At 45.2% G+C, this 57,671-nt stretch carries 42 protein-coding genes and 5 rRNA genes (1 of these 47 running past the window's edge); 26 read left to right on the top strand and 21 right to left on the bottom strand.

Annotation, left to right across the window (positions count from 1 at the left end):
* The 5 genes from dnaA to FM038_RS00025 all read left to right on the top strand — a co-directional run bounded on the left by dnaA (position 1) and on the right by FM038_RS00025 (position 7,283).
* Positions 1-1,392, top strand: a complete 1,392-nt coding sequence (gene dnaA / locus FM038_RS00005) for a chromosomal replication initiator protein DnaA (RefSeq protein WP_142873253.1) — start codon at positions 1-3, stop codon at positions 1,390-1,392.
* 19 nt (positions 1,393-1,411) lie between these two features.
* Complete coding sequence (gene dnaN, locus FM038_RS00010) at positions 1,412-2,512, top strand: DNA polymerase III subunit beta (RefSeq protein WP_142873252.1); 1,101 nt, start codon at positions 1,412-1,414, stop codon at positions 2,510-2,512.
* Positions 2,513-2,909: 397 nt separating this feature from the next.
* Positions 2,910-4,007: a DNA replication/repair protein RecF gene (gene recF / locus FM038_RS00015; protein ID WP_142873251.1), complete on the top strand. Its 1,098-nt coding sequence runs from the start codon at positions 2,910-2,912 to the stop codon at positions 4,005-4,007.
* Between the two features lies 1 nt (position 4,008).
* The gene (gene gyrB / locus FM038_RS00020; protein ID WP_142873250.1) at positions 4,009-6,429 is read left to right on the top strand and encodes a DNA topoisomerase (ATP-hydrolyzing) subunit B; all 2,421 of its coding nucleotides are present in this window, start codon (positions 4,009-4,011) and stop codon (positions 6,427-6,429) included.
* Positions 6,430-6,611: 182 nt separating this feature from the next.
* On the top strand, positions 6,612-7,283 hold the full coding sequence (locus tag FM038_RS00025) for a hypothetical protein (RefSeq protein ID WP_142873249.1): 672 nt from the start codon (positions 6,612-6,614) through the stop codon (positions 7,281-7,283).
* 102 nt (positions 7,284-7,385) lie between these two features.
* Here the strand turns inward: FM038_RS00025 and pxpA are convergent, their stop codons facing one another.
* The 3 genes from pxpA to pxpB form a co-directional block, all read right to left on the bottom strand.
* Positions 7,386-8,126 (bottom strand): 5-oxoprolinase subunit PxpA, encoded by a 741-nt coding sequence (pxpA, locus tag FM038_RS00030; RefSeq protein ID WP_142873248.1) that lies wholly within the window; start codon positions 8,124-8,126, stop codon positions 7,386-7,388.
* A 100-nt stretch (positions 8,127-8,226) separates the two neighbouring features.
* Positions 8,227-9,156: a 5-oxoprolinase subunit C family protein gene (locus FM038_RS00035; protein ID WP_142873247.1), complete on the bottom strand. Its 930-nt coding sequence runs from the start codon at positions 9,154-9,156 to the stop codon at positions 8,227-8,229.
* Complete coding sequence (gene pxpB, locus FM038_RS00040) at positions 9,153-9,872, bottom strand: 5-oxoprolinase subunit PxpB (RefSeq protein WP_142873246.1); 720 nt, start codon at positions 9,870-9,872, stop codon at positions 9,153-9,155. The genes FM038_RS00035 and pxpB overlap by 4 nt, the downstream gene beginning before the upstream one ends.
* A 146-nt stretch (positions 9,873-10,018) precedes the next feature.
* On the opposite strand from pxpB, the gene FM038_RS00045 reads away from it, so the two are divergent.
* On the top strand, positions 10,019-11,086 hold the full coding sequence (locus FM038_RS00045) for an HDOD domain-containing protein (RefSeq protein WP_142873245.1): 1,068 nt from the start codon (positions 10,019-10,021) through the stop codon (positions 11,084-11,086).
* Between the two features lie 64 nt (positions 11,087-11,150).
* Here FM038_RS00045 and glyS read toward each other — a convergent pair whose 3' ends face one another.
* The gene (glyS, locus tag FM038_RS00050; RefSeq protein WP_142873244.1) at positions 11,151-13,220 is read right to left on the bottom strand and encodes a glycine--tRNA ligase subunit beta; all 2,070 of its coding nucleotides are present in this window, start codon (positions 13,218-13,220) and stop codon (positions 11,151-11,153) included.
* A gap of 11 nt (positions 13,221-13,231) precedes the next feature.
* Positions 13,232-14,137 carry a glycine--tRNA ligase subunit alpha gene (gene glyQ / locus FM038_RS00055; protein ID WP_142873243.1) on the bottom strand — a complete coding sequence of 302 codons (906 nt, stop codon included), beginning with the start codon at positions 14,135-14,137 and terminating at the stop codon, positions 13,232-13,234.
* A 179-nt stretch (positions 14,138-14,316) separates the two neighbouring features.
* Here glyQ and FM038_RS00060 point away from each other — a divergent pair, with 179 nt between their 5' ends.
* The gene (locus FM038_RS00060; protein ID WP_142873242.1) at positions 14,317-14,901 is read left to right on the top strand and encodes a DNA-3-methyladenine glycosylase I; all 585 of its coding nucleotides are present in this window, start codon (positions 14,317-14,319) and stop codon (positions 14,899-14,901) included.
* A gap of 316 nt (positions 14,902-15,217) precedes the next feature.
* Here FM038_RS00060 and FM038_RS00065 read toward each other — a convergent pair whose 3' ends face one another.
* The 7 genes from FM038_RS00065 to fadB all read right to left on the bottom strand — a co-directional run bounded on the left by FM038_RS00065 (position 15,218) and on the right by fadB (position 24,253).
* On the bottom strand, positions 15,218-18,472 hold the full coding sequence (locus tag FM038_RS00065; protein ID WP_142873241.1) for an amidohydrolase family protein: 3,255 nt from the start codon (positions 18,470-18,472) through the stop codon (positions 15,218-15,220).
* A 367-nt stretch (positions 18,473-18,839) separates the two neighbouring features.
* Positions 18,840-19,277: an MOSC domain-containing protein gene (locus tag FM038_RS00070; protein WP_142873240.1), complete on the bottom strand. Its 438-nt coding sequence runs from the start codon at positions 19,275-19,277 to the stop codon at positions 18,840-18,842.
* A gap of 47 nt (positions 19,278-19,324) precedes the next feature.
* Positions 19,325-19,558, bottom strand: a complete 234-nt coding sequence (gene tusA, locus FM038_RS00075; protein WP_013049333.1) for a sulfurtransferase TusA — start codon at positions 19,556-19,558, stop codon at positions 19,325-19,327.
* Positions 19,559-19,745: 187 nt separating this feature from the next.
* Positions 19,746-20,213 carry a Cys-tRNA(Pro) deacylase gene (ybaK, locus tag FM038_RS00080; protein ID WP_142873239.1) on the bottom strand — a complete coding sequence of 156 codons (468 nt, stop codon included), beginning with the start codon at positions 20,211-20,213 and terminating at the stop codon, positions 19,746-19,748.
* Complete coding sequence (locus tag FM038_RS00085; RefSeq protein WP_142873238.1) at positions 20,210-20,740, bottom strand: GNAT family N-acetyltransferase; 531 nt, start codon at positions 20,738-20,740, stop codon at positions 20,210-20,212. The genes ybaK and FM038_RS00085 overlap by 4 nt, the downstream gene beginning before the upstream one ends.
* A 177-nt stretch (positions 20,741-20,917) precedes the next feature.
* A complete protein-coding gene (gene fadA, locus FM038_RS00090; protein WP_142873237.1) occupies positions 20,918-22,081 on the bottom strand; it encodes an acetyl-CoA C-acyltransferase FadA in 1,164 nt (387 codons plus the stop codon).
* An 18-nt stretch (positions 22,082-22,099) separates the two neighbouring features.
* Positions 22,100-24,253, bottom strand: a complete 2,154-nt coding sequence (gene fadB, locus FM038_RS00095; RefSeq protein ID WP_142873236.1) for a fatty acid oxidation complex subunit alpha FadB — start codon at positions 24,251-24,253, stop codon at positions 22,100-22,102.
* A gap of 249 nt (positions 24,254-24,502) precedes the next feature.
* Between fadB and pepQ the strand changes: the two genes are divergently transcribed.
* The 4 genes from pepQ to hemG (FM038_RS00115) all read left to right on the top strand — a co-directional run bounded on the left by pepQ (position 24,503) and on the right by hemG (FM038_RS00115) (position 28,836).
* Positions 24,503-25,822, top strand: a complete 1,320-nt coding sequence (gene pepQ, locus FM038_RS00100; RefSeq protein ID WP_142873235.1) for a Xaa-Pro dipeptidase — start codon at positions 24,503-24,505, stop codon at positions 25,820-25,822.
* A 158-nt stretch (positions 25,823-25,980) separates the two neighbouring features.
* Complete coding sequence (locus FM038_RS00105; protein ID WP_142873234.1) at positions 25,981-26,595, top strand: YigZ family protein; 615 nt, start codon at positions 25,981-25,983, stop codon at positions 26,593-26,595.
* 154 nt (positions 26,596-26,749) lie between these two features.
* Positions 26,750-28,207, top strand: coding sequence for a TrkH family potassium uptake protein (locus FM038_RS00110; protein WP_142873233.1), 1,458 nt, complete (start codon positions 26,750-26,752; stop codon positions 28,205-28,207).
* A gap of 101 nt (positions 28,208-28,308) precedes the next feature.
* Positions 28,309-28,836, top strand: coding sequence for a menaquinone-dependent protoporphyrinogen IX dehydrogenase (hemG, locus tag FM038_RS00115; RefSeq protein WP_142873232.1), 528 nt, complete (start codon positions 28,309-28,311; stop codon positions 28,834-28,836).
* Positions 28,837-29,252: 416 nt separating this feature from the next.
* On the opposite strand, the gene FM038_RS00135 is transcribed toward hemG (FM038_RS00115), so the two are convergent.
* Positions 29,253-29,561: an ArsR/SmtB family transcription factor gene (locus tag FM038_RS00135; protein ID WP_142873231.1), complete on the bottom strand. Its 309-nt coding sequence runs from the start codon at positions 29,559-29,561 to the stop codon at positions 29,253-29,255.
* 198 nt (positions 29,562-29,759) lie between these two features.
* On the opposite strand from FM038_RS00135, the gene hemG (FM038_RS00140) reads away from it, so the two are divergent.
* Both hemG (FM038_RS00140) and speG read left to right on the top strand, forming a co-directional pair.
* Positions 29,760-30,299, top strand: a complete 540-nt coding sequence (hemG, locus tag FM038_RS00140) for a menaquinone-dependent protoporphyrinogen IX dehydrogenase (RefSeq protein WP_142873230.1) — start codon at positions 29,760-29,762, stop codon at positions 30,297-30,299.
* A gap of 539 nt (positions 30,300-30,838) precedes the next feature.
* Positions 30,839-31,360 (top strand): spermidine N1-acetyltransferase, encoded by a 522-nt coding sequence (speG, locus tag FM038_RS00145; protein WP_142873229.1) that lies wholly within the window; start codon positions 30,839-30,841, stop codon positions 31,358-31,360.
* A 347-nt stretch (positions 31,361-31,707) separates the two neighbouring features.
* On the opposite strand, the gene FM038_RS00150 is transcribed toward speG, so the two are convergent.
* The 5 genes from FM038_RS00150 to def all read right to left on the bottom strand — a co-directional run bounded on the left by FM038_RS00150 (position 31,708) and on the right by def (position 37,688).
* Positions 31,708-33,150, bottom strand: coding sequence for a TrkH family potassium uptake protein (locus tag FM038_RS00150; RefSeq protein ID WP_142873228.1), 1,443 nt, complete (start codon positions 33,148-33,150; stop codon positions 31,708-31,710).
* Between the two features lie 345 nt (positions 33,151-33,495).
* The gene (trkA, locus tag FM038_RS00155) at positions 33,496-34,905 is read right to left on the bottom strand and encodes a Trk system potassium transporter TrkA (protein WP_142873227.1); all 1,410 of its coding nucleotides are present in this window, start codon (positions 34,903-34,905) and stop codon (positions 33,496-33,498) included.
* Positions 34,906-34,914: 9 nt separating this feature from the next.
* Entirely contained in the window at positions 34,915-36,192 is a 1,278-nt protein-coding gene (rsmB, locus tag FM038_RS00160; protein ID WP_142873226.1) for a 16S rRNA (cytosine(967)-C(5))-methyltransferase RsmB, read from the bottom strand.
* A 1-nt stretch (position 36,193) separates the two neighbouring features.
* Positions 36,194-37,168 (bottom strand): methionyl-tRNA formyltransferase, encoded by a 975-nt coding sequence (gene fmt / locus FM038_RS00165; protein ID WP_142873225.1) that lies wholly within the window; start codon positions 37,166-37,168, stop codon positions 36,194-36,196.
* Between the two features lie 7 nt (positions 37,169-37,175).
* Complete coding sequence (gene def / locus FM038_RS00170) at positions 37,176-37,688, bottom strand: peptide deformylase (RefSeq protein WP_142873224.1); 513 nt, start codon at positions 37,686-37,688, stop codon at positions 37,176-37,178.
* Positions 37,689-37,869: 181 nt separating this feature from the next.
* Between def and FM038_RS00175 the strand changes: the two genes are divergently transcribed.
* The 3 genes from FM038_RS00175 to FM038_RS00185 all read left to right on the top strand — a co-directional run bounded on the left by FM038_RS00175 (position 37,870) and on the right by FM038_RS00185 (position 40,666).
* Positions 37,870-38,973 carry a LysM peptidoglycan-binding domain-containing protein gene (locus tag FM038_RS00175; protein WP_142873223.1) on the top strand — a complete coding sequence of 368 codons (1,104 nt, stop codon included), beginning with the start codon at positions 37,870-37,872 and terminating at the stop codon, positions 38,971-38,973.
* 197 nt (positions 38,974-39,170) lie between these two features.
* Positions 39,171-40,190, top strand: a complete 1,020-nt coding sequence (gene dprA / locus FM038_RS00180; protein WP_142873222.1) for a DNA-processing protein DprA — start codon at positions 39,171-39,173, stop codon at positions 40,188-40,190.
* Between the two features lie 2 nt (positions 40,191-40,192).
* The gene (locus FM038_RS00185; protein ID WP_142873221.1) at positions 40,193-40,666 is read left to right on the top strand and encodes a DUF494 family protein; all 474 of its coding nucleotides are present in this window, start codon (positions 40,193-40,195) and stop codon (positions 40,664-40,666) included.
* A gap of 345 nt (positions 40,667-41,011) precedes the next feature.
* On the opposite strand, the gene FM038_RS00190 is transcribed toward FM038_RS00185, so the two are convergent.
* Complete coding sequence (locus FM038_RS00190; protein ID WP_185965801.1) at positions 41,012-42,784, bottom strand: collagenase; 1,773 nt, start codon at positions 42,782-42,784, stop codon at positions 41,012-41,014.
* 140 nt (positions 42,785-42,924) lie between these two features.
* Between FM038_RS00190 and FM038_RS00195 the strand changes: the two genes are divergently transcribed.
* The 5 genes from FM038_RS00195 (at position 42,925) to FM038_RS00220 (ending at position 46,585) form a co-directional block, all read left to right on the top strand.
* Complete coding sequence (locus FM038_RS00195) at positions 42,925-43,488, top strand: DNA topoisomerase family protein (RefSeq protein WP_142873219.1); 564 nt, start codon at positions 42,925-42,927, stop codon at positions 43,486-43,488.
* A 37-nt stretch (positions 43,489-43,525) separates the two neighbouring features.
* Complete coding sequence (gene tsaC, locus FM038_RS00200; protein WP_142873218.1) at positions 43,526-44,083, top strand: L-threonylcarbamoyladenylate synthase type 1 TsaC; 558 nt, start codon at positions 43,526-43,528, stop codon at positions 44,081-44,083.
* 63 nt (positions 44,084-44,146) lie between these two features.
* Positions 44,147-45,067 (top strand): oxygen-dependent coproporphyrinogen oxidase, encoded by a 921-nt coding sequence (gene hemF, locus FM038_RS00205; protein WP_142873217.1) that lies wholly within the window; start codon positions 44,147-44,149, stop codon positions 45,065-45,067.
* A 433-nt stretch (positions 45,068-45,500) separates the two neighbouring features.
* The gene (gene aroE, locus FM038_RS00215; protein ID WP_142873216.1) at positions 45,501-46,325 is read left to right on the top strand and encodes a shikimate dehydrogenase; all 825 of its coding nucleotides are present in this window, start codon (positions 45,501-45,503) and stop codon (positions 46,323-46,325) included.
* Positions 46,322-46,585: a DUF1488 family protein gene (locus FM038_RS00220; protein WP_142873215.1), complete on the top strand. Its 264-nt coding sequence runs from the start codon at positions 46,322-46,324 to the stop codon at positions 46,583-46,585. The genes aroE and FM038_RS00220 overlap by 4 nt, the downstream gene beginning before the upstream one ends.
* A 12-nt stretch (positions 46,586-46,597) precedes the next feature.
* Here the strand turns inward: FM038_RS00220 and FM038_RS00225 are convergent, their stop codons facing one another.
* Complete coding sequence (locus FM038_RS00225; RefSeq protein ID WP_142873214.1) at positions 46,598-47,152, bottom strand: gamma carbonic anhydrase family protein; 555 nt, start codon at positions 47,150-47,152, stop codon at positions 46,598-46,600.
* Between the two features lie 565 nt (positions 47,153-47,717).
* Here FM038_RS00225 and FM038_RS00230 point away from each other — a divergent pair.
* From FM038_RS00230 to rrf, 3 genes are all read left to right on the top strand, one after another.
* A 16S ribosomal RNA gene (locus FM038_RS00230) occupies positions 47,718-49,264 on the top strand.
* A gap of 333 nt (positions 49,265-49,597) precedes the next feature.
* Positions 49,598-52,502: ribosomal RNA gene (locus tag FM038_RS00235) — 23S ribosomal RNA — on the top strand.
* Between the two features lie 149 nt (positions 52,503-52,651).
* Positions 52,652-52,767 (top strand): 5S ribosomal RNA (rrf, locus tag FM038_RS00240).
* The 16S, 23S and 5S rRNA genes sit together here, the layout of an rRNA operon.
* Positions 52,768-53,237: 470 nt before the next feature.
* On the opposite strand, the gene FM038_RS00245 is transcribed toward rrf, so the two are convergent.
* Entirely contained in the window at positions 53,238-54,254 is a 1,017-nt protein-coding gene (locus FM038_RS00245) for an IS110 family RNA-guided transposase (RefSeq protein ID WP_142873213.1), read from the bottom strand.
* Positions 54,255-55,706: 1,452 nt separating this feature from the next.
* On the opposite strand from FM038_RS00245, the gene FM038_RS00250 reads away from it, so the two are divergent.
* A 16S ribosomal RNA gene (locus FM038_RS00250) occupies positions 55,707-57,253 on the top strand.
* A gap of 334 nt (positions 57,254-57,587) precedes the next feature.
* A 23S ribosomal RNA gene (locus FM038_RS00255) occupies positions 57,588-57,671 on the top strand (it continues 2,821 nt past the right edge of the window).

Here is a 57,671-nt window from a genome sequence, read left to right on the forward strand (position 1 = left end):
GTGGCGGTTTCACTTTGGCAGCAATGTATCGGGCGACTACAAGATGAGCTTTCAGCTCAACAATTCAGTATGTGGATTAGACCGTTGCAAGCAGAAATGGATGGAGACACACTTGTTCTCTACGCGCCAAATCGCTTCGTACTCGACTGGGTTAGAGATAAGTACATCAACATCATCAATCAGTTTTTTACTGAGCAGATGGGGGCTGATGCACCTAAATTGCGTTTCGATATAGGCAGTAAGCCTGCAGCACCTCGCCCAGTCCAAGCATCTCCAGCTATTATCAGTAGCCCACGAATTGAAACTAGCCGTAGACCGAGCAGAACTTCATTTAATGTAAATAGCCCTGAACCTGCAATGGCAGCTAATCACAGAAGTAATATCAATCTGACTTATCAGTTTGATAACTTCGTTGAAGGTAAGTCGAACCAACTTGGTAAAGCTGCGGCCATGCAAGTTGCCGAAAATCCAGGTGGTGCCTACAACCCGCTATTCCTTTATGGTGGTACTGGTTTAGGTAAGACTCACTTATTGCATGCTGTGGGCAATGGGATTATCAAGAATAACCCTAATGCTAAAGTGGTCTACATGCATTCTGAGCGTTTCGTTCAGGATATGGTTAAGGCATTACAAAATAATGCTATCGAAGAATTTAAGCGTTATTACCGTAGTGTAGATGCGTTATTTATTGATGACATTCAATTCTTTGCTAATAAAGACAGATCTCAGGAAGAATTTTTCCATACCTTCAATGCGTTGTTAGAAGGTAATCATCAGATCATTTTGACTTCAGATAAGTATCCGAAAGAGATCGACGGCGTAGAAGATCGCCTAAAGTCTCGTTTTGGCTGGGGCTTAACGGTTGCTATCGAACCACCTGAATTAGAGACCCGTGTAGCGATCTTGATGCGTAAGGCACAAGAGAGTGGCATTAACCTTCCTGATGAAGTGGCATTCTTTATTGCTAAACGTTTACGTTCAAATGTTCGTGAGCTTGAAGGCGCATTGAATCGAGTGATTGCTAACGCAAACTTCACCGGTCGTCCGATAACTATCGATTTTGTGCGCGAAGCCTTAAGAGATTTATTGGCGCTGCAAGAAAAGTTGGTCACGATAGATAATATTCAGAAAACCGTTGCTGAATATTACAAGATCAAGATGGCTGATATGTTGTCGAAGCGTCGTTCTCGTAGTGTTGCCAGACCTCGTCAGGTGGCAATGGCGTTATCGAAAGAACTTACCAACCAAAGTTTGCCAGAAATTGGTGATGCTTTTGGTGGTCGTGACCATACAACTGTTTTACACGCATGTCGTAAAATTGCACAGTTGAGAGAAGAAAGTCATGACATTAAAGAAGATTATGCTAACTTGATCCGTACGCTATCTTCATAAATCTGGGAAATTGAAACTAATGAAATTTTCAATTGATAGGGATGCCCTATTAAAGCCGTTGCAATTGGTTAATGGAGCGGTGGAGAGACGACATAACTTGCCTATTTTGGCAAACCTTTTAGTTGAAGTAAGTGGTCACTCACTTAAAATGACCGGTACCGACCTTGAAGTCGAATTAGTCGGCCAAGTTGAATTGGTTGGCGATGTTCAAGAGGGGCGTACAACCGTCCCGGCGAAGAAATTCCTCGATATCGTTAAATCCCTACCAGATCAAGTTGAACTTAAAATTGAACAGCAGGAAAACCGTCTGCTGCTCAGATCTGGCCGTAGCCGCTTTACGTTAGCGACATTACCGGCAGAAGAGTATCCCAATGTCGAAGCTTTCGAGTCTGATATTGAATTTACCATTAAGCAGGGCATACTCAAATCGCTTATCGATGCGACTCAGTTTTCCATGGCTAACCAGGATGTGCGTTATTATCTGAACGGTCTGTTATTGGAAACCGATGGCAATGTGTTGCGTGCCATTGCAACCGACGGACATCGCTTAGCCTTGAGTCATCGTCAAATAGAGGCGACTCTGCCAGAGAAGCAAGTGATTGTGCCCCGTAAAGGCGTCGTAGAGCTACAGCGTCTGTTCGAAGGCGAAGACTTAGATGTGACTATTGCCATAGGTGATAATGCCATACGCGCGACGACATCGAGTGCAGTGCTGACCAGTAAGTTAGTCGATGGTCGTTTCCCCGATTATCGTCGAGTCTTGCCTAAAGGTGGCGATAAAATCGTTATCGCTAGTCGAAACCAGCTAAAGCAGGCTTTGGTTCGCGCCTCTATTCTGTCAAATGAGAAGTTCCGCGGTGTGCGGGTACAGCTGGAAAATAACCTGATTAAGATCACCGCTAACAATCCTGAGCAGGAAGAAGCTGAGGAGATCTTAGACGTAGAGTATGACAACACCCCTCTAGAGATTGGCTTCAACGTAAGTTATCTGTTGGATGTGCTCAATAACCTACCTTCAGATGATGTGCGCATCACGCTTATCGATGGCAACTCCAGTGCGTTGATCGAGAATCATATTGAAGAAGACTCTATGTATGTGGTTATGCCGATGAGGCTCTAGTCTTAATTCGACTAGATAAACCCAAATTAATATTGAAGAGGCTGCTAACGCAGCCTTTTTTTATGTCGGGCCATAAATGTTCCCTACATTTATTGGCATTTCCGCCATCCTTGGCAGTCAACATTTATGACTGGATGGCCTGAGAAGGCTAACAAGCGGCTTTATTTTGACTATCCCTAGACTATAAGGGAAAGGTAAATTAGCTTTTTATTGTGTTGCTGGCTTATCATGATTTTACGGCTTTATTCTGGATGAAATCTGCGCTTTGATGTGGTCTGTGGATATGCTAATCTTCTTGGCTATTTAAATTTTTCCACCTGATGATTTGCGACGTTTTTATCCGTTAAATTAAGTGCATTTTGTTAGCTTGCCAGAATAAGTGATTAATGAGCCATAAATGAGTTTGACGCGTCTTCATATTGAAACTTTTCGGAATATCGCCTCTGCTCAACTGCTTCCGGCCGAAGGAATTAACCTCATTTACGGTCAGAATGGCAGTGGCAAAACCAGTATTTTAGAAGCTATCTATTTTCTTGGTATGGGCCGCTCATTTCGCAGTCATCTTTCCCAGCGAGTGATTCAACACTCAGATGATAAGTTAACCTTATTCGCTAACTTAAATGTGCAGGATAAAGAGAGCAAAATTGGCTTGAGACGATTTCGCAGCGGTGAGACCGAGGTCAAGATTGATGGCGATAAGGTCAAACGATTATCGACCTTGGCCGAGTCTTTGCCGATACAAGTGATCACTCCCGAGAGTTTTGCCTTGCTGTTTGAAGGGCCTAAGTCGAGGCGTCAGTTTATCGATTGGGGAGCGTTTCATTGTGATAAAACTTTCCATTCGGCCTGGATCAATGTAAAGAGGATTTTAAAGCAACGAAATCAGCTGCTTAAAAATGAGGCTAGCTACGCTCAGATTCAATATTGGGATAGAGAGTTAGTTCGTTATTCTGAAGTCGTGACCGATATCAGAACTCAATATGTAAACTCGTTAAATGAGCTACTTAAGGGTATAATCGAAGAGTTTTTACCTAAGATCGATGTGAAGATTTCTTTTACCCGAGGTTGGGATAGTAAAACAGATTATGCGCAGCTCTTAGAGACGCAATATCCCAGAGATGTATCTAGCGGCAATACCGCTAGCGGTCCCCATAAAGCCGATTTGAGATTACGTGTTGGCACCTTGCCAGTTCAGGATGCTTTATCCCGGGGACAGCTTAAATTGTTAGTCTGTGCACTGCGTATTGCACAGGGAAAGTTACTTAAGCAGCAAATAGATAAGAATAGTATTTATCTGGTGGATGATCTTCCATCGGAATTGGATGCAAAGCACAGGCAATTGTTGCTGCAGCAGTTAATCGATACCGGCGCACAAGTTTTTGTCACCGCCATCGAGCCTGCAGCGATACTAGATTCGTTAAACACGCCACCGAGTAAGGTGTTCCATGTGGAACTGGGGCGTGTAACGGTAATTGAACAACCGACGAGAGAATAATATGTCAGAGAATAGTTACGATTCTTCGAGTATTAAGGTACTAAAAGGCCTTGATGCAGTACGGAAGAGACCAGGGATGTATATCGGTGATACCGACGACGGATCCGGTCTACATCACATGGTATTCGAAGTGGTCGATAACTCTATCGATGAAGCTTTAGCGGGTCACTGTAATGAGGTTGTCATCACAATCCATGCTGATGGTTCGGTATCGGTGAAAGATGATGGTCGTGGTATTCCTGTCGAAATTCACCCAGAAGAGGGTATTTCGGCCGCAGAAGTGATCATGACCGTACTCCATGCGGGCGGTAAGTTCGATGATAATTCATATAAAGTCTCCGGTGGTCTTCATGGTGTGGGGGTTTCGGTTGTAAACGCTCTGTCTGAGAAGCTACAGCTGACTATTCGTCGTAACGGTAAGCTCTACGAGCAGTTCTATACCTCGGGTGAGCCCGATGCGCCGATCAAAGAGATTGGCGATTCGACGAGTACGGGTACCGAGCTAAGATTTTGGCCAAGCCATGAAACCTTCACTAGTAATATCGAATTTCATTTCGATATTCTGGTTAAACGCGTCCGTGAGCTGTCATTCCTAAACTCAGGTGTCGGCATTCGTTTGATCGATGAACGTGATAACCGTGATGAGTTTTTCCAGTACCAGGGTGGCATCAGCGCCTTTGTCGATTACCTGAACGTGAACAAGACGCCGGTCAACAAAGATGTGTTCCACTTCATTCAGGAGCGCGATGACGGTATCACAGTCGAAGTGGCTATGCAGTGGAACGATGGTTTCCAGGAGAATATCTTCTGTTTCACCAACAACATTCCTCAGCGTGATGGTGGTACTCACCTTGCCGGTTTCCGTGGTGCATTGACCCGTAATCTAAACGCCTACATGGAGCGTGAAGGTTATAACAAGAAGGGCAAGACCAGTGCTACTGGTGATGATGCCCGTGAAGGTCTGACTGCGGTTGTTTCGGTTAAAGTTCCGGATCCTAAGTTCAGTTCTCAGACTAAAGATAAGTTGGTTTCAAGCGAAGTTAAGTCTGCTGTTGAACAAACAATGGGTGAGCAGTTAGGTGATTACCTAATGGAGCATCCAAATGAAGCTAAGCTGATTGTCGGTAAGATTATCGATGCGGCTCGTGCTCGTGAAGCGGCGCGTAAAGCTCGTGAAATGACACGTCGTAAAGGCGCCTTAGACTTAGGTGGGCTGCCGGGTAAACTGGCTGATTGCCAAGAGAAAGACCCTGCGCATTCTGAAATATACATAGTGGAAGGGGACTCTGCTGGCGGTAGCGCTAAGCAGGGACGTAACCGTAAGAATCAGGCGATTCTTCCGCTTAAAGGTAAGATTTTAAACGTTGAGAAAGCACGTTTCGATAAGATGCTCTCCTCTCAAGAAGTTGCGACCCTGATCACCGCGCTAGGTTGTGGTATTGGCCGTGACGAATACGATCCTGATAAGACGCGTTATCACAACATCGTCATCATGACCGATGCGGACGTCGATGGATCGCACATTCGTACTTTGTTACTGACTTTCTTCTTCCGTCAGATGCCAGAGCTTATCGAACGTGGTTATATTTATATTGCTCAGCCACCTCTCTATAAGGTGAAGAAAGGCAGACAGGAACAGTATCTTAAAGATGAGCCTGCATTGACTGAGTTTTTAACGAACTTAGCGCTAGATGGTGGTGAAGTCCACGCATCTGCCGATGCACCAGCTATGTCGGGTGCACCGTTAGAGAAGTTGGTTTATCAATACCGCGAAGTTGAAGCTATCTTTAGCCGTTTAGATCTGCGTTACCCGACTCTGTTGACTGAGCGTATGCTTTATCATCCTGCTCTGAGCGCAGAGGTGTTGGCCGATGAGGCTAAAGTTCAACACTGGTGTGATGAGTATATCGCAGATCTAACAGCGAGAGAGTCAGGCGGCGTTATCTATAGCGCAGAGCCCATATTGGATCCCGAGCGTAAAGTGTACTTGCCAAATGTGCACATACGTAAGCATGGTATAGATACTAGCTATTTGTTTACCTATGACTTCCTGACCTCTAGTGATTACGAGCGCATGGCTAAGCTAGCTGAAGCACTTGAAGGACTCATCGCCGAAGGCGGTTATGTTAAGCGTGGCGAACGTATGAAGGAGATTTCTACCTTTGTCGAGGCACTTAACTGGTTGATGAACGATTCTAGACGTGGTCTTTATATCCAACGTTATAAGGGATTGGGCGAGATGAACCCTGAGCAGCTTTGGGAAACCACAATGGATCCTGAAACGCGTCGTATGCTTGTTGTGACGATTGAAGATGCTATCGGTGCCGATCAGCTGTTTACCTGTTTGATGGGTGATCAAGTTGAACCGCGTCGTCAATTTATCGAAGAGAATGCGCTGAACGTAGCGAACTTGGATGTCTAAATAGATCTGCTGCGCATCTCTATTGATGCCACTACGTGGCGTTAAGAGCTAAGCGTTAACAGTGAAAGATAAAGCCTCAGAGAAATCTGGGGCTTTTTTGTCGCTATGTATATCGCTTTACTTAGGAGGTGTTTGTAATTAGATTAAGTGGGAAGTAACCATCTTTCAAAGGGATATAGAAGATGAAACTCCATACATGGCATATAGCACTTAGTACTACTTTACTGACCTTAGCGGCCTACTTTCTCAATTCTTATCGTGAACCACAGCAAGTTTCATTGCCGGAACTTCAGCTTACTTCGTTCAATCAAGAGCAGCTTCATTCGCCAACACAAGATCAAATAGTTATTGATCCAGCAAAGCTTCAAACCGTAAATGAATTAATTGATGTTGAGGGGAAGCAGGTTGCAGCTATTCACCCGTTTCATATCGATCGCTCTAATAAGGAATTTAAGAGGTTACTTGCTAAATATGAAGTGGAGAAAGGTGCGTTTGTAGAACGGGGAACTTCTTATTTTTATAAGGAAAATGATGGTAACCCATATTTTTTAGCTTCACCTCCCTCACTGAATAATTTGATGTTTGATGATCCGGATCAATATATCGAATTACGTGTCGCAGAGTTTAATGAGATTGATGAGCCATATAGTAATAACTGGGGTGGTGAGTTTGATATGTTGGATGTAAATTATCACTACTGCAAAGTAACGACTTGCTTGGTAAGAGCAAGTCATAAATCATTAGCTTATGCTCGAGATTATCTTGAACAGTTTCAGCAGTATAACCCTGATTTGAATATTGATTTTACGACCATGAGTAGTGGTGATATCGTACTTACTTATTCGAAGCTCTAGTATTTCGATGCTGTCTACTGATGTAACAGCCAAGGGATTAATCTGTAAATAGGCGGACTCTGGCTGATGGCCTGTCTATGAATATATGAGAGTCCTTACTTTTTATTTACATGTTCTTAAGACTTTTCTTATTTTCTGGGCAAACCTAAGGGCATGTTCATTATCGCCGTGCAGGCAGATGCTGTCGGCTGAAACAAGGACTGTACCACCATCTAAAGTGGTTATTGGTTGTTGGTTTATTATCTTATCGACCTGCACTAGTGCTTGAGCGTCATCTGCCAATACCGCTCCTTTCATCTGCCTTGGGGCTAGCATGCCACTATTTAAATAAGCGCGATCGGCAAAAGCCTCCTCAATCACATCAAGGCCGTGTTGCTTCGCTAACTTGGCTAATGGGCTGTTCGCTAAAATCATCAGCTTCAACTTAGGGTCTACCTGTTTTATCACCTTGATGAGTAAAAGCCCTAAATGGGTGTTTTCAGCGGCTTTGTTATATAAAGCTCCATGAGGTTTCACGTGGAACAATTTTGCGTTGATGGCGTCACAGACCTCCTTAATTACGACTATTTGCTGGAACAAAGAGTCAAACAACTCCGAGTCTGAAATAATAATCGACTGACGGCCAAAGTGTTCTCTATCTGGGTAGCTGGGGTGAGCGCCAATGTTAACTCCTGAAGCCAGTGCAAGTTTTACCGTTACCTCCATACTTGCGGTATCACCTATATGACCTCCACAGGCTATATTGGCTGAAGTGATCAACTGCAATAACGCTTCATCATGCAGGCCTCCTTCACCTAAGTCGGCATTGAGGTCGATAGGGTAAGCTCTTGAGTTTAATTTCACTATATAACCTTACTGTTATTATAAGCTACGAGCTACGGGCTTTTAAACTCGCAACTTTCTTAGCTTTGTCTCTAACTCGCAACTCGAGACCTTCTTAGCCCTAGCTATTAGCATCTATAGCTCTTTGGAGACGATAAAAATACTGCTCCCATTCGTAGTTTGCATCATCAGCTTGGTTTGGACTCACGTGAATAAATTGCACCTTGCTTCCGGGGCGAGTCTGAGCAAGTTTCCAAAGGTCAGCTTCTATAACGGTAGCAATCCTTGGATAGCCGCCTGTCGTTTGCCCATCGGCCAATAGGGCTATGGGCTGACCCGATGGTGGCACCTGAATGGTGCCTGGCATTACAGCGTGTGAGTTTAAGCTCTGCTCTTCTACTAATGCTAACGCTTCACCGGATAAGCGTGCGCCCATACGGTTGCTATCGTTTGATACTTGCCACTGGCTACTCCAGAATATTTTACGCGACTCCTGGGTAAACAGGGCCATCTCGGGTCCGGGCAAGGCGCGTATTTCATTCGAGTAGCCTCTTTGTACGGCACCTATAGGTTTAGACAGTGAACGCTTTTCACCTAAAGTGAGTTTGTCTCCTGATCTCAAAGTCCTGCCTTCATAACCACCGAGTTCTGCACTCATTAAGGTCGACCTTGACCCTAAGCAGACAGGCACATTAATGCCACCATCAATGGCAAGGTAGGCGCGCATGCCCGATAGGGGCCCTCTCAATTGAAGGATGTCGCCAGCGTTAATCTTACTGCGCCAGCCATGCCATATCTGTCTATCACCGATTCTAATCTCATATTGAGCCCCGGTTAGCGTAAACCAGGCATCACGGTGAAACTTTATTTTCATGTTTCCGGCGGTAAGCTCAAGCCCTGCATCATTATCGCCATTGCCAGTTAATCGATTGGCAAGTATTAAGGCTTGACGATCTAAGGCACCGGCTAGTGATACGCCCAAATGGCGAAAACCTGTTCGTCCAAGGTCTTGCACAGTGGTGAATAAGCCTGATTCGATAAATTCTATCATCTAGGGGCCTCTAATCTGGCTTCTTCAATTTCATTTAAAGATTCTATGGCAATGAACTGCACTGTGTCGCCAGGTGAAAGCAGGGACGGTTGAGCGCTATTGTTACCGGTTAAAGCGCTATCGAATAAACTGACAGCACTACGGCCTATCAGTTGCCAACCTCCTGGAGATTGAGCCGGATAAATCCCCGTCTGCTCTCCGCCAATACCAACGGATCCAGCGGGAATCGATAATCTCGGGTTTGCTAACCTTGGGGTAAAGAGTCGTTTATCGAGTCCATCGAGATAGGGGAAACCTGGTTGAAAACCTAAAAACAGCACACTGTATTGGGTTGAGGTATGTATCGATATGACTTCTTGTGGATCTAAATTATTGTATTCGGCTACCTTATTAAGATCTGGCCCATATTCTCCACCATATTTAACCGGGATCTTGATGAGCTTTCCCGTTTCTGCTTGAACTTCTATATTGCTCAAAAGTTTGTGGAGTTTTTTGCTCCAGAAAGCGATATTTTTACTGTCTTTGAAAAAAAGGGTGAGGTTGTTATTCCCTGGGACTATATCTTCAAACTCTCCGGAGTCATGACATATCTTTGCTAAAGACCAAATGCGTTTTTGTATTTCTAGTTTGCTGAAGTTAATAGATATACAAGCACAATCTAACACTAGAGCGCGTTCGCCAAATCGGAATAGCTTAGGTTGTAGTGTGACGCTCATAGCTTTTCTTTATCTATTTCAGTAAAGACACAGGATAATACTTAAAATCTAGTTTGTAACCCGATAAACTGCACCGCGTTTATTCAAAACCACTATGATTAGTACTCGTCATTGTGGTTCAACTTTATTAACCCCGGTCATACAAATTGGTTAGAAAACTTTTTAATAAGCTGTTTAATATCAGGCAGAAAACATCCATTGCTCAGCCTAAGGGCTTTAGAAATGACACGAGTGTTCAGGATGAGTTAGCTAATATATCGACTAAGCCACAAAAGCAAACAGCAACAGAGGAAGTGCCCATCTCTGATTCAGTCGATGTCTCAGCGCTTTTTTACAGCCTGCTTTTTCCGGCTAAAACCACAGATACGGGGGGAGTGGCTAATAATTTAGAGAAAGCAGTCATAGCTGACGTTGAGCATGCATTGTCCTCACCGCAAGGTATAGCCGATAAGGTGCTTAAACTGCCCACGAGAATAGCCGAATTAAATACGCGATTGAGCGACGACAGTGTCGAAATTAAGCAGCTGATACAGCTTATTCAGCAAGACCCTGTATTGAGTGTAGATCTGTTGAAATTGTGTAATTCACCGGCTTTCAGGCGTGGTGATAATGAGGTTACTAGTCTACAGCAAGCCTTTGTCCAACTAGGAAGAGAACAGCTCAAGCGCTATGTGACTACTTGTCTCGTGCGAGAGATGATAGCCATTAAGCCAATCTATTATCGTCGCTTCGGTCTGCAGATATGGCGTCATAGTTTGCAGGTGGCCTTTTTGTCTACTCAGTTCACCGATGGACTCTCGGTCGAAGAGCAAGAGGCCGCATTTATGTTGGGCTTACTGCATGATGTAGGAAAAATTGCCATCTTCAAGATGCTATTGGACGAGTTTCAACTGGCAGAACCCGGAGAGCAACCTAACTCTTGGCTGTTTAGGCAGGTAATGACGAGCAAATCATTGACGCTCAGTGCTCTGCTTGCTCAATGTTGGCAGCTACCTAAAAGTTTCGAGTCATCGCTAAGTCAACTGGCGAACCTAAATAGTAAGCCCGTAAAGCCGCTACCTGCCGTGGTATGGCGAGCGAATCTGATCAGTGAATGTTCTATGTTATTTCAAGCCAATAAACTTGATGATGCCTGTTTAACGCGTTTACTTATTGATGCTGACTTGAGCCGCGAAGAGTTTGCTATTTTGCATGACAAGCTGAAAGAGATTTAAAAGAAGAAGCCTCAGCAAGGGCTGAGGCTTCTTTAGTTCCTAGGTACTAGTTTCTAGGACCTTCTTACTGCAGCAAAGATATATCCGCTGCATGTAAGAACTGCTCACGTAGGCTAGAAAGTAGCGCTAAGCGGTTATTCTTCAATGCTTCATCATCAGCCATAACCATCACATCTTCGAAGAAGGTATCAACACTTTCTCGTAGTCCAGCCAGAAGTGCTAAGGCTTGCTGATAGTCTGCCGCAGCAAACAGAGGAGCAAGTTGCGGTTGTAGCTCATTGAGCTTCGCGGCTAACGCTTTCTCTGCGCCCTCTACAAGTAGGCTTGCATCGATAGTCGCTGGCAAATCGCCTTCAACTTTAGCCAAAATATTCGATACACGCTTATTGGCTGCAGCTAGAGCAGATGCCTGCTCTAGCGTTCTGAAGTGAGCTACCGCTTTGATACGGCTATTGAAATCTGCTGGGGCTGTTGGACGACGAGCTAATACCGCTAAGATAACATCGACGCTAACGCCTTGATCTTGATACCAGGCACGGAAGCGCCCCATAAAGAACTCAAGTACCTGCTGTGTCACTTTATCATTGGTAAGGTTACTAGCATGAAGCTCCTGCGCCTTAGCAATAAGGTCGACAAGATCTAGTGGTAGGTTATTCTCAACACAGATGCGCAGGATACCGATAGCTGCACGACGAAGTGCAAATGGATCGGCTGCGCCTTTAGGTGCCATACCAATACCGAAGATACCCACTAAGGTGTCTAACTTTTCAGCCAGTGCGACACATACAGAGATGGGCGCTGTGGGTACGGTATCGCCAGAGAACTTAGGCTTATACTGCTCTTCAAGAGCGACAGCCACAGCTTCTGTTTCACCATTAAGGCGCGCATAGTGCATGCCCATAGTACCCTGAAGATCGGTAAATTCCATGACCATGTTAGTCATCAAATCAGACTTAGATAAAAGCCCTGCACGTGCCGCTTCATCACTATTAGCACCAATACTGGTGGCAATATAAGCCGCCATTGTAGAGATACGTTCCACGCGCTGCTTGATGGTACCAAGCTGCTTTTGGAATACCACAGTTTCTAAACTCGTAAGACGAGACTCTAGTGAGGTCTTCTTATCTGTTTCGAAGAAGAACTCTGCATCGGCAAGGCGTGGACGAACCACTTTTTCGTTGCCCGCAATAATCTGCTGTGGATCTTTAGATTCGATATTGGTAACAAAAATAAAGTTAGGTAGAAGTTGACCCGCTTTATCGAATACCGGGAAATACTTCTGATCGCCTTTCATGGTGTAAACAAGGGCTTCAGCTGGTACGTCGAGGAACTTCTCTTCGAAGCTGGCAGTCAATACCACAGGCCATTCTACTAGCGAGGTGACTTCTTCAAGTAGATCATTTTCAAGATCGGCGATACCACCAATCTTAGTGGCAGCAGCTTCAGCATCAGCCTTGATAATCGCTTTACGGGCTTCATAGTCGACGAGAACCTTGCCTTGCTCTTTAAGTGCAATAAGGTAGTTGTCAGCATGATCAAGCTCGAAACTAGGCTTACCCATAAAACGGTGACCACGGATAACCCGAGCCGATTTTTTGCCTAACAATTCACCTTCAACCACTTCACTGCCAAGCAGCATAGTCACAGTGTGAACTGGGCGAATAAACTGAGTGGTGTTGTTACCCCAGCGCATTGGCTTAGGGATAGGTAACTTATCTAAAGAGCGCTGTGCCATCGCGGCAATAAGACTCTTAGTTTCAACACCAACGACTTTAGCTTGATGTAGCAACCATTCGCCTTTATCGGTTTTAAGGCGGCCAGCTTGTTCAATAGTAATACCGTTACCACGAGCCCAGCCCATAGCAGCTTTGGTTGGGTTACCGTCAGCATCGAATGCTTGTGCAACAGCGGGTCCACGTTTTTCTACCACCTTGTCAGCTTGAGCTAAAGCAAGTTGGTTGATGCAGATTGCTAAGCGACGTGGCGCAGCATGCCATACAGCAGACTCAAAGCTGAGCTCCGCTTTTTTTAGTTCATCAGTAAAGTTGCTAAGTAAAGACTCAGCTAATTTACGTAAAGATTTTGGAGGTAGTTCTTCTGTGCCTACTTCAATCAGTAAGTTTTCAACATTCATTTGTTATTCCTCTACTTACAGATTGGGAAGCCGAGAGCTTCACGCGCTTGATAGTAAGACTCTGCAACACCTTTAGCCATAGTACGAACACGCAAGATATAACGTTGGCGTTCAGTCACTGAAATTGCATGGCGCGCATCAAGCAGGTTAAATGCGTGAGAGGCTTTCATGACTTGCTCATAGGCAGGCAGCGGAAGCGGTTTTTCAAGTGTGAGTAGATGCTGGCAAGCTTTCTCACAGTCATCAAAATTTCTAAATAACACTTCAACATTAGCGTGTTCAAAGTTATAAGCTGACTGTTCAACTTCGTTCTGGTGGAAAATATCACCATACATAACTTTGCCCATAGGGCCGTCTGTCCATACGAGATCGTAGACGTTATCGACTTCCTGGATGTACATAGCTAGGCGCTCAAGACCGTAAGTGATCTCGCCAGTAACAGGCTTACACTCTAATCCACCTACTTGCTGGAAATAAGTGAACTGTGAGACTTCCATGCCGTTTAACCAAACTTCCCAGCCAAGACCCCAGGCACCTAGAGTCGGTGATTCCCAGTTGTCTTCAACGAAGCGTACGTCATGAACATTCATGTCGACGCCCGCAGCTGCTAAAGATCCAAGATAAAGCTCTTGAATGTTATCTGGAGACGGCTTCAACACCACTTGAAATTGATAGAAGTGTTGTAGGCGATTCGGGTTGTCGCCATAACGGCCATCAGTAGGGCGGCGACTAGGTTGAACATAAGCACAGCTCATTGGCTCTGGGCCTAATGCTCGTAAGAAGGTCATAGGGTGGAATGTACCCGCGCCTACTTCCATGTCCAATGGTTGAACGATTGCGCAACCTTGCTGCGCCCAGTACTCCTGCAGGGTCATAATGAAACCCTGGAATGTCTTTACGTCATGTTTCGTCGTCATGTCTACTATCTACGCCGTCAGGATGATACCAATCTTTCTTTATGCTATTTAAGCATGCAGAGCTAGCTTGGAAATTAAAAAAATGGTTTAGATTATACCTTGTAGAATTAGTCAAATGTAGGTTATTTTTTATCTCCTAGAGGAAATTTGATTTAAACTTTACATTTTGGAGTGAGTCCATGGATAAGAAGCGTTGTGGTTGGGTGGGCGATGATCAAATTTACCGTGATTATCATGACCATGTTTGGGGCAGGCCTGTGTATGACAGTCAGGAGCTGTTTGCTAAACTTTGTCTCGATGGTCAGCAAGCGGGTCTTTCCTGGATCACTATTCTTAAGAAACAGCACAACTATGAAGCGGCTTTTGCCAACTTCGATCCAGAGGTGATAGCCAAGTTTGATGATGCCAAGGTCGAGGAGTTACTCCTGGATAAGGGAATAGTCAGAAACCGCCTCAAGGTTAATTCCATCATTAAGAATGCTCGTGGCTATATGGCCAACTTTTCTGACACCAAGGGTGAGCAGGGTGATGACTTCGCAGCATTTCTTTGGAGTTTTGTCGGTGGTAAGCCGATTGTGAATCATTTTACTGAGATGAAACAGATCCCTACCCAGACTCCGGAGTCTGAGGCTATGTCTAAAGCATTGAAAAAAATGGGGTTTAACTTCGTAGGCCCAACAATCTGTTATGCGTTTATGCAGGCGGTAGGTATGGTCAATGACCATGCAACATATTGTTTTTGCTATGATAAATGTAATAAATAAGGATCGGGTTCCTAGGGGCTTAGGTTTTAGGAGAAGAAAGAGCAAGTCGTAGAGCTGAGAAAGGAGTAAAGCCAAGATGACGGCTGCGTCTGTTGGACGTTCGTTGCACTCTCTGGTAATACAAGTTCCTAGGAACTAGAGCCTAGGTTCTAGAAACTAAAAAAGGGTGTTCCACGTGGAACACCCTTTTTCTATCTCACTTTTCTTCGCGAAGCGAAAACTCAATTATTTTTTGGTTCTTTCTCTGCAAAAAATAATTTCCCTGAAATTAAAATCTGACAGTTAAGTTAGCCAGATTTTAAATTTCAAACAGAGTTTAAAGCTCAAAAAAGAAGGGTTTTCTTTCCTTGCCTCTATTTTTTGATCCACCGTTAACTTGATTCATGGTTTCGGCATTGTAGAGTTTGCCGTTGACCATGGTATAGGTAACACGATCTGTGACTCGAATATCTGCGAGTGGGTCACCATCGATGACAATCAAATCCGCAAGCTTACCTGATTTGATGGAACCGATTTGATGATCCATAGCAAAATGTGTGGCTGGATTGATGGTCGCAGTTTTGAGTACCTCTAGATTACTCATGCCACCCTGGGCAAACATCCACATCTCCCAATGAGCGGCCAAACCTTCACGTTGACCATGAGCACCAATATTTGGCTTCACTCCAAGATCATTCATTTCGTTGGCGACTCGAGCAACATTGAAGTGGTTGTAATGTTCATCAGGTGCAGTAGGGCGTCTCATGGATCTTGCCTCTAACATATCACTAGGTACATACATAGACAGTCTTGGGTGAGCCCAAACATCTGTCTTATCGTACCAATAGTTTTCACCTGAGATGCCACCATAGGCAACCACTAAGGTTGGTGTGTAACCGACTTCAGTCTGGCTCCAGAACTGTTTAATATCGTTATAGATAGATGCAGCAGGAAGCGAATGTTCTATACCCGTGTGGCCATCGGCAATCATGGTTAGGTTGTGTTGCAGCAAGCTTCCACCTTCTGGCACAACCATCATCTCGAGTTCACGTGCTGCAGCGATAACTTGCTGACGCTGATTACGACGAGGTTGGTTGTAACTCTTCACACTAAATGCGCCCACTTTTTTGAGGCGTTCAAGATGGAATTTTGCATCATCAAGTGAGTCTATGTGCGAAGTGTATCCTGGGCCATTGGCTCCATAGAGAATTGTGCCTGTAGAAAAGATGCGAGGCCCTGCTATGTAACCCGCTTTTTGCTGCTCAGCTGCGGCAAAAATTTCAGTGGTATCGTTAGACGGATCATGAATCGCAGTGACACCCAGAGACAAGTTTGAGTAGAGTTCCCAGTTCTGTTGAGGAATGATCTCATTCTCACCTTGAGCACCGTGTGCATGGGCATCAAATAGACCAGGCATAAGTGTTTTACCTGTAATGTCCATGACCTTGGCATCACTTGGAATCTCAGTTGATGCATCACCGACTGAGACAATCTTATTATCCTTGACGATAACTACACCATTTTCAATGACCTTGTCATCTTCCATGGTGATAATTTTACCGCCAACAAAAGCGATTGTTCCACGTGGAACATCTGCTTTTTGGGTGAATCCTAGGTTGGTAATGCTAGGTTCGACCTTGTCTGTTTTATCAAGCTTGCTAGATTCATACTTGTCGGCACTGGCTGTACGTTTATCTTTGTACTCTATATCGACAGGCATTTGATAGAGCTCAGGTCCTAAGGTCCAATAAAGCTGATCACTATTAGCGCTCCAACTAATACTTTCACCGGCCCGAACGCTTAACTGGCTAACAGGCAGATTATTGGCTTTAGGGCCTATCTCTACGGTCTCACCATGCTTAGCAAATGGAGTAACCCAAACCTTGAAACGTTCTGCGAAAGCGAGTTGCTTGCCATCGGGAGATATGCGGAATTCTGTACCTAGCTTGCTAGTGTAGTGAACTCGCTTCTGAAATCCATCCAGGTTGATAGAGGAGAACTCTGGGGTCTCACCTTGATCCATAAAGTAGACACGTTCTGAATCGGCGCCAAATTGTGGCTGATAACCGTCGAGTGTGATGCGGGTATTTTGTTTGCCTTTGATATCTACCTTGTATAGACCTGTATCCTGGGACCAGGTTCTTGGTGTGATATATCCGCCCTTAGCTTTACGGTAAACCACGAATGAACCATCAGGTGAGAAGGTCGGTTCTACATATTTTCCTGGCTCTTGGGTCAAGGTTTTACTGCGCTTATTTCTAACGCTAACCACTTTAACTGTGCCTTGCTCCTGATCATCCCAAGTGGTGAAAACAACTTGTTTACCATCCCTAGACCATTGAGGGTATAACTCTCGAAGATCTGAATCTAGCTTAGTGAGGCGCGTACGCTTCCCATCAGACTTTCCATTTGATAGTGAGTTAACCCAGAGTTTACCTAGCGCTTCATAGACGACCTTTGTACCATCCGGTGAAACCTGAGCCATACGAAGCATCTTAACGTCGAACACGTCTTTATCGAGATTCTGTTTGAAACGAACCGCGGGTTGAACAGCAAGTTCTGTTTTTACTGAGAAGGGGATCTGTTTAACTGATTTAGACTCAACATCTAGTTTGTTAATCTTACCACCTGCCCAGAAGATGATCTCTTCATTGTCGGCGGTCCAACTCATGGTTGGGTAGACACCATGAATAGCCCATGTTTCCTGCATGTCTCTGTCTAGTTTGCCATAGAGCTTCTCTTGCTTGCCAGACTTAAGATCAAGCAGGTAGAGAGATGACTGGAATCCGTCACGCTTGATATAGGCTAGCTTAGTTCCATCTGGGCTAGGAGTAGGCCTTATGGCACCACCTGTGCCCTGAACTAATATTTCTATATCACCAGTTTCGGTATCGTAACGTTTGATCTTATAGATGCCCTTGACCGAATCTTTCGAGTAATGAAACGTCTTTCCTGGAGTCGCGTCCTGGCTGAAGTAGATATAGCGGCCATCTGTAGAGTAGGCGGGTTCACCTAAGTCTTTCTGCTCGTTAGGTCGCTCAGTCAGTTTTATACCTTTACCGCCAGCGACATGGTATAGCCAGACTTCGCCTGCACCTAAACTACGTGAACCTGTGTAATGTTTACGAGCTACAAGGTATTGTGAGTCTGGACTCCAGGCTGGACTATTCAGTAGTCGGAAAGTTTCGTCTGTCACTGGTCTTGGGTTACCGCCGTCAGCATCCATCACCCAGATATTGTCGCCGCCATCTCCATCTGAGGTAAAGGCAATAGATTTTCCATCCGGGCTATAGGTGGGTTGCATCTGCCAGGCGATACCGTTAGCAAGGACTTTAGCTTCACCGCCTTCCATGGGAATTTGATAGATATCACCCAACATATCAAATACGATATGTTCGCCATCTGGGCTGATACTCAAGTTCATCCAAGTGCCTTCAGACACATCAATCTTAACTTTCTCAAGCGGGGCATTTGCAGGGGCATTTACCTGCCACTTGGTTTCTTTTTCTGCGGGCAATTCGCTAGCCATTACTGGCAAACTTAAGCTAAGTGCGATAGCTGCACATAGCGGAGTTAACTTATATTTAATCATTTTTATCCCTGAACCTTGTCAATTTGCGTTATTGCTGGCGATAATTATTCTTTATTGATTGTGCCAGGCTTTTATTAAAGCGAGCTGAGTTGTTATTTTTGTGATGTTTCTGTTTTTGTATGGTGTATGCAAGTTAATTTCGCCTGTCATTTATCGCATATTTAAGGCATAGGTAAAACAACTATCGTGTAGCAATTTTGTTAACGATATCGACAAGAGTAGGAGATGTTTAGATTAGTGAAAGCGCACTATTTATGCTGAGAGCTCGATAGGGAGTTAGAGATTAAAGGATAGATAAAGTGTTGGATGACATCATCTATATTGAGGCTGATGTCATCAAGGCTTGAGTGATCTTAGTATGAATATGCTAACGAAGTTGAACTGTATCACCTTCAAAAATTTCTGCATCATTTAGTACGCGACAGGTGACACCACCGCGCCAATCAGGTGTTAATGCGGCTTCGAGTCCGGCATGAGCAATTTCCATCTTCTTACATGGATCTGTCTCGCCGGTGATCTCGAGTTTGAGTTCACCTATCTCGAGAATTTTACCGACATGCTCGGGAGTAAAGCTGAGTCCTTCAACCAGTAAGTTAGCTCTACGAGTGGTCCAAGGTAGTAGTGCATTAAGCTCACCACAAACAGTCACCCACTGCTCTTTAGACATGACGGTGACTTGTCGTTTACCTGGTCGGCCAAAGAAATCCTGTTCGACACCATGGGAGCAAGTGACATTCGCCTTAGCAACGAGTGTCATAGGTTGCTGCTTAATGGGCTTGAAGCCGATGGCTATCAATGTAGACATAAATGAATCCTTCCATTGTTTGAAGCTCGATTAGGCATTAAGAGTGTTTAAAGCCCTTTCTGTATTAGATACTGATAGGGAGTCTTATCAGTGCTACTTGAAATCAGCTTATGATCCATAAACTCACAGAAGCTGGGGATATCTCGAGTAGTGGCTGGATCATCTGCGATAATCAGCAGGGTTTCACCAGCTTCCATTTTTCGTACTGATTTACGAACCATCATCACTGGCTCTGGACATCTGAGTCCTATGGCATCTAAATGATGGTCGGCCTGGTTCATGCCATCGATAATCGTATCACTCACTCGGTCGCTCATAATTCCTCAACCATATTTTTGCCATCTAACCTACTGCAAATCAGAGGATAGGCTTGTAAAGAGTGACTAATACTACGCTAGCAAAGTTAAAAATCCAAGTTGAGCGATTGCTTTTCTATGGCTAGGGCTTAGTTAGATATTAGGATTCTCGCTAGCTCGTAAGCGGAGCGAATTGTGCTTTAGTTACCCGTTGAAGTTGATCTGGTGCAAGCTCTATATCCAACCCTCGCTGACCACCACTGACATACATCTGCTTAAGACTCTCTGCGCTTATATCAATAAATGTCATTAGGCGCTTTTTCTGTGCAATAGGGCTGACGCCACCTAGCTTATATCCTGTTGAGCGCTGCACATCATCGGCATTGGCCATGGCCGCTTTTTTAGCTTTTGCAGCTTTGGCTATCAGCTTCATGCTTAGCTTGGCATCCACGGGAATAATGGCAACCGCTAGCTGTTTGCCATCCAGTTGAACCACTAAGGTCTTGAATACCTGTTCAAGCTGTAAACCTAATTTTTCTGCTGCCTCTAAGCCATAGGAATCACAACTCGGTTCATGGTGATATTCATGAATGGTGAATGCTATCTTAGCTTTCTTTAATGTAATGATTGCAGGAGTCATGCTTGTTGCTGCTCTTCACAAGATAGGTTATTTACCTTCATCTCCATTACCAGTACATCGACTCCGTGGTAGATCACTCGCTCGACGGCTTTCCAGCCCATCTTCTTATACAGGCCACCTGAGTGATCTTCTGTTTGTAGATAAAGCTCGCTCACTCCGTGCTTATTTGCCAAATCTAATATGCCATTTATTAGCATTTTTGCCACAGATTTTCCTCTGTGGGCTTTATCTACATACACACCGCCGAGCCAATGTGATGTTTCAGGGTAGGTGGTCATCTCTTGAAATCTTAGCTGAGCAGCGGCTAAGACTCGAGTGCCGCCATCTTCATCTTTATCAGTAGCTAGAAGTATCAGGGGTAACTGGTCGCGACTCAGGTAATCTTTTAGCTTGATTTCCAAGGCATGAGTCGAGCGGCTATCGTCGTTGGCATTCTTGTCCGAAGTAAGGTAGCCCCACTCATCGCTATACCACTTAGCAATTTGTGGAATTTTGTCAGGTTTATCTGCGAGTAATACCAGTTCCATCAATCGGCTCCATAAAGATGTGTGAAGACTATTTTTGCCAGATTTTGCTTCATTGTTCAAGGGAAGGGTCGATCTGTTTGCTGGGGAGGAGGATGTTTCACGTGGAACATAAAAAAGACCCTAGGAACTCGTCCCTAGGGTCTTCATATCTTATTTAATGCTTCTAGTTACAGAAGACTAAGGCCTTTCAAAGATAGTGGCTATACCTTGGCCTAAGCCGATACACATGGTCGCCAGACCATATTTTGCATCTTTACTTTCCATCAAGTTGATAAGCGTAGTAGAGATACGTGTACCTGAACACCCTAATGGGTGGCCTAGCGCTATCGCGCCGCCATTGAGGTTGATCTTCTCGTCGACAACATCCATTAGGCCTAACTCTTTCACACAAGGCAGAGACTGGGCTGCGAAGGCTTCGTTGAGTTCGATAACATCAAGATCGTCGACAGTTAGACCAGCGCGCTCCAGTGCTTTCTTAGTCGCAGGTACTGGACCATAGCCCATGATTGCCGCATCACAACCGGCAACAGCCATAGAGCGGATGCGTGCACGGATAGGTAAGCCTAAAGCCTTGGCTTTCTCTTCTTCCATGACCAGCATGGCTGAAGCTCCATCAGACAGAGCTGAAGATGTCCCTGCTGTGACTGTGCCATTGACTGGGTCGAATGCTGGACGAAGTCCAGATAGCGACTCCATGGATGTTTCAGGACGAATGACTTCGTCATGCTCAACCATGATCAAGGCACCATTGGCATCATGGCCTTCGATCGGGTGGATCTCATTGGCGAAGCGACCTTCGACTGTGGCTGCATGAGCACGTTTATGTGAACGTACTGCAAATTCATCTTGCTGCTCACGTGTGATGCCGTGCATTTTACCTAGCATCTCAGCAGTAAGACCCATCATGCCCGATGCCTTAGCGACATTGCTGGCAAGACCTGGATGGAAGTCGACGCCATGGTTCATAGGTACGTGACCCATGTGCTCGACACCACCGACGATAAACGTATCGCCTTGGCCTGTCATAATTGCGCGTGCCGCCTGATGTAGAGCATCCATAGATGAACCACATAAACGGTTTACGGTCACGCCGCCAATCTGCTTAGGCAGACCCGCAAGCAGTGATGCGTTACGTGCGATATTGAAGCCTTGTTCCAGAGTCTGCTGAACACAGCCCCAGATCACGTCTTCAATGGTGTTAGGATCTAGCTTTGGGTTACGCTCAACCAGAGCCTTCATTAATTCTGCAGAAAGAGTCTCTGCACGTACATTTCTAAATACTCCAGCCTTAGAGCGGCCCATGGGAGTACGGATGCAATCTACGATAACTGCTTGTTTCATTGTTTTATTCCTTCCCACTTATTTAGACTGGTAGTAGCTGCCATTATTTGCGGCAAGTTCACGCATGGCATCTGTTACTTGATATAGGCCACCTAAGTGAGCATATTTATCGGCAAGCGCAACGAAGTTTGCTACGCCCATGGTATCTATGTAACGGAATACACCACCTCGGAATGGTGGGAAACCTAGACCGTAAACCAGACCCATATCGGCTTCAGCAGGTGAAGCGATTATGCCTTCCTCGAGACAGCGCACGGTTTCGATGATCATAGGGATCATAGTGCGGGCGATGATCTCATCTGATTCGAATTGCTTAAGCTCACCGAATTCGGCACCTAGCAGTTCATAGCTCACTGCATCGACATCTTTCTTTGGCTTACCACGACGGTCGACCGAGTAAGTATAGAAACCTTTGCTATTCTTCTGACCGAAGCGCTCTGCATCGAACATGATATCGATAGCATCTTTGCCTTCTTTCGCCATGCGATCAGGGAAACCTTCAGCCATAACTGCTTGTGCGTGATGGCCAGTATCTAGACCGACAACATCAAGCAAGTATGCGGGGCCCATAGGCCAACCGAACTGCTTCTCCATCACTTTATCGATAGCGGCGAAATCAGCGCCATCTGCAAGCAGCCCGCTAAAGCCTGCGAAGTAAGGGAACAGCACGCGGTTAACAAAGAAGCCAGGGCAGTCATTGACTACGATAGGGGTTTTGCCCATCTTGCTAGCGTAAGCAACGACAGTCGCGATAGTCTCTTCTGAGCTGTTCTCACCACGAATAATTTCAACCAGTGGCATCTTATGTACCGGGTTGAAGAAGTGCATGCCACAGAAACGTTCAGGTTTCTTAAGGGCTTTAGCCAGTAGGTTGATCGAGATAGTCGATGTATTAGAGGTGATGATGGCGTCGTCGGCAACATGCTGCTCAACTTCGGCCAGTACCATAGACTTGACCTTAGGATGTTCGACAACGGCTTCGACGACAACATCGACATCTTTAACTGGAGTGTAGTCTAGAGTCGCTGTGATGTTGTTAAGCACCTTAGCCATCTTCTCAGGTGTTGAGCGGCCACGTTTAATCTGTGCAGCAAGAAGCTTAGATGCTTCACCAAGGCCTAACTCTAGAGCCGGCTGTGCGATATCCTTCATGACGATAGGCGTGCCCTTGCTGGCACTCTGGTAGGCGATGCCGCCACCCATGATGCCTGCACCAAGAACGGCTGCAGTGTCAACTTTCTTAGCCAGTTTAGCGGCCTTCTTAGCCTTGCCTTTGACTAACTGGTCATTAAGGAATATACCGATCAATGCCTGAGCCACATCTGTCTTGGCTAGCTTAACAAAAGCTTGATGTTCTATCTTAAGTGCTTCATCTCTACTGAGGTTAGCGGCTTGCTCTATGACGCTGATGGCTGTCATAGGTGCTGGGTAATGCTTGCCTGCTATCTTGAAGACCATGCCTTTCGCCGTAGCGAATGACATCATAGCTTCTAGCTTAGGTAGTGTCAGTGGTGCCTGCTTGCGAGCACGGCGAGTCTGCCAATCGAGCTTTTCTACGATGGCATCCTTGAGCATCTGAATCGCAGAAGCTTGTAAATTTTCTGGTGCGACGATAGCGTCGATAGCGCCGACTTTAAGTGCTGCATCTGGACGCTGATCTTTACCGCCAGTGATCCACTCGAGAGCATTATCTGTACCGATAAGACGTGGAAGGCGAACCGTGCCACCAAAGCCAGGCACTAAGCCAAGCTTAGATTCAGGAAGACCGACGCGTGCACTGGTATCAGCAATACGGAAATCGGTTGCAAGCACAGTTTCGAAACCGCCGCCTAGTGCAAAGCCATTGATGGCCGAGATAGTGGGGAACGGCAGATCTTCAATCTTGTTAAAAACAACATTCGCTTCAGCTATCCAAGGTAACAGTACGCTGTCATCTTGAGCGAAAAGGCCAAGGAACTCAGTAATATCTGCGCCAACGATGAAAGCACTTTTACCAGAGGATAGGACTAAACCTTGAATGTCTGAATTTTGTTTGATTGCATCGAGTGCAGCATTGAGAGAATCAATTGTTTCTCTATCTAGCTTGTTGACTGAACCCGGTGCGTTAAAGCAGAGCCGAGCGATATTGTCTTCAAGTAACTCAACCTGAATCGTAGGACTTTGGTAGATCATTGCTTGCTTCCTTTTGCGTGATACCCGTCTGGATTATTATAGTTAGGGTAATTTACTCTCTCGCCTTAGGTCATCATCTGACCAGTTGCTTCTCAGTGTGCGATGAAATCAATCAAATTACAACACCCAATTTAAACACTTGTTTGATTCCTGCTTTGGTAGAGGGTTTTTTCAGCTTTATGTTAGACTGTTTTCAGATGCTTAATAGGTTTTTAAGTAAATAAGAATAGCTAATAATAGGATGTAGCCATGGATAAGCTCGCTAGTCATTATCTTGCACATATCACCGAATTGAATCGCCGTGTGGCAGACGTTGTTTCTCGCGAGAGTCTATCTGGTCTTGTTATTCACTCTGGTCAACCGCATCGACAGTTTTTAGATGATATGGATTATCCATTTAAGGTCAACCCACACTTTAAAGCTTGGTTGCCTGTTTTAGATAACCCTCACTGTTGGTTACTGGTTAATGGCCGGGATAAACCGCAATTGATCTTCTATCGTCCAGTAGATTTTTGGCATAAAGTTGCTGACTTTCCTGATAGTTTCTGGAGTGAGCATATAGACATTAAATTGCTCACTAAGGCCGATAAAGTCGCCGAGTTACTACCAAAAGATATCGGCAATTGGGCTTATGTTGGTGAGCATTTGGATGTTGCCGAAGTGCTTGGCTTTAAGACCAGAAACCCAGATGCGGTGATGAGCTACCTGCATTACCACAGAACGACCAAGACTCAATACGAGCTTGAGTGTATGCGACGCTCTAATGACATTGCTGTACATGGACATATTGCTGCCAAAAATGCTTTTTATAACGGTGGAAGTGAATTTGAGATACAGCAAGCATATTTGATTGCGACAAACCAAGGGGAGAATGAAGTTCCCTATGGCAATATCGTAGCGTTAAATCGGAACGCATCGATTCTACATTACACTAAACTCGAACATGCAACTCCTCATCCAAGAAGATCTTTTCTTATCGATGCTGGCGCTAATTTTGCTGGTTATGCATCGGATATTACTCGTACCTATGCGTTCGAGAAAAATATCTTTAGTGCTCTGATTGAGGCGATGGATAAAGCGCAACTCGAGCTTATCGATTTGATGAAACCGGGCGTTAAGTATGTAGATTTACATATTGAGACTCACAGAAAAATTGCGCAGATCATGTTGGATTTCAACATTGCGACAGGTGGTGCTGAAGGTCTAATTGAGCAAGGGATCACCAGCGTATTTTTCCCCCATGGTTTAGGCCATATGCTTGGGTTACAAGTCCACGATATGGGGGGCTATCTTCATGATGAGCGCGGCACTCATATTGCTGCACCTGATGCGCATCCCTTCCTGCGTTGCACTCGTACCTTAGCCGTGAATCAAGTGCTGACCATAGAGCCAGGCATTTACATCATCGACTCTCTGCTTAATGAGTTAAAGCAGGATAAGCGTCAGGCTCAGATTAATTGGGATACCATAGATCTGCTGCGTCCATTTGGCGGTATAAGAATTGAAGATAATGTTATTGTTCATGCCGATAGAAATGAAAATATGACCCGGGATTGTGGCTTAGACTAATATCACTGCTGCGCATTGCTATTTAGGCCACTGCGTGGCAATTTTACTTGGCACAATCAGTGATACTAACTAGGTATAAAAGAATGGTCAATTCAGAGTGTTTTTGGCTACTTAACAAACATGAAAGACTTTCTGGCCTTGAACAAGAGTGACTCGTATTGATTGATAGTTATCAAATTCCATCAGCGGATTTAGTGATTGAAGAGGAGATAAAACATAGTCGTTTTATCTCCTTTATTTTCCATTGCCCATCTCAAGAACACCTGAAGTGTGTGCTTACTAACGTAAGGCGGGAATATCCAGGTGCTAGCCATTATTGCTATGCTTTTGTTAGTGCGGAGCCGGGTAACAGTATTGCCATTGGCTCGAGTGACGATGGCGAGCCAGCTGGAAGTGCCGGCCGACCAATGTTGGCTATGCTGCAGGGGGCGAATATTGGAGAGATTGGTGCTGTCGTGGTACGTTATTTTGGTGGCACTAAACTTGGTGTCGGAGGCTTAGTTCGCGCATATAGTTCGGGTATTAAGCAAGGGTTAACTCAACTCGAAACTCAGCTTAAGCAGATACGCTATCCTGGATTGCTTCAATGTGATTATGCTCAGCTTCAAGATGTGGAATTCCTGCTGAAAAAATATGATGCTGTAGTTTCTGATAAAGTATTTACGGATAAAATTCGAGTGACCTTTGAACTGCCTAAACGAAATCAGCAATCAATCAATACTGATTTGGCTACAATGAGCCAGGGAAAACTCAAAGCCAACTTCGAGTTGTGATCTTGTTTGAGGCTAGAGAATATATTGGTAATTGGCCAAGGTGATTTGTCTCTGTGATGGGTTATCGAAATGTGCGAAAATAACAAATTGTGCGTTTTGACTTACCCTCAGAATTGAGAGTAAGTCTCGCTAATGGATGAATAGATAGGCCTAGATGCAATATAGAACAATTATAAGAATAACAGGTTTGCTAATGGGCTTGTTTTCTCTATCCCTACTTCCGCCAGCTTTGGTGGCGGTGATCTATAAGGATGGAGGCGGTACTGCATTTATTCAGGCGTTTGTTTTAAGTCTATTTCTTGGCTTCATGCTCTGGTACCCCAATCGAAGGCATAAAAAAGATCTCCGTACCCGTGAAGGTTTCCTCCTCGTGGTCTTGTTTTGGGGAGTGCTGGGATCTATAGGTGCTGTGCCCTTTATATTTACCAGTCAGCCAGACCTGTCTATTACCGATAGTTTTTTTGAGTCTTTTTCCGCCTTAACTACCACAGGTGCAACTGTAATCGTTGGCTTAGATTCACTTCCCAAGGCCATACTCTTCTACCGTCACCTACTGCAATGGCTTGGCGGTATGGGGATCATTGTTTTGGCGGTGGCTATCTTGCCCGTATTGGGCATTGGGGGGATGCAGTTGTATCGTGCTGAGATGCCTGGGCCGGTGAAGGACAGTAAGATGACTCCTAGGATAGCCGAGACAGCTAAGGCTTTATGGTATATCTACTTTTTATTGACTGTCGCCTGCGCTTTCTCTTACTGGGTTGCAGGAATGAATGTATTCGATGCTATCTGTCACTCTTTCTCTACAATCGCCATTGGCGGCTTCTCTACCTATGATGCCAGTATCGGCCATTTCGATAGCACGGCAATTAATATGGTCTGTGTGGTCTTTCTGTTGATCGCCGCACTTAACTTTAGCCTACATTTTGCGGCATTCACTCGGCGCGGTCTTAACCTCAGGGTTTACTTTAAGGACGCTGAGTTTAAGGCGTTGATTATTGTGCAGTTGACGCTAACGGCTATCTGCTTCGCTACGCTTTACCACTCAGGTATTTATGACTCACCTGAAGAGACTTTTGATTACGCATTGTTTCAGGCGGTGTCTATTTCGACAACGGCAGGGTTTGGCACCGAAAGTTTCCATATGTGGCCCTTGTTCCTACCTATGCTGCTTATCTTCTCCAGCTTTATTGGTGGCTGTGGAGGCTCGACTGCGGGTGGTATCAAGGTCATACGAATGATCTTGTTACTCAAGCAGGGCTCCCGTGAGTTAAAGCGTCTGGTACACCCTAGGGGGATGTTCTCGATTCGGATCGGAAATAAAGCCTTGCCCGATCGTGTTATCGATGCTGTTTGGGGATTTTTCTCCGCTTATGCCCTTGTTTTTGTTATCTGCATGTTGGCATTGATGGCTATGGGGATGGATAATATTACCGCCTTCAGTGCTACAGCGGCTTGCTTGAATAACTTAGGGCCTGGTCTGGGTGAAGTTGCTAGTAACTATGCCAGCATTAACGATGGTTCTAAATGGATACTCTTGTTAGCTATGTTGTTTGGCCGTCTTGAGGTATTTACGCTTTTGGTTTTGTTTACACCAACATTTTGGAGAAACTAAGGCTGAATTACCCCTTTAGCTTATAGTATTGACGGCTAGATTTTATTGAACAGTGCCTTTAGTGGCCGCTTGGTTTTTACCTTCATTATTCAGGACAACTGATGAACAATACGTTAATTATATACTCTACTGTCGATGGACAAACTAAAGCCATTTGTGAGCTTGTCAAAGGGGTAAATGAAGCTGCTGGCGATAGTGTAACTTTGGTATCTCTGGAGCAAGCTCAAGGTTTAAATTTGTCATCTTTTGATAAAATATTGATTGGTGCGAGCATTCGTTATGGTAAGCACAGACCTGAGCTGTATCAATATATCAATCGCCATCAAGCCGTATTAAATACCAAGAAGAATGCCTTCTTTACCGTTAACGTTGTCGCGAGAAAACCAGAGAAGAACACTCCAGAAACTAATCCCTATATGAAGAAGTTTTTGGCTCTGTCTTTATGGAAGCCACAACAGTTAGGCGTATTTGCCGGGAAGATCGATTACCCTAAGTATCGCTTCTTCGATAAGACAATGATCCGTTTTATTATGTGGATGACTAAGGGGCCTACTGACACATCAGGCACCTATGAGTTCACTGATTGGCAGCAAGTCGAAGAGTTCGCTAAAGCTTTTGCTGATAGATAGTTTACTCTTTCAGACTTAAGCAGTGGATGACCAAGGGGTCGTCAATGGACACGTCTGGGACTTATGAGTTCACTGATTGGCAGCAAGTCGAAGAGTTTGCCAAGGCTTTTGCTGATAGATAATGGTTAGGTGCTAAGAGATCGTGGATGACCAAGGAGTCGTTAATGGACACGTCTGGCACCTATGAGTTCACAGATTGGCAGCAAGTCGAAGAGTTTTCCAAGGCTTTTGCTGATAGATAGTTTACTCGTTCAGACTTAAGCAGTGGATGACCAAGGGGTCGTCAATGGACATGTCTGGGACTTATGAATTCACTGATTGGCAGCAAGTCGAAGAATTTGCCAAGGCCTTTGCTGATAGATAAGGGCACTGACTAAACTAAAAGCCTGCATGTAGCAGGCTTTTGTTTGTTTATATCATTTAGCACAAAATTGCTTATGCATAATAGAGATGATTTCTGTGACTTGCTCATTCTTAAGCGAGTAATACACTATTTGAGAGCTCTTACGTGTCGAAACAAGATCTTGGGTTCTGAGCACGGCAAGGTGCTGTGAAAGAGCTGACTGGCTGAGTGGAACTGTCTCATTAAGTTGAGTGACACTCAACTCATTATCAAGTAGCAGGCATAGGATCATTAATCGATTTGAGTTGGCAATCGCCTTTAGCCACTTAGCCGCGTTTTCTGCATTGGTAACCATAGCATCTACATCAATATCTTTTTGCATGAGGTGTTCACTTCTACTCTTGGATTAGTTAATTCTAATTGAGCCGCTGAGTTAAGGCAATGATACTAATCAAGCTTTAGATCTCAATTTTGACTTCTATTTATATGAGCTAGCGCTAATTTGTGATCAAAACTTATGTTTGTAAACTGACTTGCTGTAACAATGAGCGCTGAAAATAGGTTTTTAATAGGTATATTGATGAAGTCTGTATTGGTACTTTATTACTCTAGAGGTGGACACACTGCCAGGATTAGCCGTGCGGTTGCTGAGCATATTGAACGCGGTGGCAATAAGTGTGCTGTGATGCATATCAGTGAAGCTGTCAAAAATGGTGTGGATTGGTCACAATATGATTGTGTCGCCCTTGGAGCCTGTGTGCTTTACGGCAGTTATGATAAATCGGTATTCGCTTTTACTACTGAACATCAAGCAGCTTTAAATAATATACCTAATAGTTTCTATAGCGTGAATGTCGTTGCTCGCAATCCAGAGAAGCGTGTCCCCGAAAACAACAAATACCTACAGAAGTTTATTGAACTTTCCCCTTGGAAGCCAAAAGACGTCAAAGTCATTGCCGGTAAGGTAGATTACCCCTCATGGCGCTGGTGGGATAGACTCGCGATTCAGATGATCATGAAGATGACTGATGGACCAACAGACCCTAAGTCGGTGATCGACTACACCGACTGGGATGATGTTAAAGTCTATGCGGATCACCTAGTTAGTCTAGCAAAGTGATTTAACAGCCTTCGAATGAAGGCTAATTACATTTTCTTAGTTCGAATTTAAGCTTCTAGCTGAGTTTGATATTGGGTTTGTGTATTTGAAGGTCGAACCTACATTGCTTTTTATTGCCTCCAGCAGGGTATGTGCAGACACTTCTGCGGCACGCTGTGAATATATCCCTATACGCTCTGCGGCTTCGTCCTTGAAGCCGAAGTCCGCAGCCGCAACTACACTCAGTTATTTACCTCTTCGAAGTAAATCTAGACTGAGGTTATAACTGATTTCTTCTCACGAAGTTTGTTAGCTTTCGATAGTCTATTCTCTTCGTCTTACTCTCTGGTCTTTTTCTCGTTAGTAGCATTTTTAATGGATTATGATCAAAAATTCATTGAGAGAACGTTATCTACTGCTCATATAATTGCTTTGTAATTCTGTATCGAACAACAATCCGACTCAGACTCTGTCTTAAATAATAGTGACTATTAACCATTGGGTTGATAGTCATTTTTTAGTGTTGTTCATTTAGTAAATTTTAAAGGGTAAGGTGTTTTATGAGTAGTGAAATTAGACTCCGTGCTTTAGAGAGAACGGATTTAAGGTTTATCCATCAGTTAAATAATAATCGAACTATCATGGCTTATTGGTTCGAAGAGCCCTACGAATCATTTGATGAGTTAGAGGCGTTATACGGCAAGCATATCCATGATAAAACAGAACGTCGATTTATTGCTGAAGACAGTGATAAGCAGATCATTGGATTAGTAGAGCTTGTCGAGATTAATAACATTCACCGTAGTGCTGAATTTCAAATTATTATTTCGCCAGAGTTTCAGGGCAAAGGGTACGCACGAACTTTGATCAACAAGGCCCTCAACTATGCATTTACTATCTTGAACCTGCATAAAGTCTATCTGCATGTGGCAATAGAAAATGAACGTGCGATTCACCTTTATCAAAAGTGCGGCTTCATTGAAGAGGGGCACCTAGTCAAAGAGATCTTCATCAACGGCCAATACCGAGACGTTAAACGCATGTACATACTTCAAGAGAACAAGCCTGAATCTGTGAGCTAAACAAGTGCCAAGTTCGCCTAATAATAAAGAGCTTGTAGCCAACTTCTATCGGGTTTGTCTATCTTCATCACTGAAATCGAAGAAGCAAATACCCATGTGTGAACGCGGCTGTGACCTTCGGTTTCAGGGATGAAACCGCAGAGCGTATAGGGACATATCCACAGCGTGTCACAGAAGTGTTTACATTTTCAGCGAGCCGCAGGCTATAGATAACAACAAAGTTATGCTTATCAAATAGTAACCAAATACCAAACCTGCCAAATGAACCTAACCTAAAAAGATATTTGAAGCTTGCTATCAGGCAAGTAGCTCAAACATCGATCCAAATACTTCGATTAGCATTTCCGCTAATACTTCCAGAATCCGGGGTGAAACAACACAGCAACTGTAAGTATTTCTAGGCGACCGAGTAGCATACCAATCGCTAATGCCCACTTAGCCACATCGGGTAAGCTAGAGAAATTTCCAGCTGGCCCAATAGTATCGCCAAGCCCTGGGCCTACGTTGGTCACTGCAGTGATTGCACCGGTAAAACTTGTGGTTGGGTCTAGCCCCGTCATGACGAGTATTACTGATAGCACGACGATAACGAGCATAAAGAGCAAGATAAAGGTCACCAGAGAGCGAACAATATCATCGCCAATAGGACGATTATTATATCTTTCTTTAAATATTCCGTTGGGATGGAACTGCTGCTTAAGTTGCTCTCGCATGATGGCACCCGCTATCTGGAAGCGGAAAATTTTGATGCCACCTGATGTTGAGCCTGAGCAGCTGCCAGCAAACATTAAAAACAGAAACGCGACATTAGCCAGTGCGCCCCAGGCGGTATAGTCAGTTAAACCATAACCTGTGGTGGTGACAACCGAGATGACATTAAAACTCGCGAGGCGAATGGCATCGAGTGGGGACATTTCATGGCCAGTCCAGAGCCAGAAGGCGAGTCCAGCAGAGACTGTGGAGATAAATAACAGAAAACCTTTAACTTGAGCATCGTTCCATACCCAGAGCGATCTTTGCTGAATACAGTTGACGAACATCAGCAAAGGTAAGCCGCCGGCGGCCATAAAGACTATGCCGACCCAATGGGCATTATCAGAGAAGGCTGCCATCGAGCTGTCGGAAGTGGAGTAGCCGCCAGTGGAAAGTGTGGTCATGGCATGATTGATCGCCTGAAACCAAGTCATACCAGCCACATGGTAGGCAAAGCCACACAACACTGTGAGTAGTATATAGATGTAGAAAAGATTCTTGGCCATATCTTGAGTGCGGGGGATAGCCTTGTCACTCCAGTCGGAGGATTCGGTTCTGAATAATCGCATACCACCGACGTTTAGGAAGGGGAGTACGGCTACTGCCATCACGATGAAACCTATTCCGCCTAACCACTGCAACAAGGAACGCCAGATCAAGATGCTGTGATCCATGTTATCTAAGCCAGATAAAACCGTAGAACCTGTAGTGGTGATCCCTGACATTGTCTCAAAGAAGGCATCGGTATAGTTTATACCGTGGTAAAGCGTAAATGGCATGGCGGCGAAAAAGCTGACTATTAACCAAGTTAAACTGGTTAACAGGAACATATCGCGGATATTGAGGTTGAGATTGCGGCCCCGTCCTTGGTGCATGCAAGCACTCGCAACAGTACCTGTCACTAGTGAGGAGATCATGAAAGCGCCCACGGTTTCTTCATTGTAGATCAGTGCAAAGACCAAGGGGATAAACATAAAGACTGTCAGGGTCGACAGAAAAATACCCAAAATAAAGAGCAGCGGCCGATAGTTCAGCATAATTATACCAATCTCATTAAATATCTGGTCATTTCAGAGCCTCTCAGGCTTTTCAATTCAAGGCGCATTGATGTAGAAATGGTTATTCCCTTTTAAGTCAGTGCAACACAGAAGTGGAATGTCTGATTGGCTTACGTAGTACGGGTTTCAAAGCGCTTTATGCAGCGTAACATGTTCTCGATATAGAATAACTATTAGCTTCAAACATGCACCTTGCCTACAGCGCTTTGAATTCCCGCTGAAATAGAGCATATTTGATAGGATTGGTATATTACAATCCTTTGAAAGCAGGTTAACGGCTTACCATCATAAATAAGCCGCCATTAATTAACAGGGTGGAGGAGCTTAGAAGAAAAAAGCACTCGGTTGGAAAAGCTTCTCTACTTCACCAATAAACTTTTTGTTTACCAAGAAGAGGATGACATGATCACCTTGCTCTATGACTGTTTTGTCATGAGCCATCAATACTTCTTCATCCCGCACTATGGCGCCGATAGTTGTACCCGGTGGCAGCTTAATATTGCCAATCTTCTTACCTACTACTTTGGAGGTTTTAGAGTCGCCGTGAGCAATGGCCTCAATGGCCTCGGCAGCGCCACGACGTAGCGAGTAAACATTACAGATATCACCTTGACGAATATGAGTAAGCAACGCAGATATTGTAGCTTGCTGAGGTGATATTGCGATATCTATATTGGCTTCCTGAACAATATCGACATAGGCTTCTCGTTGAATTAACACCATGACTTTCTTAGCGCCCATTCGTTTAGCGAGTAAGGCTGCCATGATGTTGGCTTCATCGTCGTTAGTCACGGCAATGAATACATCAGTCTGATCGATATGTTCTTCTAGCAGAAGCTCCTGATCTGAGGCGTCACCACAAAATACGGTAGTGTTTTCTAGTCGCTCGGAAAGTATCTCGGCGCGATCTTGCTTGTGTTCGATAAGCTTGACCGAGTGGTTGCGTTGTAGCTGTTTAGCTAGCCCCATACCGATATTACCACCACCGGCGATCATGATATTACGGTAGGAGTTATCGAGCTTTTGCATCTCACTCATTACTGCACGGACATGACGGCTATCGGCCAAGAAGAAAACCTCATCATCGGCTTCGATAATCGTGGTACCACGCGGCATGATGGATCGTCCTTGACGAAAAATCGCTGCTACCCGGGTATCAATATTAGGCATATGCTCACGAAGAGCTGCAAGCGCGTTCCCCACTAAGGGGCCACCATAATAAGCACGAACAGCAACTAGACTTAATCGACCTTCGGCAAACTCCAGTACCTGTAATGCTCCAGGGTATTCTACCAAGCGTCGAATGTAGGAGGTGACAAGTTGTTCAGGTGCAATAAGCTCATCGATGATGAAACCGCCACGGGGACGATTATCACTCTGTTTAGTTTCACTGTTGATAAACAGCTTGTCTTTCAGACCTAAATATTGCTCGGAGCGGATCCGAGCAATTTTGGTTGGTGTGCCAAACAAGGAGTAGGCGATCTGACAAGCAGCCATATTACACTCATCACTATTGGTGACGGCAATGAGCATATCGGCATCTTCAGCGCCAGCTTCTTTGAGTACATCAGGATGGGCACCATGACCAAGAACGACGCGCAGATCATATTTATCCTGCAATGAGCGTAATCGTGATTTATCGTTATCGACGACGGTGATGTCGTTGTTTTCACCGACTAAGTTTTCAGCCAGTGTGCCACCCACCTGGCCAGCACCCAAAATGATAATCTTCATGGCCTTGCTTTATCCCTTAACTAGGCGTGCGTAATAGAAACCATCCATATTCTCGGTTCCTGGGGTTATCTGCCAGCCGATACTTTCAGTATTTGGCTGCTCAATGATAGGGACAAGAGTGACATCATCGGTTCTTTCTAGGAATGATCGGATCTGCTGCTCGTTTTCCTGAGGCAGAATTGAGCAAGTTGCATATAGGAGTGTGCCACCAGGTTTAAGCCACTGCCAGCAATGATCTAATATTTTACTCTGCAGAGAAGCAAGCTCTTCAATGTCTGATTGTTTTCTTAGCCATTTGATATCTGGATGACGACGGATCACTCCTGTTGCTGAGCAGGGAGCATCGAGTAATATACGGTCAAATTTATCACCTTGCCACCAGGAATCGATATCGGCGGCATCGCCATGAACCAGCTTGGCTTTGAGAGATAGTCTATCTAGGTTTTGCTGCACGCGCTCGAGACGTTTCTCATCAAAATCAACGGCCATTAATTCGATATTCGCCTGTTCCAGTAGATGACAGGTCTTGCCGCCAGGGGCTGCACATGCATCGAGTATCAGCTCACCATCTTTAGGAGCCAGCAGCGTCGCCGCCCATTGTGCTGCACCATCTTGAACCGAGGCAGCACCTTGTTCAAAACCTGGGAGCTGAGCAACATCGCGTGGACTATCGAGTAAGATAGCATCGCTGCTTTTACCTGCGGATGCACCGATCTCTATATCGGCTAAGGCTGCTAGGTATTCATCACGTGTTTGAGAGAGCTTGTTATTACGCAACCACATCGGAGGACGTTGGTGGCTATGTTCGATAACTTCTTGCCAGCTCTGTGGATAGGCCTCTTTCAGACGTTTCACTATCCAGGCTGGCGTGTTGAAGGCTAAGGTATCGTTATCGGTAGGCAGTGGCTTGTCTTGACGTTGAATATTACGTAAAACGCCATTGACCACTTTAACTAGACCTTCAAATCTTAATTGACGACAGGCTTCTGCAGTTTCTGAAATCGCGGCATGGCTAGGAATTCGAGTAAAGTAAATTTGATAACAGCCTACAAGAAGCAGTTGGTGAACAATTCTTTGCTTACCTTTTAATGGCTTGCTCATGCAATCGCCGACCAGTTTATCCAGCTGTGGCAGGTGGCGCATCACGCCGTAGCTAAGCTCTGCAAGGAGGGCCTTATCTTTGCCACTCTCTAGGTGCTTTTGCTGATCGGGTAGGGCGACGGAAAGTGAAATTCCTTTCTCAAGTACCTGAAATGCGACTTTTGCCGCCAATGCACGCAAATTCATATTAGTTAGTCTCGTTAGCATTTACTGCTTTGCTGGGTAAGAGGGTGCCCGGTGTAAACCATTCACCGCGAGAGTTAAGGATATCGCCGACACTCAATGGCTTTTTACCTGGTAATTGCATATTTAACAAGGAGAGTACGCCTTCGCCTGTCGCGATTTCAATGCCATCTTTACCTGCTGAGATAATTGTTCCAGCCGGTGCATCGCTGCTTGTTCCGCTAACTTTTGCTTCTCTTATCTTGATGCTGGCATCTTGATGAGTGAAGTGACTGATTGGCCATGGGTTAAAGGCGCGTATTTCACGCCAAAGTTGCTCTGCAGATTTACTCCAATCTAATTCAGCTTCTTCTTTACTGAGTTTTTTCGCGTAGTTTGCCAGAGATTCATCTTGCTTCTCGGCCTTAAGCTCACTACTTGCTAGGCCTGCTAATGCTTGAATGAGTGCATTAGGCCCTTGTAATGCAAGCTTTTCATAGAGGCTAGCTGAAGTATCATCATCTTCGATAGTAAGCTGAGTCTTGAGTAACATATCACCTGTATCAAGACCGAGATCCATCTGCATGATGGTTATGCCAGTCTCCTTGTCGCCAGCCCAAAGTGCTCTTTGGATCGGCGCAGCGCCTCGCCAGCGTGGCAAAATTGAACCATGTACGTTAATGCAGCCCATCTTAGGTGTGTCTAAAACGATTTGAGGTAAGATTAAACCGTAGGCAACGACGACCATGATATCCGCATTCAAAGAGGCAAGTTCCTGCTGAGCGGCTTCATCACGTAGTGACTTTGGCTGATAAACGGGAATGTCATGCTCGAGAGCCAAGATTTTTACCGGGCTTGCTTGTAGTTTCTTGCCACGTCCTGCGGGGCGATCTGGCTGAGAGTAGACACCAATCACATTATGTTCTGAGTCTAATAGAGCCTGTAGATGGCGAGCGGCGAAGTCCGGAGTACCGGCAAAAATGACGTTTAATGGTTTCAAGATAACTTTATCCCTGTTTTGCTTCTAGTCGTGCGGCTTTTTCTAGCTTTTGCTTGATGCGCTGACGCTTTAAGGGCGACAGGTAATCGACAAACAACTTACCTTTAAGATGATCTAGCTCGTGCTGTAAACAGATAGCGAATAGGCCATCGGCTTCGAGAGTGAACTCGTTGTTATCACGATCTAATGCCTTGATGGTGACATGTTCAGCACGCTCAATATCGGCATAGATCCCAGGCACAGAAAGGCAACCTTCCTCATTGGCAAAGTGACCACTACTGGCAACTATTTCCAAATTAATGAAGACTTTTGGCCTTTCTATTTCATCTTGAAGATCCATAATTATAAGTTGCTGGTGGAAATCGACTTGGGTTGCTGCCAGGCCGATCCCCTTCTCTTCATACATGGTTTCGAACATATTATCGATTTGAGTTTGCAGACCAGTGTTAAACTCTGTAACAGGCTTGGCTAGTGTGCGTAATCTCTCATCGGGGAAACGTAAAACTTTTAATAAACTCATACATAAACTCTTAACAAGTCTGTCAAATCTTTATCAGTTGGTTATACTGACTTTAGCTAATGGGTCAATTTTAATCCTTAGTGGCAATCAATAACAGCAAAAGCTCTCTATATCGTCAAACTAGTTTTATTTCTCGAGTGCTTCCTGTAAGGAAGAGTTTGCTATATAGCGAATAAACAGCATGGATACCCCGATGAAACGATTAATTTTACTCGGTTTAATTATATTAAATTGCTCTTTTGTATTCGCCGATACCTTGACGCTGAAGTCAGGGCATCCCGATTCTTATGTCGTAGAGAAGGGAGATACCCTTTGGGATATCTCTGCACACTTTCTCAAAGATCCCTGGCGTTGGCCTAAACTATGGGGAGCCAATCCTCAAGTAGCCAATCCGCATCTTATCTATCCTGGTGACAGGCTGACCTTGGTGTTTATCGATGGTGAACCTAGGCTTGTGGTAAAACCGCATGTTCGTAAGTCACCAGAGGGGAGAATTATGCCTAAAGGAGGCGCAATCCCAGCGGTAGATTTATCCTTAATTCATCCCTATTTGATTCAGAACCGAGTGGTTGATGTGGAATGGTTTGATGAACAGCCTATGGTGTTAGGTGGTGAAAGTGAGTCTAAATTCCATGTGGTTGGCGATGTTATCTATATTCAAGCCGAGCTTATACTAGGTGACAAATTTGGTATTTATGAAAGAGGTCGTGAATTTATTAGTAAGGATGAGGGTGAACATCTCGGTGTCGAAGCTATTTTAACAGCCAGTGGACGCGTTATCGAGTCAGGTACCATTTCTAAAGTGAAACTGCTGAGTAATTTTCGTGAAACGGTCGCTGGAACACGTATTTTACCGATAGAGGACGATTCTTTGATGTCTGCTTATTTCATGCCTAGGGCGGCAGAGCTTGCTTCGCCTGCATCGGTTTTAGCATCGGAGAAGCACTTACGTGAGATGGGCAAGTTGGATGTTGTTTATATAGATAAAGGCAGTAATGACGGCGTAGAAACCGGCCATGTGTTTTCTATCTATAGAGATGGTGTCGATATGGTTATTAATGGCAGCGGCCAACCCGTGTTACCGAATGAACGTAGTACCTATGAAAGTGCACTGTCGAGTGTTTCGTCAGACAATTCGATCAAAATGCCTGATATTTACCGTGGAAAGCTGATGGTATTTAAAGTCTTTGATAAAACTAGTTTAGGTTTAATTATGATCAACGAGAAGCCTGTTAGGGTCGAAGATAAGCTAATGACTCCAGATGAACTCTTGGTTAGTGAATAAATAATTTCGACTAAATTACACTAGATAGTACGCGTGTATTGATGTTTGAGTAACTGGTAAGGGATTACCAGTTTTTAACAAACTTTCTATTTCAGTAAACACAGAGGTGAAGGATTACCGATAAACTGGTCGATTGGCTAGTTGTTAGTGCAGTATCCGGGCTTGGACCCGCTCGGATCCAACAACTGCTTAATTATATGGATGTAGAAGAACTCAGGCAGATGCTAGAGCATGAGCAAGATGCGCTTCCTCTTCCTGAAAGTCTGCTTAAGTGTAAACTCACCCCCAATTTCACACGTGTCGAATCTGCCCTAGCGTGGCAAGAGGCTGCCGAAAATCATTTTATACTCACTCTAGATGATCCTGACTATCCCTATTTGTTAAAGCAGATCTCTGATCCACCCAGTGTTATTTTCGTTAAAGGGGATATTAATGCATTGAAGTTTCCTTGTATTGGAGTGGTGGGGAGTAGAGCTGCATCACGCACTGGCCTGCAAATTTCCTATCAACTGGCAGCAGAGTTATCGACATTTGGCTTTACCGTTGTCAGTGGGATGGCTGTTGGCATTGATGGGGCTGCACACCAAGGCTGTATTGATAAAAATAGCAGAACACTTGCAGTATTAGGAACGGGTGTTGATATTGTTTACCCAAGGAGACATAGAAAGATTTATGAAGATATTCAGAGTCATGGTGTCATTATGAGTGAGTTTTGGCCGGGTACTAAACCTTATGCCGGAAATTTCCCGAAACGAAACAGGCTAATTAGCGGTCTATCTGTAGGTACCTTAGTGGTAGAAGCTTGTAGGAAAAGTGGCTCCTTAATTACTGCAAAGTTGGCATTAGAGCAGGGACGGGAAGTATTTGCTGTGCCCGGAAGTATTCTGGCTGGGCAGAGTCAGGGATGCCATGATCTTCTTAAAGATGGGGCAAAGCTTGTTGAGAGTGCGGCCGATATAATAGAAGAAGTCGTAGCTTTATCTCAATATCACCTTGAAGAATTGAGAAGGCGTCACCATATAGGGGGGGAGAAGGCTTCTGATTTGCCATTTACCTCACTGTTAGCTAGTGTAGGATATGAGACTACAACATTAGATGTTGTCGTTGAGCATAGTGGAAAGGCCATAGATTTAGTATTAGAGCAATTGCTTGAACTTGAATTACAAGGTTGGGTCGCTGTAGTACCCGGTGGTTATATAAGACTAAAGAGGAGCTAGCCATGTTTGATATCCTCATGTATCTATTTGAAAACTATGTTCACAGTGAAGTAGAGTTCTTAGTGGATGAAGATGAGCTCACACAAGAGCTTACCCGTGCCGGGTTTCATCAGGCCGAGATCACTAAAGCCATTTCATGGCTTGAGCATTTAGCAGAGTTACAGGAGGGCGATACGCCTTACCTGTGTGATCATGCACAACATTCATTTAGAATTTATACTCAGAATGAAATGGATAAGCTAGATGTAGAGTGCCGAGGATTTCTTCTTTTTCTTGAACAGATCAAGGTATTAAGTGTTGAAACTCGTGAGATGGTCATAGATCGAGTCATGGAGCTTGATGAGCCAGTATTGATCCTTGAAGATTTAAAGTGGGTTGTTTTAATGGTGTTATTTAATGCACCTGGCAATGAGTCTGCTTATGAACAGATGGAAGATCTTATCTTTGAGCAGCCTGATGGTCGATTGCACTCATAACTATATTTGAGCTGAGAATCTATTCACGTGACATAAAGAAAGGAGGCTAGGCCTCCTTTTTTGTGTCTGGAACATTTATGTCAATTTGCCATGGATGGATATAAATTGGCTTTGTACATGGCCCTTTTGGTTTATAAAAGCTATCCCCGATCGCAAGACCATAAATACTCCCGGTATTTATTGGCATTTCCTCCATCCCTGGAGGTCAGACAGCGTTAGAGGGTATTTGTGTCCGGCCGTAAATGTTCCCTGTTTTGTTCAAGAGTATCGGCATTCCAGCATCAGTGTTGTATTGAAGGGAAATACCTTCGAAGCCCATAAATGAGCTTCGTCTCCCTTAATTGATTAATAATGCCTGTGTGCATCATCCTTTTTGAGGTGTTCAGGGGCTAAGTAATCACGATAACTGTAGCGATTTTGTTTGTGCAGCCTAGGCTTAGCTTGGTCTTCACTATCATCAAACTGCTCTGCTCGATCCGATAGCCAGTGACTAAACTCATTTTGATGCTGAGTCAAATCAGCAAGTAACTCATCATAGCCCTCGAAATAGTCTGTTTTAAGGTACTTACTCAGTTGAACGAAGTCTTTGTGGTAGTTTTCGGCCAAGAATCGAATGGCCATATAGCTCCAGCTATAAGTTCGCTCCAAACCGTCTTTATATTCGGTGGCGAAGATCTCTTCCAGCGTGGGTGCTTCGTCTAGTTTCTTCTTTACGATTCTCAAAGTTTTAGCGTTGTCATCTCCCTTAGAGATGTATTCGGCTAAACCTTCTGACCACCACACCATTTTTTCAGGGAAGTGACCGAAGCCTCCATACTTGATGAAGTGTCCGTCCAGGTAATGCACGTACTCGTGATTGAGATTCCAGATAGCAAATTCAGGCTCTATCCAAAACTGACGATAAGCGAAGAAAGTTGCCTGATTACCTGGTTTAGAGGGAGTTCCCTCTATATACATGCCACCATTGTCTGTGCTTATATCGAATAACAGCTGGCCGTAAGCGTTATATTGGCTCCAGTTCTTGAAGGCGATGACTCTGAGAGCATCATTAAAATCGTTAGCCGTTGGCTGTTCACTGGTTTCTAATAAAGTGTGGAAGTTAGATTCCTGAGAAGTGAGCTTAGTACAGCTGATGGCCAGCTCCTGCTCATTCAGATCTTGCGCAAGAATAAATAGGCTGTCTGAACAGTGATGTTCAATAGGCAGAATTTCGCTCTGCTCAGGGATACGGCAGATATCACTATTTTTCTCACACTCCTCTAATCCTGCAAATGAGTTGACGTGATAGCCTAAGGTATAGGCATCCTTTGCCGTATCGCCTCTGACGCTGATATCTTGCTTTGCTATATCGGCTACGGCCTTATCCAAAGCTGCTTCATCTTGAGTGACGCTGCCATCCTCACTGGCTGGTAGCGCCAAGCGGTATAGGCCCAGAGCCCAGTAAGCGTTACGCTTAGGCCAGCCTTTATCATTACGAATGCTGTTATCTGAGCCTGCAAAGTCCAATAAAGTTTTATCGAGTCCCAGCTCTAGCAGTGTTTTGTTTAGCTCACCATCACTGTCCTTTCTCGCGACATTGAATAGCAAGCCGTAAGCCCGAAGCGTTTCCCATAGGGCGTAATCATGTTCTTGATCACTGGCACTCTTAGCTAGTTGGCCAAATTGTTTATCGAGAATAGTGGTCAATGTTACTAGTGCACTCGCTTGTTCATTGTTGGCGTAGTAGCGATACAGGGTGACGGCAAATTGTTCTTGCAGCCGAGCAGATGAAGCAAAAACATCTGTAGAAGTTAAGCTGGTTAATCCTGATGTCAGCAATACAATGCTGTTGTCATCTAAATCATCTATTGGACCGAAGTAACTAAAGGCTCTTAAATAATAGAGTAGGCTGTTGGCTTCAGATAAACTGGCTGTAGTGTCCAACCTAGCCGCAACTTGCTCGAAGGCACTTTGAGTCAGCAGCGGGCTACTGGCATCGAATAGGCTTTCATCTGATGCCTGAGTAATTTTCTGTAATAGACTCGTGTCTGTGATGATTTGAGGTGAGGTACTACAAGCCGATAGCCCTACAAGCGTAGGGAGAGCTATCGCTAGAGCCAGAACTGACTTGCGCAACATAATATTCATCCTATTGTATTTTTGCATACAATATACTTACATTGTTTGCATAAACCTAGTGGTAATTATTTTCCTAAGATATTTCCCTGTTTTGGCTTTGCTTGGTAAAATGGTGAATACCCGATATAGCTGAGAGCCCCATGTCTAAAATTGATGATCAACTGTTTAGTTCCCATGAACATGCATTAAAGAAAGAGTATGAACTCTGTCCTAAATGCGGCAGTGAGTTATCGGTTCGGCATAGTAAACATGGTGGCTTCATTGGGTGTAATAGTTATCCCGTGTGTGATTATATCCGGCCATTAGTTCAGCATGAGTCAATTGAAACTCAAGTTATCCCTGGCTCAAATTGCCCCGAATGTGGTCACGAACTAGCGGTAAAGTCTGGACGGTTTGGCATTTTTATTGGCTGTACAAATTACCCTGATTGTAAGCACATTGAAAAACATGATCAGGAAGAGCCTGAAGATCAGATTGCTTGCCCGAGTTGTAAATCCGGTAAGGTTGAGCATAGAACTAATCGGTTTGGTAAAAGTTTTTATGCATGCAGTGGTTACCCTAAATGTAAGTTCTTAGTGAACTATCCTCCTGTTGCCGAAGAGTGTCCCGAGTGTGGTTTCGGTATTCTGGTAGAGAGAAAAGGGGCCGCAGGATCACGCTTGGAATGTCCGAAGAAGACATGCAAATATAAAAGACCTATCTAAGTTTTTAGTGTCTTAATTTAATTGAAGGCTACTACACATGTTGCAGTTAGACCCATCAGAAGTATCTGAGGTAATTGAGAGTGGAGGCGTAATAGCCTATCCCACCGAGGCTGTATTTGGGCTTGGTTGTGATCCTGATAATGATAAAGCGATAGAGAAATTGCTTAAACTGAAGAAGCGCCCTTGGCAAAAAGGTTTGATCTTAGTGGCCAGTGATTTTGCTCAATTAGCCCCTTACCTTGATGAAACACAGTTGACTCAAAAACAGCTTGAGTTTGCTGCTTCCAAGTGGCCAGGCCCTTTCACCTTCATCATGCCCATAAGAGCCGATATATCTAAGTTGCTTTGCGGTAGCTTTAATTCTCTTGCTGTAAGAGTTTCTTCTCATCCAGGTATTCAAAAAATCTGTAAACAGCTTGGCAAACCTCTAGTATCTACCAGTGCAAATTTGACTGGCGAAGAGCCAGCAATGAGTGTGGCGGAAGTGATTGAACAATTTGGAAATACAATCGCAGCGGTTGTTTCTGGTGAGCTGGGTTCTGAGGCTAAACCTTCAACGATTATCGATGCAATTAGTGGTAAGGTCTTGCGTTAGAGCCGTTAGAACAAAGGCGCTACAAATGTGCCTGCTTATAAATATAAAAGAAAAGGAATCTACATGTCTGTACCTGACATCAGCGCTGTAAAAACGTTTTTACTGGATCTTCAGCAGCAAATCTGTGAGGGCTTAGAGCAGCTTGATGGTAAAGCTGAGTTTAAGGCCGATTCTTGGAAGCGTGAAGAAGGTGGTGGAGGCCAAAGCCGAGTACTGACGAAAGGAGCCGTATTTGAACAGGCTGGGGTTAACTTTTCACATGTGACGGGGGCTTCAATGCCTGCATCAGCCACTGCTCACCGCCCGGAGCTTGCTGGCCGCAGCTTCGAGGCTATGGGGGTCTCTCTGGTAATTCATCCTAATAACCCTTTTATCCCAACGACACATGCTAATGTTCGCTTCTTTATTGCATCTAAAGAGGGGGCTGATCCTGTTTGGTGGTTTGGCGGTGGATTCGACCTGACGCCTTATTATCCATTTGAAGAAGATGTGGTTGAGTGGCATCAGCACGCTAAATCATTCTGCGATCCATTTGGTGAGGAAGTTTATCCCAAGTATAAGAAGTGGTGCGATGAATACTTTTATTTACCTCACAGAGATGAGACTCGTGGTGTCGGTGGGCTCTTTTTCGATGATCTGAACCAGCAAGGTTTCGATACTAGCTTTGAGTTTATGCAAGCTGTAGGTACAGGATTCTTAACTGCCTATGCACCAATCGTTAACCGCCGTAAAGATACTGAGTATGGTGAAAAAGAACGTGATTTTCAGCTCTATCGCCGTGGGCGTTACGTAGAGTTCAATCTTGTGTATGACAGAGGTACTTTATTCGGGCTACAAACTGGTGGGAGAACTGAGTCCATATTGATGTCGATGCCACCACTAGTTCGTTGGGAGTACTGTTACACTCCAGAAGTTAGCTCACCAGAAGCATTACTTTATACAGACTTTCTTAAGCCGAGAGACTGGCTGGGTTTGAATAAATAGTCTCGTTAGTACGCTAGTGGCAGTGGCAATACATCAGAGATGTCTATGTCATTGCCCTGACTATAAGTTCGTTGGGAGTATTGCTATACCCCAGCAGAAAACTCACCAGAAGCATTACTTTATACAGACTTTCTTAAGCCGAGAGACTGGCTGGGTTTGAATAAATAAAGTTAAGCTCGTTGAACTGTATGAGTAACCAATTATCCATGTTCATGGTTTATTGGTTACTTGTATTATCGACTAATACCTTGAAACCCTGCTAAATCGCATCCCAATGCAAAGGGTCTTTAATTCCGATAGCTAGTGCATCTTTCATAAACATCAGCCATTGATCTCGCATCTCCTCAGCTATTTTAAACTAATCAATTGCGCCGCGATCCATACTGAGTGAGACTATGACCTAATTAGATAGCATTCTACTCTTGAGATAAACATGACTGACAGATATGCCGTTTTTGGAAACCCGATAGCACACAGTAAATCTCCACTAATTCATGGGTTATTTGCCGAAGAGACTGAACAAGTACTCGAGTATGAGGCCTTGTTGGCTCCTATCGATGGTTTCGAAACAAGCTTGTCGGAGTTTTGGCTAAATAAAGGTAAGGGAGCCAATGTTACCGTCCCCTTTAAAGAGCAAGCATTTAAATTATGCGATGAGTTGAGTGAATTAGCTCAATTGGCTGGAGCGGTAAACACCTTAACCTTATTAGAGAACGGTCATGTCCGTGGTGACAATACCGATGGTTTAGGTCTGGTCGCCGATCTCCAGCGTAACTTTGGTAGCTTAGTCGGCAAGCGAGTGCTTCTTTTAGGGGCTGGTGGGGCGGCAAGAGGCTGTATTCTTCCTATGTTAAATGCAGGAATAGACGAGCTTAGTATTCATAATAGAACCCATGAAAAGGCTGCAGTGTTGGCCGAACTGTTCGCTGAATACGGTAACATCAGCGCCGTAGCGACTGATGATCTGACAGCTTCATTCGATATTATCATCAATTCAACATCTTCAAGCCTATCTGGTGATATTCCACAGATCCCAACGTCAGTAATAGATGCTGAAACGAGTTGCTATGACATGATGTATAGCAAGCAGATCACTTCGTTTAATTCGTGGGCCTCATCTTTGGGAGCGAGTAAGGTAGTCGATGGTTTAGGCATGTTAGTTGGACAAGCTGCAAAGAGTTTTGAATTATGGCGAGGTGTTAAGCCTGAAGTGTCATCGGTATTAGACGCTTTGAGAATAAAGTTGGATACAGAATGAATCAGAATATTATATTTCCTGATTTACAAGATTGGGACGACGCTAGTCAACAGATCATTTTTCCAGCTCAAGTGATGGGGGCAAATATAAAGTGTCGTGTAAGCCTATCAAGACTAACTAAGCTAAATGGTGAGGAGCTGACTGAGGGAGCACAAGTGCTCGAAGCCTTCGAGAGAAGTCGTTTCGATATAGAAGATCATATAGAAGAGCTCATCGAACAGGAGAAGTTCGATGAGGATGGAGGGGTTAGTTGGTGCTAATCCCCCTTTGAGCTAGATTGAAGTGACTATCTCTTCATTTAAATATTCATTCTTGAGCAGAACATAATTATCCGCTGACTGGGGTAGAAACTTAAGCTCTGCTTCGGTCAGGGCGCGGACCTGTTTTGCTGGACTGCCTACATATAAATGGCCACTCTTGAGTACCTTCCCTGGAGGAACTAAAGAACCGGCTCCTAAGATCACATCGTCTTCTAATATAGCACCATCAAGTATGATGGCTCCCATACCAACTAAGATTCGGCTCCCTACTGTACAACCATGTAGCATAGCCTTGTGCCCTATAGTGACATCGTCACCTATTAATAGAGGATGACCATCGGGATTGGAGGGAGACTTGCGTGTCACATGAAGAATGGCACCATCTTGAACATTGGTCCTTTTGCCAATTCTCATATGGTTAACATCACCGCGTGCGGCGACTAAAGGCCAAATACTAGAATCTGTATCTAAAAAAATGTCACCAACGAGTACACAGGCGTCGTCCAGGTAGACAGAATCATCGAATTGAGGGCTTACACCTTTATAGGCTCTTAATGAAACAGGCACTGAAACTCCTTAAATATAGGTTTGAAGCGTAATTCAGCCATTATAATGCTTAAAAAGTAGGAGGTCAGGCTAAATAACATTCAAACGAACTCGATAAGGTAATTAACTCAATATTAGCGCTTGCGCTCTGGGCTGACATCCCTATAATGCGCACCCACTGACACGGCAAACCAGCCTTCTTAAACGGAAGCTGAAACGCAGTCAGGGCAACAAGTTAAGCGATTTTAAAACATTTTAAAAAAGCCCTTGACGCCAACCACGGAGCGTGTAGAATACGCCTCCTCAAGCCAACGACCTAGCGTCAAGGCTGCTACTGAAAGATTCGCTCTTCATGTTAGCAACGCTCTTTAACAATTCAAAACAAGAAATCTGTGTGGGCACTCACAGGTGTTGAGTTATTCGAAATTGCCTTCTGTTCTTTGGAATGTAGGCAATCAAAAATTTACTCAATGAACTACTGAGTGACCATAGCAATATGTAAACTTCATAAACTTTCGAGTTTGTGAAAACAGTATAATTCGTTGAGCCGATGTCATTTTCGAAAGGAAGTGCATCAAAAAAACTTTAATTGAAGAGTTTGATCATGGCTCAGATTGAACGCTGGCGGCAGGCCTAACACATGCAAGTCGAGCGGAAACAGGAAGGTAGCTTGCTACCTTTGCTGTCGAGCGGCGGACGGGTGAGTAATGCCTAGGTATCTGCCTAGTCGTGGGGGATAACAGTTGGAAACGACTGCTAATACCGCATACGCCCTACGGGGGAAAGGAGGGGACCTTCGGGCCTTTCGCGATTAGATGAGTCTAGGTGGGATTAGCTAGTTGGTGAGGTAATAGCTCACCAAGGCGACGATCCCTAGCTGTTCTGAGAGGATGATCAGCCACACTGGGACTGAGACACGGCCCAGACTCCTACGGGAGGCAGCAGTGGGGAATATTGCACAATGGGCGAAAGCCTGATGCAGCCATGCCGCGTGTGTGAAGAAGGCCTTCGGGTTGTAAAGCACTTTCAGCGAGGAGGAAAGGTTGTAGTTTAATAAACTATAGCTGTGACGTTACTCGCAGAAGAAGCACCGGCTAACTTCGTGCCAGCAGCCGCGGTAATACGAGGGGTGCAAGCGTTAATCGGAATTACTGGGCGTAAAGCGTACGCAGGCGGTTTGTTAAGCAAGATGTGAAAGCCCCGGGCTCAACCTGGGAATTGCATTTTGAACTGGCAAACTAGAGTCTTGTAGAGGGGGGTAGAATTTCAGGTGTAGCGGTGAAATGCGTAGAGATCTGAAGGAATACCGGTGGCGAAGGCGGCCCCCTGGACAAAGACTGACGCTCAGGTACGAAAGCGTGGGGAGCAAACAGGATTAGATACCCTGGTAGTCCACGCCGTAAACGATGTCTACTCGGAGTTTGGTAACTTAGTTACTGGGCTCCCAAGCTAACGCATTAAGTAGACCGCCTGGGGAGTACGGCCGCAAGGTTAAAACTCAAATGAATTGACGGGGGCCCGCACAAGCGGTGGAGCATGTGGTTTAATTCGATGCAACGCGAAGAACCTTACCTACTCTTGACATCCACAGAACTCGCTAGAGATAGCTTGGTGCCTTCGGGAACTGTGAGACAGGTGCTGCATGGCTGTCGTCAGCTCGTGTTGTGAAATGTTGGGTTAAGTCCCGCAACGAGCGCAACCCTTATCCTTATTTGCCAGCACGTAATGGTGGGAACTTTAGGGAGACTGCCGGTGATAAACCGGAGGAAGGTGGGGACGACGTCAAGTCATCATGGCCCTTACGAGTAGGGCTACACACGTGCTACAATGGTCGGTACAGAGGGTCGCAAAGCCGCGAGGTCAAGCTAATCCCACAAAGCCGGTCGTAGTCCGGATCGGAGTCTGCAACTCGACTCCGTGAAGTCGGAATCGCTAGTAATCGTAGATCAGAATGCTACGGTGAATACGTTCCCGGGCCTTGTACACACCGCCCGTCACACCATGGGAGTGGGCTGCACCAGAAGTAGATAGCTTAACCCTTCGGGGAGGGCGTTTACCACGGTGTGGTTCATGACTGGGGTGAAGTCGTAACAAGGTAGCCCTAGGGGAACCTGGGGCTGGATCACCTCCTTACCTATACGACTAACTCAATATTTGCTGAGTGTTCACACAGATAACTTGTTCTTGTTAGAGCGAGAAACATGCCTTTACGGTGATGTTTGTTCTTTAAAAATTTGGAAAGCTGATAGTGTTAATGTGAAAGGGACTATTGTGAAAAGTATCTCGTAAGAGATAACGATTACAGTGGTTTATAGCATTAGCGCGAAATATAAAATAATTGAGTTCTCAACACTTAAATCAAGTGCCGAAGTGCAGCAATGCACTTCAAGAGTATTCTTTTGGCGAAAGTAAACACCATTAGTTGCGATACAGTGCATGTAGGTTACAAACTTATGTGGGTTGTATGGTTAAGTGACTAAGCGTATACGGTGGATGCCTTGGCAGTCAGAGGCGATGAAGGACGTAGTAACTTGCGAAAAGCGTTGGCGAGCTAGTAACAAGCATTTGAGCTAACGATATCCGAATGGGGAAACCCACTCACATAAGTGAGTATCACATACTGAATACATAGGTATGTGAGGCAAACCCGGGGAACTGAAACATCTAAGTACCCGGAGGAAAAGAAATCAACCGAGATTCCCCTAGTAGCGGCGAGCGAACGGGGATTAGCCCTTAAGTCTATAGGGTGTTAGTGGAATGAGTTGGAAAGCTCAGCGGCACAGGGTGATAGCCCCGTACATGAAAACTAACTATAGATGAAAACGAGTAGGACGGGACACGTGACATCTTGTCTGAACATGGGGGGACCATCCTCCAAGGCTAAATACTCCTGACTGACCGATAGTGAACCAGTACCGTGAGGGAAAGGCGAAAAGAACCCCTGTGAGGGGAGTGAAATAGAACCTGAAACCGTATACGTACAAGCAGTGGGAGCGGTCCTTGAGACCGTGACTGCGTACCTTTTGTATAATGGGTCAGCGACTTACATTTTGTAGCAAGGTTAAGCGAATAGCGGAGCCGTAGGGAAACCGAGTGTTAACTGCGCGTTTAGTTGCAAGGTGTAGACCCGAAACCGAGTGATCTAGCCATGGGCAGGTTGAAGGTTGAGTAACATCAACTGGAGGACCGAACACACGTATGTTGAAAAATGCGGTGATGACTTGTGGCTGGGGGTGAAAGGCCAATCAAACTCGGAGATATCTGGTTCTCCTCGAAAGCTATTTAGGTAGCGCCTCGTACGAATACCATTGGGGGTAGAGCACTGTTAAGGCTAGGGGGTCATCCCGACTTACCAACCCTTTGCAAACTCCGAATACCAATGAGTACTATACGGGAGACACACGGCGGGTGCTAACGTCCGTCGTGAAAAGGGAAACAACCCAGACCATCAGCTAAGGTCCCAAAGTTATTGCTAAGTGGGAAACGATGTGGGAAGGCTTAGACAGCTAGGATGTTGGCTTAGAAGCAGCCATCATTTAAAGAAAGCGTAATAGCTCACTAGTCGAGTCGGCCTGCGCGGAAGATTTAACGGGGCTAAGCAATACACCGAAGCTATGGGTTTGCTAGTTTACTAGCAAGCGGTAGAGGAGCGTTCTGTAAGCCGTTGAAGGCGAAGGGGTAACCCACGCTGGAGGTATCAGAAGTGCGAATGCTGACATGAGTAACGATAAAGGGAGTGAAAAACTCCCTCGCCGAAAGACCAAGGTTTCCTGTCCAATGTTAATCAGGGCAGGGTAAGTCGACCCCTAAGGTGAGGCCGAAAGGCGTAATCGATGGGAAACGGGTTAATATTCCCGTACTTCTACTAACTGCGATGGAGAGACGGAGAAGGCTAGGCTAGCGCGGCGTTGGTTGTCCGCGTTTAAGGCTGTAGGCTGTTCACTTAGGCAAATCCGGGTGAACGCATTAAATTGCAAAGCTGAGAGTTGATGACGAGTCCCCAAGGGGATGAAGTAGTTGATGCCATGCTTCCAGGAAAATCTTCTAAGCTTCAGGTTAGTAGGAATCGTACCCCAAACCGACACAGGTGGTTGGGTAGAGAATACCAAGGCGCTTGAGAGAACTCGGCTGAAGGAACTAGGCAAAATGGTACCGTAACTTCGGGAGAAGGTACGCTGCCGGCGGTGATGGGACTTGCTCCTTAAGCTGCTGGCAGTCGCAGATACCAGGTGGCTGCAACTGTTTATCAAAAACACAGTACTGTGCAAACTCGCAAGAGGAAGTATACGGTATGACGCCTGCCCGGTGCCGGAAGGTTAATTGATTGGGTTATCTTCGGAGAAGCTCATGATCGAAGCCCCGGTAAACGGCGGCCGTAACTATAACGGTCCTAAGGTAGCGAAATTCCTTGTCGGGTAAGTTCCGACCTGCACGAATGGCGTAATGACGGCCACGCTGTCTCCAGCCGAGACTCAGTGAAGTTGAAATTGCGGTGAAGATGCCGTATACCCGCGGCTAGACGGAAAGACCCCGTGCACCTTTACTATAGCTTGGCACTGAACATTGAACCTACATGTGTAGGATAGGTGGGAGACTTTGAAGCAGAGACGCTAGTTTTTGTGGAGTCAACCTTGAAATACCACCCTTGTAGTTTTGATGTTCTAACTCTGGCCCCTGAATCGGGGTTGAGGACAGTGCCTGGTGGGTAGTTTGACTGGGGCGGTCTCCTCCCAAAGAGTAACGGAGGAGCACGAAGGTTGGCTAAGTACGGTCGGACATCGTACGGTTAGTGCAATGGCATAAGCCAGCTTAACTGCGAGACATACACGTCGAGCAGGTACGAAAGTAGGTCATAGTGATCCGGTGGTTCTGAATGGAAGGGCCATCGCTCAACGGATAAAAGGTACGCCGGGGATAACAGGCTGATACCGCCCAAGAGTTCATATCGACGGCGGTGTTTGGCACCTCGATGTCGGCTCATCACATCCTGGGGCTGAAGTCGGTCCCAAGGGTATGGCTGTTCGCCATTTAAAGTGGTACGCGAGCTGGGTTCAGAACGTCGTGAGACAGTTCGGTCCCTATCTGCCGTGGGCGTTGGATGATTGAAGGAAGCTGCTCCTAGTACGAGAGGACCGGAGTGGACGAACCGCTGGTGTTCGGGTTGTTATGCCAATAGCATTGCCCGGTAGCTACGTTCGGAATCGATAACCGCTGAAAGCATCTAAGCGGGAAGCGAGTCCTAAGATGAGTCATCCCTAGGAATTTAATTCCTCTAAAGAGCCGTTCGAGACTAGGACGTTGATAGGCAGGGTGTGTAAGCGTTGTGAGGCGTTGAGCTAACCTGTACTAATGACTCGTGAGGCTTAACCATACAACCCAGATGGGTTTGTGTAGTTAGTGTGTGTGTTACTTCATAAGCACAAAAGAATACGTATTTGATTTAAGTTAGACCAATTATTTTTGCGATTTAGACGCGTTAATGCATCTGAATAGCCAGCTTTCGAAATTTTGCCAAATTAGTCTGGAAACCATAGCATTGTGGCCCCACCTGATCCCATCCCGAACTCAGAAGTGAAACGCAATTGCGCCGATGGTAGTGTGGGGTCTCCCCATGTGAGAGTAGGTCATTTCCAGGCGCCTAATAACGAATAAGCCCATTGCTAACGCAATGGGCTTTTTTCGTTTTTAGCCTGGAAAGATGACCACTCGAGCATGGGGAATGTTAAGAGCCCTCACGCAGTGAGGTTCATTCCATGTGATAGTAGGGCGAATATCGCAATAGCGATGTGTTTATGGCAGAAAGTTGCTCCATGTACTTTCTGCATTCCCCACATATATGGACCCATCCGGTTTGCAAGACATTCGATATCAATTCTGAGAAAAGTTCATTGCACCCATATATTCGGCCTGTTGTTGAGGTTATCCTCTGGCCCTGATGGATATCTGCTTCTACTTTCCTTATCATCCTTACGGCTTCTTTAGAGCCTATGGAGGGAACAGGTTTTAAGTAGATCAGTCTGACTGTCTCATCATCAAATCAATTGCCTAAGCAACTTGGTGGTGGGTTAAATCTTATCTTTATAACGCTAACGGCGACTTTGATTTTTTAGTCGACCATTTGGTATTCTTCCTCTCTCGCAGCGATGACCCACGCTATTCGAGCAAGCTTGTTAGCCACTGCAACACAGGCTCTGTTAAATCCTCGCCTTTCCACCAGTGCGACTGCCCAGCGACTGAATCTATCCACTTTACCATTACTATGGCGCAGTACAGCTCTTGCTCCGTGGATAAATAAAGTGCGAAGATAAGCATTGCCGCGTTTGCTAATGCCAAGCAAATTATCTTTACCGCCACTGCTGCGCTGCTTTGGTACGAGCCCACACCAAGCGGAAAAATGCCTGCCATTAGTAAAATCTTTGCCGTTACCTGCTGCTGCATAAAAAGCGGTAGCCGTCACAGGACCTATACATGGTACAGCTTCTAAACGTAGGCATACATGGTTACTTTTGGTTTCTTGTAGTACTTGCGTATCACAATTTTTAAGCCTTGTATCTATGTCCGTAAACTCTTCATACAGCTGATAAAATATGCTGCGACCTTTTACTGTTAGTGCATTATCAGCGTTTTCTAAAAGATCAGGCAGTTTTGACCTAAAAGATGCTTTGCCTTTTGCTATTACAATACCGTACTCAGCGAGCATTCCTCTTACTTGGTTGACTAGCGCTGTAGACTGCTTGTTTAGTCTTTCTCTCATACGATGTAGCATCTGGACATCCTGTTGCTCGACAGGCTTAGGCTGTACAAATCGCATGTTAGGCCGTTGGGCTGCTTCAGCAATGGCAAACGCATCGTTGTAGTCGTTTTTATTTCCCTGTCTGTACGGGACAACGTATTGAGGAGCGATTAGCTTGACCTCATGACCCATTTTTTGAAACTCTCTAGCCCAATAATTAGCACCGCCACAGGCTTCCATTACGACAAGGCAAGGCTCTACTTGAGAAAAGAAGTGAATTAACTCGGTGCGCTTAATCATCTTCTTTCTGACTAGCTTTCCGGCTCTGTTCACACCCACAAAATGAAAAACAGACTTTGCGATATCTAAACCAACTGTAGTAATCTTCATGGTGGACCCGTCCTCTTTCTGATGAGTTTTAGCAACTACATCGTGGCCCATTGCGAGGCCGATTAAAAGTGGATGGGTCCATTCCATTATCCATGTGGGTTAGCGCGAAGCTTTAGCGTAGCTGGCCATGACAGACGCCTTTGTTAAGGTTCTAAAAGCTCCTGCTTCGAAGCTATTACGCCGTTGAGGGTTCAGCCCCCTCAGTTCGACGACTATGTCGCCTCTCGCTACAAAGTAGCTGAATGCTTCGCATCCAAAGCACGACTTCTCCGCCCCCATGTGTTCGGCCTTCGGCAAGTATCATGTCCATTCAAAGCTTTGTCATTGGAAGGCGCTTTAGTTGCAGGCTACAAAACCAATTTATCCAACTTCACTGTAGGCAGGTGGCTTATTCACTTAAGCGCGTCCGTGCAATACCTACTTCACATGCAGCCCAAAGCTGCTAACGCAGTGTAGCCGTTAATTGTTTCTCGGCTCTGGCAATAACATCCTTGTTAAAAGGCCAGTTCGACCTCCATGTCTCTCGCTTAAAAGCCATCATTTTATGATTTTCGCCCTGCTTCGCTCTCGCTAGTAGCTCCTCGGCATTTGTTCCTGACAATGCTCTACCTCTTATATCCATACAATCGTGCATTATTCTAGCTTCGTCCTTCCTTGGCCTCGCACCTCCTATAACCATTCAGTCGTGCACTTTATTCTTAAATGAAGGCGTGTTCCATACATCTGATATTTAGGATTACCAATTGCCATGATCTAAGGTTGCCAAGGATGATGTAAACTTCGCGGCTAAAGCATGCTCCTACGTGGGGGATGGGCATTCTTCAATGGTGTAGGACCGGCTTTAAGCCGGGAAGAAGGGATAAAATGGGCCTTGCATCTTTTTTTCATGATTGATCCCTCTGTTTGTACCGCTGTGCAGTATCTTATATATGCGTATCGAGTGATAAGTGCCCACTCAGTCTTTATATCATCATTTTACTCAAATAAGTGCTTGCGCTCTGGGCTGACATCCCTATAATGCGCATCCACTGACACGGCAAACCAGCCTTCTTAAACGGAAGCTGAAACGCAGTCAGGGCAACGAGTTAAGCGATTTTAAAAACATTTTAAAAAAGCTCTTGACGCCAACCACGGAGAGTGTAGAATACGCCTCCCTAGCCAAGACGAAACGTCTTAGTTAGCAAGTAAAAGCCTACGACCTAGCGTCAACGGCGGTACTATCAAGTACCACGTTCTTTAACAATTCAAAACAAGAAATCTGTGTGGGCACTCACAGGTGTTGAGTTATTCGAAATTGCCTTCTGTTCTTCGGAATGTAGGCAATCAAAAATTTACTCAATGAACTACTGAGTGACCATAGCAATATGTAAACTTCATAAACCTTCGGGTTTGTGAAACAGTATAATTCGTTGAGCCGTTCTTCATCCTTAATCGGATGAGAACAAAAAACTTTAATTGAAGAGTTTGATCATGGCTCAGATTGAACGCTGGCGGCAGGCCTAACACATGCAAGTCGAGCGGAAACAGGAAGGTAGCTTGCTACCTTTGCTGTCGAGCGGCGGACGGGTGAGTAATGCCTAGATATCTGCCTAGTCGTGGGGGATAACAGTTGGAAACGACTGCTAATACCGCATACGCCCTACGGGGGAAAGGAGGGGACCTTCGGGCCTTTCGCGATTAGATGAGTCTAGGTGGGATTAGCTAGTTGGTGAGGTAATAGCTCACCAAGGCGACGATCCCTAGCTGTTCTGAGAGGATGATCAGCCACACTGGGACTGAGACACGGCCCAGACTCCTACGGGAGGCAGCAGTGGGGAATATTGCACAATGGGCGAAAGCCTGATGCAGCCATGCCGCGTGTGTGAAGAAGGCCTTCGGGTTGTAAAGCACTTTCAGCGAGGAGGAAAGGTTGTAGTTTAATAAACTATAGCTGTGACGTTACTCGCAGAAGAAGCACCGGCTAACTTCGTGCCAGCAGCCGCGGTAATACGAGGGGTGCAAGCGTTAATCGGAATTACTGGGCGTAAAGCGTACGCAGGCGGTTTGTTAAGCAAGATGTGAAAGCCCCGGGCTCAACCTGGGAATTGCATTTTGAACTGGCAAACTAGAGTCTTGTAGAGGGGGGTAGAATTTCAGGTGTAGCGGTGAAATGCGTAGAGATCTGAAGGAATACCGGTGGCGAAGGCGGCCCCCTGGACAAAGACTGACGCTCAGGTACGAAAGCGTGGGGAGCAAACAGGATTAGATACCCTGGTAGTCCACGCCGTAAACGATGTCTACTCGGAGTTTGGTAACTTAGTTACTGGGCTCCCAAGCTAACGCATTAAGTAGACCGCCTGGGGAGTACGGCCGCAAGGTTAAAACTCAAATGAATTGACGGGGGCCCGCACAAGCGGTGGAGCATGTGGTTTAATTCGATGCAACGCGAAGAACCTTACCTACTCTTGACATCCACAGAACTCGCTAGAGATAGCTTGGTGCCTTCGGGAACTGTGAGACAGGTGCTGCATGGCTGTCGTCAGCTCGTGTTGTGAAATGTTGGGTTAAGTCCCGCAACGAGCGCAACCCTTATCCTTATTTGCCAGCACGTAATGGTGGGAACTTTAGGGAGACTGCCGGTGATAAACCGGAGGAAGGTGGGGACGACGTCAAGTCATCATGGCCCTTACGAGTAGGGCTACACACGTGCTACAATGGTCGGTACAGAGGGTCGCAAAGCCGCGAGGTCAAGCTAATCCCACAAAGCCGGTCGTAGTCCGGATCGGAGTCTGCAACTCGACTCCGTGAAGTCGGAATCGCTAGTAATCGTAGATCAGAATGCTACGGTGAATACGTTCCCGGGCCTTGTACACACCGCCCGTCACACCATGGGAGTGGGCTGCACCAGAAGTAGATAGCTTAACCCTTCGGGGAGGGCGTTTACCACGGTGTGGTTCATGACTGGGGTGAAGTCGTAACAAGGTAGCCCTAGGGGAACCTGGGGCTGGATCACCTCCTTACCTATACGACTAACTCAATATTTGCTGAGTGTTCACACAGATAACTTGTTCTTGTTAGAGCGAGAAACATGCCTTTACGGTGATGTTTGTTCTTTAAAAATTTGGAAAGCTGATAGTGTTAATGTGAAAGGGACTATTGTGAAAAGTGTTTCGTAAGAGATATGGATTGCAGTGGTTTATAGCATTAGCGCGAAATATAAAATAATTGAGTTCTCAAACACTTAAATCAAGTGCCGAAGTGCAGCAATGTACTTCAAGAGTATTCTTTTGGCGAAAGTAAACACCATTAGTTGCGATACAGTGCATGTAGGTTTCAAACTTATGTGGGTTGTATGGTTAAGTGACTAAGCGTATACGGTGGATGCCTTGGCAGTCAGAGGCGATGAAGGACGTAGTAACTTGCGAAAAGCGTTGGCGA

The sequence above is a fragment of the Shewanella eurypsychrophilus genome (genome assembly GCF_007004545.3).
Taxonomy (GTDB): Bacteria; Pseudomonadota; Gammaproteobacteria; order Enterobacterales; family Shewanellaceae; genus Shewanella; species Shewanella eurypsychrophilus.

Excerpts from the sequence above, each read along its gene's own strand:
- glyS (WP_142873244.1), bottom strand. The coding sequence starts at position 13,220 with ATGAATGTTGAAAACTTACTGATTGAAGTAGGCACAGAAGAACTACCT.
- FM038_RS00065 (WP_142873241.1), bottom strand. The coding sequence starts at position 18,472 with ATGATTAAATATAAGTTAACTCCGCTATGTGCAGCTATCGCACTTAGC.
- FM038_RS00035 (WP_142873247.1), bottom strand. The coding sequence starts at position 9,156 with ATGATAGAATTTATCGAATCAGGCTTATTCACCACTGTGCAAGACCTT.
- FM038_RS00185 (WP_142873221.1), top strand. The coding sequence starts at position 40,193 with ATGTTTGATATCCTCATGTATCTATTTGAAAACTATGTTCACAGTGAA.
- FM038_RS00110 (WP_142873233.1), top strand. The coding sequence starts at position 26,750 with ATGCAATATAGAACAATTATAAGAATAACAGGTTTGCTAATGGGCTTG.
- gyrB (WP_142873250.1), top strand. The coding sequence starts at position 4,009 with ATGTCAGAGAATAGTTACGATTCTTCGAGTATTAAGGTACTAAAAGGC.
- FM038_RS00150 (WP_142873228.1), bottom strand. The coding sequence starts at position 33,150 with ATGCTGAACTATCGGCCGCTGCTCTTTATTTTGGGTATTTTTCTGTCG.
- pxpB (WP_142873246.1), bottom strand. The coding sequence starts at position 9,872 with ATGAGCGTCACACTACAACCTAAGCTATTCCGATTTGGCGAACGCGCT.
- trkA (WP_142873227.1), bottom strand. The coding sequence starts at position 34,905 with ATGAAGATTATCATTTTGGGTGCTGGCCAGGTGGGTGGCACACTGGCT.
- tsaC (WP_142873218.1), top strand. The coding sequence starts at position 43,526 with ATGTTGCAGTTAGACCCATCAGAAGTATCTGAGGTAATTGAGAGTGGA.
- FM038_RS00245 (WP_142873213.1), bottom strand. The coding sequence starts at position 54,254 with ATGAAGATTACTACAGTTGGTTTAGATATCGCAAAGTCTGTTTTTCAT.
- FM038_RS00025 (WP_142873249.1), top strand. The coding sequence starts at position 6,612 with ATGAAACTCCATACATGGCATATAGCACTTAGTACTACTTTACTGACC.
- pepQ (WP_142873235.1), top strand. The coding sequence starts at position 24,503 with ATGGATAAGCTCGCTAGTCATTATCTTGCACATATCACCGAATTGAAT.
- dprA (WP_142873222.1), top strand. The coding sequence starts at position 39,171 with ATGGATGTAGAAGAACTCAGGCAGATGCTAGAGCATGAGCAAGATGCG.
- FM038_RS00070 (WP_142873240.1), bottom strand. The coding sequence starts at position 19,277 with ATGTCTACATTGATAGCCATCGGCTTCAAGCCCATTAAGCAGCAACCT.
- FM038_RS00190 (WP_185965801.1), bottom strand. The coding sequence starts at position 42,784 with ATGTTGCGCAAGTCAGTTCTGGCTCTAGCGATAGCTCTCCCTACGCTT.
- hemG (WP_142873232.1), top strand. The coding sequence starts at position 28,309 with ATGAACAATACGTTAATTATATACTCTACTGTCGATGGACAAACTAAA.
- FM038_RS00175 (WP_142873223.1), top strand. The coding sequence starts at position 37,870 with ATGGATACCCCGATGAAACGATTAATTTTACTCGGTTTAATTATATTA.
- speG (WP_142873229.1), top strand. The coding sequence starts at position 30,839 with ATGAGTAGTGAAATTAGACTCCGTGCTTTAGAGAGAACGGATTTAAGG.
- def (WP_142873224.1), bottom strand. The coding sequence starts at position 37,688 with ATGAGTTTATTAAAAGTTTTACGTTTCCCCGATGAGAGATTACGCACA.
- FM038_RS00060 (WP_142873242.1), top strand. The coding sequence starts at position 14,317 with ATGGATAAGAAGCGTTGTGGTTGGGTGGGCGATGATCAAATTTACCGT.
- rsmB (WP_142873226.1), bottom strand. The coding sequence starts at position 36,192 with ATGAATTTGCGTGCATTGGCGGCAAAAGTCGCATTTCAGGTACTTGAG.
- aroE (WP_142873216.1), top strand. The coding sequence starts at position 45,501 with ATGACTGACAGATATGCCGTTTTTGGAAACCCGATAGCACACAGTAAA.
- hemG (WP_142873230.1), top strand. The coding sequence starts at position 29,760 with ATGAAGTCTGTATTGGTACTTTATTACTCTAGAGGTGGACACACTGCC.
- glyQ (WP_142873243.1), bottom strand. The coding sequence starts at position 14,137 with ATGACGACGAAACATGACGTAAAGACATTCCAGGGTTTCATTATGACC.
- recF (WP_142873251.1), top strand. The coding sequence starts at position 2,910 with ATGAGTTTGACGCGTCTTCATATTGAAACTTTTCGGAATATCGCCTCT.
- dnaN (WP_142873252.1), top strand. The coding sequence starts at position 1,412 with ATGAAATTTTCAATTGATAGGGATGCCCTATTAAAGCCGTTGCAATTG.
- FM038_RS00135 (WP_142873231.1), bottom strand. The coding sequence starts at position 29,561 with ATGCAAAAAGATATTGATGTAGATGCTATGGTTACCAATGCAGAAAAC.
- ybaK (WP_142873239.1), bottom strand. The coding sequence starts at position 20,213 with ATGACTCCTGCAATCATTACATTAAAGAAAGCTAAGATAGCATTCACC.
- FM038_RS00085 (WP_142873238.1), bottom strand. The coding sequence starts at position 20,740 with ATGGAACTGGTATTACTCGCAGATAAACCTGACAAAATTCCACAAATT.
- fadB (WP_142873236.1), bottom strand. The coding sequence starts at position 24,253 with ATGATCTACCAAAGTCCTACGATTCAGGTTGAGTTACTTGAAGACAAT.
- FM038_RS00220 (WP_142873215.1), top strand. The coding sequence starts at position 46,322 with ATGAATCAGAATATTATATTTCCTGATTTACAAGATTGGGACGACGCT.
- fadA (WP_142873237.1), bottom strand. The coding sequence starts at position 22,081 with ATGAAACAAGCAGTTATCGTAGATTGCATCCGTACTCCCATGGGCCGC.
- FM038_RS00195 (WP_142873219.1), top strand. The coding sequence starts at position 42,925 with ATGTCTAAAATTGATGATCAACTGTTTAGTTCCCATGAACATGCATTA.
- hemF (WP_142873217.1), top strand. The coding sequence starts at position 44,147 with ATGTCTGTACCTGACATCAGCGCTGTAAAAACGTTTTTACTGGATCTT.
- tusA (WP_013049333.1), bottom strand. The coding sequence starts at position 19,558 with ATGAACCAGGCCGACCATCATTTAGATGCCATAGGACTCAGATGTCCA.